This is a genomic window from Bdellovibrionota bacterium, assembly GCA_040386775.1.
Lineage (GTDB): Bacteria > Bdellovibrionota > Bdellovibrionia > Bdellovibrionales > JAEYZS01 > JAEYZS01.
On sequence record JAZKEU010000003.1, the window covers coordinates 64308 to 121978 of the forward strand.

The 57671-nt window shown below is 38.8% G+C and carries 57 protein-coding genes (1 of these 57 only partly in view); 30 read left to right on the top strand and 27 right to left on the bottom strand.

Annotated features, from left to right (window positions below):
• A partial coding sequence (locus V4596_01265) for an exopolysaccharide biosynthesis polyprenyl glycosylphosphotransferase (protein ID MES2767747.1) occupies positions 1–866 on the top strand: 866 nt, incomplete at its 5' end.
• On the opposite strand, the gene V4596_01270 is transcribed toward V4596_01265, so the two are convergent.
• The 3 genes from V4596_01270 to V4596_01280 all read right to left on the bottom strand — a co-directional run bounded on the left by V4596_01270 (position 863) and on the right by V4596_01280 (position 4164).
• The gene (locus V4596_01270; protein ID MES2767748.1) at positions 863–2107 is read right to left on the bottom strand and encodes an O-antigen ligase family protein; all 1245 of its coding nucleotides are present in this window, start codon (positions 2105–2107) and stop codon (positions 863–865) included. The two genes, V4596_01265 and V4596_01270, sit on opposite strands and share 4 nt — an antisense overlap.
• Before the next feature lie 59 nt (positions 2108–2166).
• Positions 2167–3174, bottom strand: coding sequence for a dTDP-glucose 4,6-dehydratase (gene rfbB, locus V4596_01275; GenBank protein ID MES2767749.1), 1008 nt, complete (start codon positions 3172–3174; stop codon positions 2167–2169).
• 144 nt (positions 3175–3318) lie between these two features.
• On the bottom strand, positions 3319–4164 hold the full coding sequence (locus V4596_01280) for a hypothetical protein (protein ID MES2767750.1): 846 nt from the start codon (positions 4162–4164) through the stop codon (positions 3319–3321).
• A gap of 260 nt (positions 4165–4424) precedes the next feature.
• Between V4596_01280 and V4596_01285 the strand changes: the two genes are divergently transcribed.
• Genes V4596_01285 through ddlA form a run of 3 tightly spaced genes read left to right on the top strand, consistent with a single transcriptional unit; the run spans position 4425 to position 6970 of the window.
• Positions 4425–4649, top strand: coding sequence for a type II toxin-antitoxin system Y4mF family antitoxin (locus V4596_01285; GenBank protein MES2767751.1), 225 nt, complete (start codon positions 4425–4427; stop codon positions 4647–4649).
• Positions 4646–5842 (top strand): HipA domain-containing protein, encoded by a 1197-nt coding sequence (locus tag V4596_01290; protein MES2767752.1) that lies wholly within the window; start codon positions 4646–4648, stop codon positions 5840–5842. Before V4596_01285 ends, V4596_01290 begins: the two co-directional genes overlap by 4 nt.
• 33 nt (positions 5843–5875) lie before the next feature.
• A complete protein-coding gene (gene ddlA / locus V4596_01295) occupies positions 5876–6970 on the top strand; it encodes a D-alanine--D-alanine ligase (GenBank protein MES2767753.1) in 1095 nt (364 codons plus the stop codon).
• A 54-nt stretch (positions 6971–7024) separates the two neighbouring features.
• Here the strand turns inward: ddlA and V4596_01300 are convergent, their stop codons facing one another.
• The 4 genes from V4596_01300 to V4596_01315 form a co-directional block, all read right to left on the bottom strand.
• The gene (locus V4596_01300; GenBank protein MES2767754.1) at positions 7025–9709 is read right to left on the bottom strand and encodes a valine--tRNA ligase; all 2685 of its coding nucleotides are present in this window, start codon (positions 9707–9709) and stop codon (positions 7025–7027) included.
• A gap of 97 nt (positions 9710–9806) precedes the next feature.
• Positions 9807–10043, bottom strand: a complete 237-nt coding sequence (locus tag V4596_01305; protein MES2767755.1) for a hypothetical protein — start codon at positions 10041–10043, stop codon at positions 9807–9809.
• A gap of 160 nt (positions 10044–10203) precedes the next feature.
• Positions 10204–11535, bottom strand: coding sequence for an alpha/beta fold hydrolase (locus tag V4596_01310; protein ID MES2767756.1), 1332 nt, complete (start codon positions 11533–11535; stop codon positions 10204–10206).
• 155 nt (positions 11536–11690) lie between these two features.
• Positions 11691–12305, bottom strand: a complete 615-nt coding sequence (locus tag V4596_01315; protein ID MES2767757.1) for a HAMP domain-containing sensor histidine kinase — start codon at positions 12303–12305, stop codon at positions 11691–11693.
• Between the two features lie 148 nt (positions 12306–12453).
• On the opposite strand from V4596_01315, the gene V4596_01320 reads away from it, so the two are divergent.
• On the top strand, positions 12454–13260 hold the full coding sequence (locus V4596_01320) for a TIGR02147 family protein (GenBank protein MES2767758.1): 807 nt from the start codon (positions 12454–12456) through the stop codon (positions 13258–13260).
• A 13-nt stretch (positions 13261–13273) separates the two neighbouring features.
• Here V4596_01320 and V4596_01325 read toward each other — a convergent pair whose 3' ends face one another.
• Together V4596_01325 and V4596_01330 are read right to left on the bottom strand one after the other, a co-directional pair.
• Positions 13274–14440, bottom strand: coding sequence for an acyl-CoA dehydrogenase family protein (locus V4596_01325; protein MES2767759.1), 1167 nt, complete (start codon positions 14438–14440; stop codon positions 13274–13276).
• Positions 14441–14574: 134 nt separating this feature from the next.
• The gene (locus V4596_01330) at positions 14575–15753 is read right to left on the bottom strand and encodes an acetyl-CoA C-acetyltransferase (protein MES2767760.1); all 1179 of its coding nucleotides are present in this window, start codon (positions 15751–15753) and stop codon (positions 14575–14577) included.
• A gap of 100 nt (positions 15754–15853) precedes the next feature.
• Between V4596_01330 and purD the strand changes: the two genes are divergently transcribed.
• Positions 15854–17125 carry a phosphoribosylamine--glycine ligase gene (gene purD, locus V4596_01335; GenBank protein ID MES2767761.1) on the top strand — a complete coding sequence of 424 codons (1272 nt, stop codon included), beginning with the start codon at positions 15854–15856 and terminating at the stop codon, positions 17123–17125.
• Between the two features lie 71 nt (positions 17126–17196).
• Here the strand turns inward: purD and V4596_01340 are convergent, their stop codons facing one another.
• From V4596_01340 to V4596_01355, 4 genes are all read right to left on the bottom strand, one after another.
• Positions 17197–17760, bottom strand: coding sequence for a hypothetical protein (locus tag V4596_01340; protein MES2767762.1), 564 nt, complete (start codon positions 17758–17760; stop codon positions 17197–17199).
• A 231-nt stretch (positions 17761–17991) separates the two neighbouring features.
• The gene (locus V4596_01345; protein ID MES2767763.1) at positions 17992–19401 is read right to left on the bottom strand and encodes a sigma-54 dependent transcriptional regulator; all 1410 of its coding nucleotides are present in this window, start codon (positions 19399–19401) and stop codon (positions 17992–17994) included.
• 184 nt (positions 19402–19585) lie between these two features.
• On the bottom strand, positions 19586–21466 hold the full coding sequence (locus V4596_01350; protein ID MES2767764.1) for a HAMP domain-containing sensor histidine kinase: 1881 nt from the start codon (positions 21464–21466) through the stop codon (positions 19586–19588).
• Positions 21467–22147: a DUF2817 domain-containing protein gene (locus V4596_01355; protein MES2767765.1), complete on the bottom strand. Its 681-nt coding sequence runs from the start codon at positions 22145–22147 to the stop codon at positions 21467–21469. It lies immediately after the preceding gene.
• 82 nt (positions 22148–22229) lie between these two features.
• Between V4596_01355 and glmU the strand changes: the two genes are divergently transcribed.
• From glmU to V4596_01375, 4 genes are all read left to right on the top strand, one after another.
• Positions 22230–23603, top strand: coding sequence for a bifunctional UDP-N-acetylglucosamine diphosphorylase/glucosamine-1-phosphate N-acetyltransferase GlmU (gene glmU / locus V4596_01360; protein MES2767766.1), 1374 nt, complete (start codon positions 22230–22232; stop codon positions 23601–23603).
• A 23-nt stretch (positions 23604–23626) separates the two neighbouring features.
• Positions 23627–25471: a glutamine--fructose-6-phosphate transaminase (isomerizing) gene (glmS, locus tag V4596_01365; GenBank protein ID MES2767767.1), complete on the top strand. Its 1845-nt coding sequence runs from the start codon at positions 23627–23629 to the stop codon at positions 25469–25471.
• Positions 25472–25511: 40 nt separating this feature from the next.
• Complete coding sequence (locus V4596_01370) at positions 25512–25940, top strand: ferritin-like domain-containing protein (protein ID MES2767768.1); 429 nt, start codon at positions 25512–25514, stop codon at positions 25938–25940.
• A gap of 167 nt (positions 25941–26107) precedes the next feature.
• A complete protein-coding gene (locus V4596_01375; GenBank protein MES2767769.1) occupies positions 26108–27913 on the top strand; it encodes a hypothetical protein in 1806 nt (601 codons plus the stop codon).
• A gap of 70 nt (positions 27914–27983) precedes the next feature.
• On the opposite strand, the gene V4596_01380 is transcribed toward V4596_01375, so the two are convergent.
• The gene (locus V4596_01380) at positions 27984–28328 is read right to left on the bottom strand and encodes a hypothetical protein (protein MES2767770.1); all 345 of its coding nucleotides are present in this window, start codon (positions 28326–28328) and stop codon (positions 27984–27986) included.
• A 122-nt stretch (positions 28329–28450) separates the two neighbouring features.
• Complete coding sequence (gene trmFO / locus V4596_01385) at positions 28451–29800, bottom strand: methylenetetrahydrofolate--tRNA-(uracil(54)-C(5))-methyltransferase (FADH(2)-oxidizing) TrmFO (GenBank protein MES2767771.1); 1350 nt, start codon at positions 29798–29800, stop codon at positions 28451–28453.
• Positions 29801–29815: 15 nt separating this feature from the next.
• Here trmFO and V4596_01390 point away from each other — a divergent pair, with 15 nt between their 5' ends.
• Positions 29816–30241: a DUF721 domain-containing protein gene (locus V4596_01390; protein MES2767772.1), complete on the top strand. Its 426-nt coding sequence runs from the start codon at positions 29816–29818 to the stop codon at positions 30239–30241.
• A gap of 177 nt (positions 30242–30418) precedes the next feature.
• Positions 30419–31498 carry a hypothetical protein gene (locus V4596_01395; protein ID MES2767773.1) on the top strand — a complete coding sequence of 360 codons (1080 nt, stop codon included), beginning with the start codon at positions 30419–30421 and terminating at the stop codon, positions 31496–31498.
• 17 nt (positions 31499–31515) lie between these two features.
• On the opposite strand, the gene V4596_01400 is transcribed toward V4596_01395, so the two are convergent.
• From V4596_01400 to V4596_01420, 5 genes are all read right to left on the bottom strand, one after another.
• The gene (locus V4596_01400; GenBank protein MES2767774.1) at positions 31516–32295 is read right to left on the bottom strand and encodes a M23 family metallopeptidase; all 780 of its coding nucleotides are present in this window, start codon (positions 32293–32295) and stop codon (positions 31516–31518) included.
• Between the two features lie 86 nt (positions 32296–32381).
• Complete coding sequence (locus V4596_01405; protein ID MES2767775.1) at positions 32382–33209, bottom strand: MlaD family protein; 828 nt, start codon at positions 33207–33209, stop codon at positions 32382–32384.
• Positions 33206–33949, bottom strand: a complete 744-nt coding sequence (locus tag V4596_01410; GenBank protein ID MES2767776.1) for an ATP-binding cassette domain-containing protein — start codon at positions 33947–33949, stop codon at positions 33206–33208. Before V4596_01410 ends, V4596_01405 begins: the two co-directional genes overlap by 4 nt.
• A gap of 10 nt (positions 33950–33959) precedes the next feature.
• Positions 33960–34748, bottom strand: a complete 789-nt coding sequence (locus tag V4596_01415; protein MES2767777.1) for an ABC transporter permease — start codon at positions 34746–34748, stop codon at positions 33960–33962.
• The gene (locus tag V4596_01420) at positions 34745–35197 is read right to left on the bottom strand and encodes a hypothetical protein (GenBank protein ID MES2767778.1); all 453 of its coding nucleotides are present in this window, start codon (positions 35195–35197) and stop codon (positions 34745–34747) included. Before V4596_01420 ends, V4596_01415 begins: the two co-directional genes overlap by 4 nt.
• Positions 35198–35602: 405 nt before the next feature.
• Here V4596_01420 and V4596_01425 point away from each other — a divergent pair, with 405 nt between their 5' ends.
• The 17 genes from V4596_01425 to V4596_01505 all read left to right on the top strand — a co-directional run bounded on the left by V4596_01425 (position 35603) and on the right by V4596_01505 (position 52873).
• A complete protein-coding gene (locus V4596_01425) occupies positions 35603–38425 on the top strand; it encodes a tetratricopeptide repeat protein (protein ID MES2767779.1) in 2823 nt (940 codons plus the stop codon).
• Positions 38422–39378: a sigma-54 dependent transcriptional regulator gene (locus V4596_01430; GenBank protein MES2767780.1), complete on the top strand. Its 957-nt coding sequence runs from the start codon at positions 38422–38424 to the stop codon at positions 39376–39378. Before V4596_01425 ends, V4596_01430 begins: the two co-directional genes overlap by 4 nt.
• Entirely contained in the window at positions 39362–39775 is a 414-nt protein-coding gene (flgB, locus tag V4596_01435) for a flagellar basal body rod protein FlgB (protein MES2767781.1), read from the top strand. Before V4596_01430 ends, flgB begins: the two co-directional genes overlap by 17 nt.
• On the top strand, positions 39775–40212 hold the full coding sequence (gene flgC / locus V4596_01440) for a flagellar basal body rod protein FlgC (GenBank protein ID MES2767782.1): 438 nt from the start codon (positions 39775–39777) through the stop codon (positions 40210–40212). Before flgB ends, flgC begins: the two co-directional genes overlap by 1 nt.
• Positions 40213–40249: 37 nt before the next feature.
• A complete protein-coding gene (gene fliE, locus V4596_01445; GenBank protein MES2767783.1) occupies positions 40250–40633 on the top strand; it encodes a flagellar hook-basal body complex protein FliE in 384 nt (127 codons plus the stop codon).
• A 4-nt stretch (positions 40634–40637) separates the two neighbouring features.
• On the top strand, positions 40638–42290 hold the full coding sequence (fliF, locus tag V4596_01450) for a flagellar basal-body MS-ring/collar protein FliF (GenBank protein ID MES2767784.1): 1653 nt from the start codon (positions 40638–40640) through the stop codon (positions 42288–42290).
• On the top strand, positions 42287–43321 hold the full coding sequence (gene fliG, locus V4596_01455; protein MES2767785.1) for a flagellar motor switch protein FliG: 1035 nt from the start codon (positions 42287–42289) through the stop codon (positions 43319–43321). Before fliF ends, fliG begins: the two co-directional genes overlap by 4 nt.
• The gene (locus tag V4596_01460) at positions 43314–44099 is read left to right on the top strand and encodes a FliH/SctL family protein (protein ID MES2767786.1); all 786 of its coding nucleotides are present in this window, start codon (positions 43314–43316) and stop codon (positions 44097–44099) included. The genes fliG and V4596_01460 overlap by 8 nt, the downstream gene beginning before the upstream one ends.
• Before the next feature lie 21 nt (positions 44100–44120).
• The gene (locus V4596_01465) at positions 44121–45443 is read left to right on the top strand and encodes a FliI/YscN family ATPase (GenBank protein ID MES2767787.1); all 1323 of its coding nucleotides are present in this window, start codon (positions 44121–44123) and stop codon (positions 45441–45443) included.
• A gap of 71 nt (positions 45444–45514) precedes the next feature.
• Positions 45515–45958, top strand: a complete 444-nt coding sequence (fliJ, locus tag V4596_01470) for a flagellar export protein FliJ (protein MES2767788.1) — start codon at positions 45515–45517, stop codon at positions 45956–45958.
• Positions 45959–45960: 2 nt separating this feature from the next.
• Positions 45961–46743: a hypothetical protein gene (locus V4596_01475; GenBank protein MES2767789.1), complete on the top strand. Its 783-nt coding sequence runs from the start codon at positions 45961–45963 to the stop codon at positions 46741–46743.
• Between the two features lie 45 nt (positions 46744–46788).
• Positions 46789–48573 (top strand): flagellar hook-length control protein FliK, encoded by a 1785-nt coding sequence (locus tag V4596_01480; GenBank protein MES2767790.1) that lies wholly within the window; start codon positions 46789–46791, stop codon positions 48571–48573.
• A gap of 13 nt (positions 48574–48586) precedes the next feature.
• Positions 48587–49639, top strand: a complete 1053-nt coding sequence (locus V4596_01485) for a flagellar hook assembly protein FlgD (protein MES2767791.1) — start codon at positions 48587–48589, stop codon at positions 49637–49639.
• Between the two features lie 50 nt (positions 49640–49689).
• A complete protein-coding gene (locus tag V4596_01490) occupies positions 49690–50121 on the top strand; it encodes a TIGR02530 family flagellar biosynthesis protein (protein ID MES2767792.1) in 432 nt (143 codons plus the stop codon).
• Positions 50122–50284: 163 nt separating this feature from the next.
• Complete coding sequence (locus V4596_01495) at positions 50285–51571, top strand: flagellar hook protein FlgE (protein MES2767793.1); 1287 nt, start codon at positions 50285–50287, stop codon at positions 51569–51571.
• 104 nt (positions 51572–51675) lie between these two features.
• On the top strand, positions 51676–52146 hold the full coding sequence (locus V4596_01500) for an ankyrin repeat domain-containing protein (GenBank protein MES2767794.1): 471 nt from the start codon (positions 51676–51678) through the stop codon (positions 52144–52146).
• Positions 52147–52153: 7 nt separating this feature from the next.
• A complete protein-coding gene (locus tag V4596_01505; GenBank protein MES2767795.1) occupies positions 52154–52873 on the top strand; it encodes an ankyrin repeat domain-containing protein in 720 nt (239 codons plus the stop codon).
• Positions 52874–52894: 21 nt separating this feature from the next.
• Here V4596_01505 and V4596_01510 read toward each other — a convergent pair whose 3' ends face one another.
• From V4596_01510 to V4596_01530, 5 genes are all read right to left on the bottom strand, one after another.
• Positions 52895–53830, bottom strand: a complete 936-nt coding sequence (locus V4596_01510) for a trypsin-like serine protease (GenBank protein MES2767796.1) — start codon at positions 53828–53830, stop codon at positions 52895–52897.
• A 167-nt stretch (positions 53831–53997) separates the two neighbouring features.
• Positions 53998–54978, bottom strand: a complete 981-nt coding sequence (pfkA, locus tag V4596_01515) for a 6-phosphofructokinase (GenBank protein MES2767797.1) — start codon at positions 54976–54978, stop codon at positions 53998–54000.
• 25 nt (positions 54979–55003) lie between these two features.
• Positions 55004–55276: an HU family DNA-binding protein gene (locus V4596_01520; GenBank protein MES2767798.1), complete on the bottom strand. Its 273-nt coding sequence runs from the start codon at positions 55274–55276 to the stop codon at positions 55004–55006.
• 241 nt (positions 55277–55517) lie between these two features.
• Complete coding sequence (locus tag V4596_01525; GenBank protein MES2767799.1) at positions 55518–55715, bottom strand: DNA gyrase inhibitor YacG; 198 nt, start codon at positions 55713–55715, stop codon at positions 55518–55520.
• A gap of 40 nt (positions 55716–55755) precedes the next feature.
• A complete protein-coding gene (locus V4596_01530; protein MES2767800.1) occupies positions 55756–56361 on the bottom strand; it encodes a hypothetical protein in 606 nt (201 codons plus the stop codon).
• A gap of 248 nt (positions 56362–56609) precedes the next feature.
• Between V4596_01530 and V4596_01535 the strand changes: the two genes are divergently transcribed.
• On the top strand, positions 56610–56732 hold the full coding sequence (locus V4596_01535) for a hypothetical protein (GenBank protein MES2767801.1): 123 nt from the start codon (positions 56610–56612) through the stop codon (positions 56730–56732).
• A 133-nt stretch (positions 56733–56865) separates the two neighbouring features.
• On the opposite strand, the gene lgt (V4596_01540) is transcribed toward V4596_01535, so the two are convergent.
• Positions 56866–57618 (bottom strand): prolipoprotein diacylglyceryl transferase, encoded by a 753-nt coding sequence (gene lgt, locus V4596_01540; GenBank protein MES2767802.1) that lies wholly within the window; start codon positions 57616–57618, stop codon positions 56866–56868.
• A gap of 1 nt (position 57619) precedes the next feature.
• Positions 57620–57671: the 3' portion of a prolipoprotein diacylglyceryl transferase gene (gene lgt, locus V4596_01545; protein MES2767803.1), read on the bottom strand. Its footprint extends 848 nt past the window's final position; the window shows 52 of its 900 coding nt (coding positions 849–900); its start codon lies off the right edge, out of view; the stop codon is at positions 57620–57622.

The following is a 57671-nucleotide window of genomic DNA, read 5'->3' on the forward strand; positions in this document are numbered from 1 at the left end:
TGGGATGGATTGACTCAGATGGAGCTGCACAAAAGTATAATATTCCAGAACTCACAGGCAACATTATGAATCTTAGAAGCAAAATCACCATTGATTTTGTTGTTGTTAGTTACAGTAATCAGGATGCTAATAAAATTGGTCCTTTTTTAAAAGAAAACTTTAATGATGTTGTTCCATTTGTGGTTCTTCCTGACCTTACCTATTCATATCTGGGATACAGTGTTACTCATATGGCGGGAATGCCTGCGCTTTCTGTGAATCAGCCAGATTTTTCAACAATTGATATTATTACGAAGAGAATATTTGATTTTCTAGCAACAGGTCTTGGTTTATTAATCATTTCACCGATTCTTTTGATTGTAGCTATTTTAATTAAATTAGAATCTAAAGGCCCTATATTTTACGGACAAGAAAGAGTTGGCTTAGACGGAGAAAAATTCAAAATGTGGAAATTTCGCTCTATGAGAATAGGTGCTGAATTTGAAAATGGAGATGCTCCTGGGTGGACGGTTAAGGGGGACGCGAGAATTACAAAGATTGGAAAGTTTATCCGATCTACTTCCATTGATGAATTGCCACAGCTTTGGAATGTTTTTGTTGGAGACATGAGTCTTGTTGGTCCAAGACCAGAGAGAGATTTCTTTGTTCAGAAGTTCAGAAATGAAATTCCTGCGTACATGTTAAGACACAAAATGAAAGCAGGCATCACAGGTTGGGCACAAATTAACGGATGGAGAGGTGATACTTCAATTCAAAAAAGAGTCGAATGCGATCTTTATTACATCAACAACTGGTCAATTTGGCTTGATATCAAAATTATATTTATGACTTTCGCCAAAGGCTTTATTAATAAGAATGCATATTAATTAGCTTTTTGATCCTTAGAAAAATACTGATGATGAACTCCTACGAGTATTGCCCAAGTAAATATAAGAATATGATTCACTTCGTTGTCAGAGAAATTACACTGAGTAAGTCCGCCTACATAAAAATAAATCTGAGCTCCAAGTGCGCCTAAGGTCAAAACCTGAAGTTTGCAAAGCTTTGATTGTCTAAATAACTTATAAGATAAAATCACAAAATAGATACAGAACCATAAAAAGGCAATTGTCCCGGGTACTCCAACACCACTCATGATGTTTAAAAGGTCATTATGAGCATGACCATCAAATCCATCGTTAATATTTAACTTTTGGTAATATTCGCCAAGTCTTGTTCTTCCTCTTTCGAGTCCAACACCAAGAATTGGATTGTCTTTAAACATTTCGAAATTTGATTTCCAAAGATTGATTCTTTCGGTATTGCTAGCCTGAGTTTTCATATCGAAAATACTCATGGCTCTTTTTTGAATGGTTGGTTCAAACATCATAGGTCCTGCAACCAAGAGAGAGAATATAAAAACGAGCCCTGCTTTCTTTCTATCCAATATAAAAGTAATAATCATTGTTGCTACAAAGAAAGCGATCCATGCACCTCTGGTGCTACTTGCGATGATGGCCCCGATTGTTGCTACAGTGGCGAAAATAGGTAAAAGGTAGTTTTTTTTCTCTTTCACTTGTAAGAGTAGGGCCGCAAAAGCATAAATCCCCACCATACCTATGCAGTATGCGTAGGTGAGCGGAACAGAATAAAAACCAGTTGCTCTATAGAAGTCTCCAATCGCACTCAGATGCGAGTTGCTTGGGCGGATGATATCAATACGAGTAAACATTTGAATCATGCCGTAAATTCCAACCAGGATTGTAGCGATCATCATAGTTTTAAAATGTTTTTCTATATTGAGGGTAAAATATTTTTTTAACAAATATGAAAATGCGTACAACAAGAAAATCCAACGAACATTTCCAAGAGTATCATGAACTTGCGACCAACTTTGGAAAATAATATATGTAGCGACAAGAGACCATAAACCAAAAAATAAAATAGGAATATCTGGACCAATCTTCAGATCTTTGAAAGCATTTTTAAATCCGATTTTCTTAACATCAAAAAGAAAGTTAAAGAAAAACAAAAGCCAAATTGCATAGCCAAAAATTTCTTCACCTGCAGTGCTAGCTACAAAGCTCACTAAATAGAATGGAATTAACCAATAGAAAATCTTAGCCAAATAAATTACCCCAGGGATTTATGATAAAGAAAATCGAGAGGTTAGGCTATAATTTATTTTTAACTTCTAGAATACCACTTTTGATAAAAGTCCTTGTAGCATCCCGAAGTTACAGATGTGAGCCATTCCTTGTTAGATAGATACCAATCAATTGTGGACTTCAGGCCTGTGTCGAATCCAATTTCAGGTTTCCAACCCAGCTCCTTGTGAGCTTTGCTCGAATCAATAGCATATCTCTTGTCGTGGCCAGGACGATCTTTAACATATTCAATTAAAGACTCTGGTTTTCCGAGTAATTGCAAAAGCTCTTTTACGATTTTGATATTTTCCCACTCGTTGTCGGATCCGAAGTTATAAACTTCGCCTGAGATCCCTTTTGTCGCGGCCATCCAAATGCCTTTAGAATGATCGAGCACATGGATCCAGTCTCTGACATTCTTACCATCTCCATAGACAGGAAGCTTCTGGTTGTTGCTAGCTCTGTGGATCATTAGTGGAATTAATTTCTCAGGAAACTGATAAGCCCCATAGTTATTCGAACAACGAGTTGTAATCGTATCAAAGCCAAATGTGTGTTGATAAGAACGCACTAAAAGATCTGAGGAAGCTTTTGAAGATGAGTAAGGGCTATTTGGTGCTAGCGGAGTTTCTTCAGTGAATTTTCCCGTTGAACCTAGCGAGCCATAAACCTCATCCGTTGAAACTTGAACGAATCTGATTTTAGGAGAAGTTTTTCTAACTGATTCTAAAAGATTAAAAGTACCGAAAATATTTGTCTGGATAAACTCTTTTGGCCCTGTAATAGATCTATCGACGTGACTTTCCGCTGCGAAGTTAATCACCATGTCAGTTTTAGCAATCAAATCATCAGTAATGCTAGAGTCGCAAATATCACCTTTTACGAAAGTATGGCGATCTGAATTCAGAAGATCTTTGATATTTTCTAAGTTTCCAGAATATGTGAGAGCATCTAGATTTGTGATGTGAATGTTTTTATCAAACTTATGAAGCCATTTTACAAAGTTGGACCCAATAAATCCTGCTCCACCAGTTACTAGTAGTTTCATAGATACTCCTATCAATTCTATATATTTGATCAGCATAGACCTTCTATTTCATAGAACTAGATCCCTCAAGAAATAGCTTTAAGGCGCGCCGCAATAAGTAATAATATAAAATACGAAGCATTTCCTAGGGGAAATGAAGAATTCTTAAGGATTAGATTTTAATTTATTTATAATCTTAAAGATTTTTCGTGGCGGATTCATCGCAAAATATCTTAAAGAGAACAATAATCTTTGAGCAGAGCTTGTGTTTTTTGAAGAAGCGGGATGCCCTTTTCCATTGATAGCACGACCTCGTCTCCCATACTGGGGAAGTTGATAATATTCCTCAGGAGATTTTTTCCATTTCTCAAATTTACTGGCAAATTTATCTTTTACAAAAAATAAATTGTCCCCACCATTAGTGCAATGAATGAGTGAATAACCAAACTGTTCACACAGTTTGTTGAAAGATGCAAAAGAAGCGCCAAAGTAGTCGTCACCACTCCAAACAAATGAAGGATCATAATTAATTTTAAACTCAGTATTTGGTCCATAACTGCTATTGAATTCCACACAGATAATTTGAGGTATATAGTTTTCCAGAATTTTTTCTAGAACATAATAATCATTTCCATCTATATCAACGCATAAAAATCCTAAATTTTTAGGAACATTCCCATTTTTAAAAAGATCAAGTATGTTTTCTTGAGTTATAAAAGAATTTTTTGTGATTATACTTTCACTATCTTTATATTTTTCTAAAAGCTTAGGGGCAAGAGAGGATGAGGCCTCAATTAGAAAAGCTTTCCAATCGTGATTTTCAATTAAATTTCTAGTGAAAGAATGGTTAGAGCCATCACCAGCTCCAAACTCAACGCAAAATTTAATAAGATCTGATTGGCCTATTTTAGTAATGATATATGCTATTAAACCTTCTTCCACAATTCCATTCACAGGAGACAGTTTTTTTTCATATTTACTTAACGGTAATGTTTTATGAAAAAATAGCACTATTGAATACCCCTCCAGATAAAATGGTAAATATCAGAATATCTCCAGTACAACAACGTTTTAGTTGAAGAGCAAGTTAAGGTCGAAAATGAATATCGAAAAGCTTCTCTTCCGGGCGAAGTGAGCATAGGAAGTTTTCGTGCATCAGCGTTAATCCTATTTAAAAGTCTTAGTTTTTCATATGATCATATGAATTTTATTGAAAAATAGTGTAAAAAATGAGATTTTATATAAAATTTCACTTGATTGTAGGAAGCGCTATGAATGCTAAAACTGTTAAACTTGGCAAATTTATCCGTGAGCAACGAGAGTCCAGGGGAATCTCTCAAACTGATCTGGCCCATCTTTCTGGGACTAGCTTGAATTTTATTAGCCAATTGGAAAATGGGAAGGAAAGCGTTCGAATCTCCAAAGTGTTAGATATTTTGAGTTCTCTGGGGATAAAAATAAAGCTTTCTCTTGGGAAAAATGAAATTGAATTATGAGTAGTAAAAACATCAATGAAATTGTGATTCAAAAGAACAATATCAGGGCCGGTGTCTTGCGTAGAACCAAAGATGGCGCAGAGTTTGTTTACGATCAAGAATATTTTTCTTCCAAAGATTCTGAGGCGGTTTCATTTGGTTTACCTAAATCCCAATTTGTCCACGCAGTTCAAGGAGAAAACCTTCATCCTTATTTTGCGGGACTGTTGCCAGAAGGTTTAAGGCTTAAGGCTATTACCGAGAAACTTAAAACCTCTCCCAGTGATTACTTTTCTATCTTTGCTGAAGTCGGTTTTGATTGCATTGGAGATGTCACGGTTCAAAAAGACACTCCTAAATTAGAATTTATACGCAAATGGGCTGATGTGGATTTTTATGAATATTTTTTTGAGACTCTAAAGAGCGATTACTTAGAAAATACAGCATTTGCCGGCGTTCAAGAAAAAATTTCTGCATCAATGATCAGTCTACCAATAAAAGGTTCTTCTAGAAATAAATCTTATATTTTAAAATTAAATTCTAAAGATAAACCCAGATTGATCTATAACGAATATTATTGCTTAGAACTGGCAAAAAAATGTGGTTTGAAAGTGAACAAGACAAGGCTCATACCAGACAAAAATAAAAATCATGGATTATTGGTCGAAAGATTTGATCGTTTGTATAATATAGATCAGAAAAAATTAACTAAAATTCATCAAGAAGATGCTTGTCAGTTTTTAAATCAATATCCCGCAAACAAATACAGGTTGTCTTTCCGCGAGATACTGGAGCAGATGAATATCTTGTGCACCTCTCCAAAAATTGAAATACTCAAGGCCATTGAGCAATATATTTTTTCATATTTGATTTGTAACGGAGATATGCACGCAAAAAATATCAGTATCATGGTTGATCCGAAAGATAAAACCATAGTGTTGACTCCGGCCTATGATCTCATCTCCACTCTGGTTTATGGTGACGAAAATATGGCTTTAAAAATAGATGGAAAAGATAAAAAGCTAAATCGTAAAATTTTTGTTAGTTTTGCTGAGGCATTTGACATTCCGAGTATAGCTATAGAATCAAAGATTGAGGCTCTCCTAAAAAATGTTTCTAAAAATAAAGGTATTTTGAAAAAAATTGGCTTTGAAGAAAAAAAAGAAATTTATCTGTTTAAAAATATCAATGAAAGATTGAAATCCTTAAGTTAAAGAATAAGATATACAAGAGAGTAGGGAGCATTTATGAAAAAAAGAGTGGCAGTTATTTTTGGTGGAAAATCAGCGGAACACGAGATCTCTCTGATGTCGGCAAAAAATGTGGTGAATGCGCTTGATCCAAAAAAATACGAAGCGATTCTTATCGGTATTAGTCCTGAGGGTCATTGGAAATATCTCAAAGAAGCTCAAACTCTTCTGAACTCTGGCAAATTGACAAAATTTTTAGACACGCAAAAAAACACGAAAGAAGTTTCCGTAGTTCCTGGTCAAGAGAGTGGGTCTTTGACAACGGTAGATGAAACATTCAAGATCGATGTGGTTTTTCCAGTTCTTCATGGTCCTTTTGGTGAAGATGGAACAGTTCAAGGGATGTTGAAGCTTTTAAACATTCCCTACGTCGGCCCCGATGTTTTAGCGTCGAGTGTTTCTATGGATAAAGACGTAATGAAAAAACTTTTGCGAGATTCAAAAATTCCTGTGGCTCGCTGGGCCTGCTTCAGAAGGCACGAAGCTAAAGATTTTCCTTACTCAAAAATTTCACAAGAACTTGGGACGACGGTATTCTTAAAACCGGCGAATATGGGTTCATCGATCGGCGTTCACAAAGTGACAAGCGAAGCGGAATACAAAGTTGCAATCGACGATGCCTTCCAATACGACAATAAAGTTTTAGTCGAAGAACAAATCAAAGGCCGTGAAATCGAATGTTCGGTTCTTGGAAATGAATATCCAAAAGCTTCACTTCCGGGTGAAGTGATCGTGACATCAAAAGACGGTTGGTATTCTTATGACGCAAAATATGTGGACGAGAAGGGTGCTGATACGAAAATCCCTGCGGATCTGCCACAACACATGATTGAAAAAATTCAAAAGACAGCCGTGGAAACTTTCAAAGCCTTGGGGTGCGAAGGCATGTCTCGCGTGGATATGTTTGTTTGTCCAGATGAAAAAATCTACATCAACGAAATCAACACCATCCCCGGATTTACCAACATCAGTATGTACCCAAAGATGTGGGAAGCCACAGGTCTAAAATATTCTGATCTCATCGACACTTTGATTGACCTTGCCATTCAAAGATTCCAAAGAGACCAAAAATTAAAAATCCTTAAGGATTAGCAGTTCTGCCAAGAATCATAACGCGTATGCGACACATAAAGGTGCAGGGCACCTTTATTGTAGGCGTTTAATCTGAGCCGACAGGGTTGAAATTTGGGATTTTAGTTCTTCGATTCGGGCTTTGTCTTTTTCGATGACTTCTGGGGGTGCGTTTTTAACGAATTTATCGTTTCTGAGTCTGCCTTCAGTTGATCCTAATTCTTTTGATGATTTTTCAATTAACTTTTCAATTCTTGAAATCTCAGCTGCGAAATCGATCAAGCCTTCAAGTGGAATGACCACTTCAACCTTATGATCTTGTTTCTGGCCTGATGTTTTTTGAACCAAAGACACCGCGCACTTCGCAAAGTCTTTTACAAGTGCGATATCGCATTGATCAAGACCTGCTAAGCGAATGACCGCGGATTTATTTTCTTCTAGAATTTTTTGTACTTTTTCATCGCCTGGAGAAAGTTTTACGTTCATCTTTACACCTGGCTTGATCAAGTTTTCGCCGCGGATGTTTCTGATCGCTGTGATGACATCTTTTAAAAGTTCAAATTCAAAGTGAGCATCCTTATTTCCAATCGATAACCATTCTTCGTCGTTGTGCTTTGTTGGATAAGCGTCAACAGTCACGGAGGCTGATTTGATTGGTAGTTTTTGGAAAATTTCTTCTGTAATAAACGGAACGAACGGATGAAGTAATCTCATAATTCTATTGAGAGTTACTGCAAGAACCATTTGGGTGCCTTTTTTATCTTGAGAATCATTTCCATAAAGAATTGGTTTTGTGTACTCCACATACCAGTCACAAAAATCATTCCAAACGAATTGGTAAAGCGCTGTCGTTGCATCCGAGAATCTGTAATTCTCTAGTGCATCTTGAACTTCAGCTTCCACTTCGCCTAGACGGAAAGTCAGCCACTTGTCTGCAAGATTGAGAGCTGATTTCTCAGGGACGATCTGTTTTGTTTCTTTAAAGTCAGAAAGATTTGAAAGCGAAAATCTCGTCGCGTTCCAAATTTTATTCATAAAGTTTCTGTAACCTTCTAAGCGTTGTTCGGAGAATTTAATATCTTTTCCAGATGAGATCAGAGACAGCAGCGTGTATCTCAAAGAATCGGCACCATGCTTTTCGATGATATCGAGAGGATCCACTGTGTTGCCTACAGACTTGGACATTTTTTTGCCGTTGGCATCTCTTACGATACCATTAATATAAACCTTTCTGAAAGGTACATCGCCCACAAAATAAAGTCCCATCATTACCATTCTCGCAACCCAGAAGAAAATAATATCATGACCAGTCACAAGAACTGTTGTTGGGTAAAAAGTTTTTAAGCTTTCAGTCTCTTTTGGCCAACCCAATGTTGAAAACGGCCAAAGTGCGGATGAGAACCAAGTGTCTAACACGTCAGTGTCTTGATGAATTTTTTTAGATTTGCAGTGAGAGCACTCTGTTGGATCTTTGAGTTCCACGGTGATCTTTTGGCAATTGTCACAGTGCCAAGCTGGAATTCTGTGTCCCCACCAAAGCTGTCTTGAAATACACCAGTCTTCAATATTCTCCATCCAGTGAAGATAGGTCTTGGACCAGCTTTCCGGTTCAAAAGTGATTGCGCCACTCTTGACGACATTCTTTGCAGGCTCTGCTAATTTTTTAATGGCTACGTACCATTGATTGGAAAGATAAGGCTCAATGATAACACCTGATCTTGAGCAGATGGGTACTGTCAATTTGTGTGGTTGTTCTTTGGCGATAAGTTCTTGAGCTGCTAAATCCTCTAAGATTTTCTTTCTCGCGTTTTGAACTTTCAATCCTTTGTATGGACCCGCGTTTTCATTTAGAGTTCCATCGGGATTTAAGATATTGATGAATTGTAAGTTGTGTCTCTTTCCAATCTCATAATCATTGAAATCATGAGCAGGAGTTATCTTCACAACTCCGGATCCAAAATCTTGATCTACGTAATCGTCAGAAATGATTTTAATTTTTCTTCCCAATAATGGCAGAACTACATTCTTTCCAATATATTTTTTGTATCTTTCGTCGTCAGGATGAACGCAAACTGCGGTATCTCCAAGAAGTGTCTCGGGTCTTGTTGTTGCAATCACTAAGAACTCATTCGTGCCTTCGATCTGATATTTCAAATGCCAAAGAGTTCCGTTTCTTTCTTCGTTTTCAACTTCGAGATCAGAAACTGCCGTTTCCAGGTGAGTATCCCAGTTCACAAGGCGTTGGCCGCGATAGATCAATCCGTCTTTGTGTAACTTCACAAAAACTTCTCTTACCGCTTGAGACAAACCTTCGTCCAACGTAAATCGTGTTCTATCCCAGTCCACTGAATCGCCCATGTACTTCATTTGCCCTAAAATTCTTGAGCCGTACTTGTCTTTCCAATCCCAAACTTTTTCTAAGAATTGTTCGCGAGTAAGATCTTTTCTTTTTACATCTTGTTTGAGAAGTTCTTTTTCAACTACCATTTGCGTAGCTATACCTGCGTGATCAGTTCCTGGTAACCAAAGGGCATTGAAACCGCTCATTCTCTTCCAGCGAGTAAGAACATCTTGAATTGTATGATTGAGGGCATGTCCGATGTGCAATGTGCCTGTCACATTGGGCGGGGGAATGACGATGGAGTAAGGTGGTTTAGTCGAAACGTCGGCGGCTTTAAAGTAATTATTTTTTAGCCAAAACTCGTAGTTTTTAGATTCAACTTCTTTATGATTATAACGATCTGATAATGTTTCTGACATATGCATTCCCTGGGGTAACTTTTTTAACTGTGATGCTCTAACTATTTTTAGTCAGTAAAAGTTATACCAAGACAGGGAATAAGACAAGAATTCGGGTTTATTTCTTATTTTTCGGTGGATTTACGATCTCGATGCGTTCGCCCACGGATGTCAGATTGAGGGCGTGCATTTCGTTATTGTTGATCATTTCTGCTTCCTCGATGTGTTCTATGCCCGTAAACAAGTTGGTGGGTAGCTTTGATTGTTCTTTATTGGCCAAAGCAGTTATGGAAACAAAAAGCACTCCTAGAATGCCTACAGAGAACAGACGGAAAAAACCTTCATTTGACAACATACGTACCTCTTGGGATCAATGCCCTCTAAATTATCTAAATGGTTTCTATTGCAAGGAGAAGGCCAAGTTATCTGCTTGAATACAATGGGTTTTAAGGGTCTGAAAGATGCCCTTTTTGGGTTAACTGTTAAGTAAAAATTTCTAAAATGAATCGGCGGTATCAATTTTTGATTAAATTACTGATAACTAAGTCTTCGGTGTAATAGCCTTCGTGACCCGAGCTTTCAAATATATGAAAAGAATTTTCTATGTTCAGCTTTGCGGCAGTCCACTCAAGTAAATGGACAGGTAAGAATGTGTCGTATCGACCCGCGTAATAGTGAATCGGAATTTTATATTCAGATATGTTCTCTTTAACTCTCTCTAAATCAATAGGATTTGGTTGAAATGTTGGACGATTTTCGAGCGGCATTATAAAAAGCCTTCCAAATCGGCATTCAGAAAATATTATATTCTCCGATACCTTTGTGCAGCCATCATAAAAAAATCGGCCAGGAATGAGTTCGTTATATGTTATCAAATTCAAGGCGGCCATTTGGTTTTTTTTATTGAATCTTAAAACGTAGGTGTGCGCAAAATTTTTAAAAAAAGCATCTAATTCTTTAAAATTTTTTGCTTCAATGAATTCGGATATTTTAAATAGCTTCTCATGTATTATGGGCCACATATTATGAAAACCTATCATCAAGAATAAACCATCAAAAATATTCTGTCCGCAGAGTTTATTTTTTAAAACTCCTTCGATTTCAATGCATAAGTTTTTATAGAAAATTCGTCCCTCTTCGTTTCCGGAATGAACGATGGTATCTATGATCTCCCCAATGGTTTTTGAGGAAACTTTAGGGTTGTGGTAGCTTAAGAGATCATTGGTTAATTCTTTGAGACGGGTTTCTCTAGCATCGAGAAAATCCTCTGTTTTTTCTGAGAAACCAAAACCATGAATATGAGCCGAATCGATAGAGTTTGGAAACATCTCAAGATATCTAAAAGAGGTTAGGCCCCCAAAGCTCTGGCCATAGACTTTCCACTTTTTTCTTCCAAATAATTTTTTTCGAATAGCCTCGGCATCTCTAACGATAGACTCTGAACCATATTTCTTAAAAATTTCTATATTTTCATCTGTGGGCTCTAAAAATGGTGTAGAGCAACCCGTTCCTCTCTGATCCATAAGAATTAAATTTTCATTATCCAGCTTTTTAATTTTACTGAATATGGGTATGCCAGCAACGCTCGATATTGTTGGTCCACCATTTATAAATACAATTGGTATTTTACCTTGAACTAGAACTTGATCTTTAAAGTAGTAATAAACCTCAATTTTTTCTGATGTCTCTGGATGTTCCCAATCGAATGGGACCTGTATTTTGTCATATTTCCAATTGCTGTCGAGATTTTGAATTCTTTGTTTACATTCTTCGGTGGAAGCGGCGAAAGAGAATACCTTATACAAAAAAACAGTTACGAGTAAAAAAATAAATAATATTTTTCCCACAAACCCTCTCTGTATGCCTAGTATGGCCTTTACGGCAAGATTGTCGAGAGAGGTTAATTTGTCAAATACTTAAACATATATTATTTATATATGATCATGATGTATGTAATAATTATGAAATAGTATTTGTTTTTAAGATCATAAGTCTTGTTTGGCTAAAGTGAAATGCAAACTTCGGTTCCTTGATATGGTAAAGAGTTAACGTCAATTTTTCCGCCGATGGATTCGATGTATTTCTTTGCGTGAGAAAGGCCTAAGCCCGATCCGCCAATCTTAAAGGACCTCCAATAAATTTGGGACATTAAAGATAATGGAATTCCTTTGCCATTATCCTTAACCGTGATTTTGGTAACTCCGCGGGCATTTACGAGAGAAACTTTGATTTTCCCTGTTTTACCCTCATAAGCTTCGACGGAATTATTGATGAGATTAGAAATGATTCTTTTCATTTCTATAGGATTAAGTAGGCTCGTTACATCTGAGTTTGTGCTGTTCTCAAATTTAAATTCGAATCTTGGAAATGTAGCTTTTTTTTCATTTAGGATTTCTTGAATTGCGGAAGCGATGTGGACTTCTTTTGCTTGACGGTTTTCTTGCAAAATTCCGTCTGCGATATCTTGTAATCTTTGAGCCACTGACATTATAAGTTTTCTTTTTTTGTCGTCGAATTCGCCGGAGGATTCTAAAACAGCCATTAGGGCAAATACTGGAGAGCGGATGTCGTGAGCGATTTGTACTACATTATCTAATAAGCGTCTTTCACGTAACATAACTGTCTCCTTTGTGTTTTGCCGTAAGGCTTAACTCCAGTCCGCTGCTGGGATGTTTTGAATATAAATCCGATACCCGGACTTTCGATAGGTTTAGTAATTTAATTATTAATATAAAAGTTAGCAAATATGCTAATATATGGGTTCTATGAAGATATATGAGTTCTCAGACTATAAAGCCTACGTAAATCAGCGCGTGGAGAACATGCCGAACAAAGGGCGTGGCCAATTTCGGAAGTTCGCAGAACTCCTTTCGGTGAACTCTGTGGTGGTCAGCCAAATTTTTAAAGGCGCCCGGGAACTGAGTTTAGAGCAAGCCAATATTCTTTCTAATTATTTTGGTATGGGGGAGCTGGAGAAAGAATATTTTTTCCTGCTCGTTCAAAAAGGCAGAACTTCTAATCATGAACTCACTAAGTATTACGATCAGAAATTAAAAAAGATCGCAATTGAAATGCAAGACGTAAAAAATATCGTAACGAACGAAAGGCTTTCAGAAGAAACACAATCCTTGTTCTATTCGAATTGGTACTACAGCGCGATTAGGCTTTCTACTTTAATTCCTGGAAATGAAAATGCAGATAAGATCGCGGCCCATCTCAGTCTTCCGATTCATGTCGTACAGAAAGTGATGACGTTTCTTTTGAATCACAAACTTGCTGTGGAAGAAAAAGGTAAAATTAAAATTGGTCCTCAAAGAACTCATATCGAAGCTTCATCGCCTTTTGTGAATCGTCATCATATCAACTGGAGATTAAAAGGCATTGAGCACATGGATAATCTTCACCCAGATGAACTTTTTTATACAAGCCCGATGACGTTATCGGCAAAGTCGATGAATGAAATTAAAAAGATGCTGCTTAAGCTAGTGGTGGATATGTCAGAAGAAGTAAAGCTCGCAAAAGACGAGAAGATCGCTTGTCTCAACATCGACTTCTTCGAGCTCGATAAATAATTTACAAATAAATTTAGCTATATGCCGGAATTCCCGTGATATGTTCGCCTAAAATAAGTCGATGAATGTCTTCGGTTCCTTCGTAGGTGTTTACGCTTTCTAAATTTGCCATGTGACGGCCGCATTGGTACTCATCGGTGATGCCTGCCGCGCCTAAAATATCGCGTGTGGTTCTTGCGATATCGAGGGCAAGTCTTACGTTATTCATTTTGGCCATGGAGATTTGTTGGGGGATTGCCGTCCCTTGATCCATTAATTTTCCAAGTTGGTAACATAATAATTGTGCCTTAGTGATTTCTGTAAACATGTAAACAAGTTTGGCTTGAACCAGTTGAAAGCTTGCGATGGGCTTATCAAATTGAATTCTGGTTTTTGCGTAATTGAGCGCTTCATTGTAACAAGCCATCGCCGAACCAATGGCTCCCCAAGAAATTCCGTAACGTGCTTGATTCAAACAACTCAAAGGACCTTTTAATCCCACCACATTCAGTGCTTGAGATTTAGAAATTTTTACGTCTTCAAAAATTAATTCTGAAGTGACAGATGCTCTTAATGAGAACTTATTAATGATATCTTTGGTTTTGAAACCTGGAGAATCTTTATCCACAATCAGACCGATAACTTTTCCGTCATCGTTTTTTGCCCACACGATGGCAAGATCAGCAATACTACCGTTAGTGATCCACATCTTCGTTCCACTCAATATGTAGTGGTCGCCTTTATCTTTTGCTCTCGTAATCATGCCTGATGGATTTGATCCGAAGTCAGGTTCTGTTAAACCAAAACAACCAATCATTTCTCCCTTGGCCATTTTCGGTAAGTACTTGTTTTTTTGTTCATCGGTTCCGAATTTATAAATTGGATACATGCAAAGTCCGCCTTGCACCGATACAAAAGATCTCAAGCCAGAATCGCCACGCTCTATTTCTTGCATGATCAATCCATAGCTCGTGTAGTTGAGTCCAGCACAACCGTAGCCTTCGATGGTTGGACCAAAAACTCCTAAGTTCGCGAAACCAGGTATAAGTTGTTTTGGAAAAGTTCCTTCGCGATGATTTTTTTCTATGATCGGCATAACTTCTTTTGTGACAAAACTTCTAACCGAATCTCTAACCATCTTCTCATCCAAACTGAGCAGGGGATCAATCTGGTAAAAATCTGGCGCTGCGAAATTTTTCATAAAACCTTTTCCTTTTTAAAAAAACCTGTGTCACTCTTATAGAGGTGCATGGATGCTTCCTTAGGGGATGGGGCGATTAAAGAGGGGGGAGACACGGACGTCTTTCCTGCCTATTTCCTACCTACTAAAAATCCCTATAATCTTTCGATCACAATCGCAATACCTTGACCGCCACCAATACAAGCGCTACCAACTCCGAATTTTTTATTTCTTCTCTCTAACTCATACATCAAATGATTCATGATTCTAGTTCCGCTCGCTCCGAGTGGATGTCCTACAGCGATGGCTCCGCCGTTTACGTTTGTGATTTCAGGATTGAATTTCAATTCTTTTTGTACGGATAAGAATTGTGCTCCGAAGGCTTCGTTCACTTCTATGAGATCCATTTGCTCTAATTTCATGTTTGCTTTTTTAAGCGCATTTTGAATTGCGTAGACTGGTCCGATTCCCATGATTTTTGGATCGCAGCCCACTGATGCGTAAGAAACAATCCTAGCCATAGGCTTTAGATTTCTTCTTTTTGCTTCGTCTTCAGACATTAGAATACTTGCACAGGCTCCGTCCACGATTCCCGAAGCCGTTCCTGCGGTGACCGTTCCTTCTTTTTTGAAGAGAGGTTTAAGTTTTTGTAAGCCTTCGATTGTTGTTTCGGGTCTTGGGTGTTCATCTTTAGTGACAACAACGTTTCCTTTAGGGTTTACGATTGTCACGGGAGAAATTTCTGCATCGAAATATTTTTTATCAAACGCTGCTTTATATTTTTTCTGAGAAGAGAGTGCGAATTGGTCAACATCATCTCTTGAGATTTTATATTGTTCAGCTAAATTTTCCGCAGTGATCGCCATTGGAGTTCCGGTGTAAGAATCAGTTAAGGCAGCAGTTAGATAATCTTCCACCTCGCCTTGACCCATTCTGTAGCCCCATCTAGCTCCGCGAAGGATGTAGGGAATTTGGGACATCTGTTCTACTCCGCCCGCGAGGACAACTTCAGATTCTCCTGTTTGAATCATCTGCACAGCATTTATCCACGATTGAAATCCGCTACCACATAAGCGGTTAACGCCAAGGGCTCCGCGATTCATTGGGATTCCAGCTTTGAGTCCAATGTGTCTTGGAAGATAGATGGCATCTTTTGCAGCTTGTACTACTGTGCCCATTACAATGTGATCAATTTCATCTGGGGATATTTTGGCTTGCTCCATTGCTGCTTTTGATGCAGCAACTCCTAGATCTGTAGCTGATACGTCTTTTAAAGATCCACCAAATGCACCAAACGGTGTGCGTTTCCCTGATACTACAACTATCGATTTCATAAAATTCTCCTGTATTTATAAAGTTACTGCGGTACAATTGTAAATGCAAATGCTAAGAGCAAAGGTTAAGAGCAACAACAGAAACATCCGGCGGTGAAGCATGAACATTTTGATTATTGGAAATGGTGGACGCGAAGCTGCAATTGCAAAAGAGCTCACGCACTCTAAGAAAGTGAAAGACCTGCACATGTTGCCGGTGAATCAAGCTTTCAGCTCTAAAATTAAAACTCATGATATTTCGCCTGACGATCACGATAAAATTTTAAAATTTGTAAAAGACAACAAGATTGATCTTGTTGTGATTGGACCTGAAAAACCTTTGGTGGATGGGCTCTCCGATTTTCTTCGCTCAAATGAAGTAAATGTTTTTGGACCTTCACAAAAAGGCGCCATGCTAGAAGGATCAAAAATATTCTGCAAAGAATTTTTAGACTCTGCGGGAGTTCCCACAGCAAAGAGCATTCAGGTTTTTTCTGATGATGATATTTTAGAGAAATCTAAAACATTCTCTGCTCCTTGGGTGGTGAAGGCCGACGGTTTGGCTGGGGGAAAAGGCGTTTATATTTGCGAGAATGAAGAAGAATTAAAACTTTCAGGGAAAGATTTATTCGTAGATAAAAAATTAGGAGAGACGAGAGTTTTCTTAGAAGAATATATTTCTGGAAAAGAATTAAGTTATTTGATCGTAACCAACGGAAGAATATCTGAGCCTTTACCACTTGCTCAGGATCACAAAAGAATTTTTGATCAAGATCAAGGCCCCAACACAGGCGGAATGGGCGCGGTGGCTCCTTTAAAAATTCCTGATGATCTTTCAAAAAAAATCCAAGTGGAAATTGTTGATAGAACATTAAAGCAGCTTCAAAAAGACAATATCGATTATCGCGGAGTGATTTATTTCGGAGTGATGGTAAAAGACAATCAACCTTACGTTCTAGAAATCAACGCAAGATTTGGTGACCCTGAAACGCAAGTGACCATGCCTTTACTTGATGGTGACTGGGCTGATGTATTCTGGAGCATCTCTCAAGGTACCGTAAATAAATTAAAATGGAAAAAATTGTACGCTACGGCAATTGTCATGGCAGCTCCAGGCTATCCTGAAGATCCAGAGAAAAACGTTTTCATTAACGGTAATATCTTCGACGAAAAAATAGGTGCCTACTACATTTGCGCCGGCGTAAAACAAAACCCGCATGCGCAATGGGTAACCAACGGCGGCAGAGTATTGAACGCCGTAGGAATTGCCGAGACTGCAAAAAAATCCATCGAAGTAGCTTATGGCTATGCCGAAAAAATAAATTGGCGAGGAATTTTAAAAAGATCCGACATTGGTCAAAAAGTCTTAAAGAAAAACGATTTCATCTTCTAAAGGTGAGCCGCACCTTTTCCACAGATCTGTGTCAATTGACGCAAATGTTTGGAAAAGGTGCGGCTCACCTTTTACCATGCCCATTGGACTTGGACGAGGCTGAGGTCTTCGGTTTCGTTTGTGGTATGGACGAGGTTTAATTTGTAAGCTTCAAAATCTTCTGTGATTTCGAATTGCGCGTCTCCGCTGTCGTATGTCGCTGATGCATTTACAAATCCTGTGTACTGAAGTTTTGCTTTTGTTTGAATTGGATCTACTTTTACTTTGAATTTATGTTTTACAGATGTTGGGTCTGTAGGATCGCCGCCGATTGCCATTTCTGTATTGAGGCCGTCTTTAAGGCTATCTGCTGTTTGACCTAGAGATGAGCTCTTTACTGCGTCACTCTTTAAAGCTGATTTTAGAGCTTTATCGAAGACCATTTTTCCTACTGTACTATTCGATGCCCCAACAGGAATATCTGTCGGAATAACAGCAGCTACGGATTCTTGAGTGATCGTAGGTTCTGGCGCTACGGGCATCACTTGATAGATATCCAACATCTTTTGCTCTGAAGGAATTGCGGCAAAACTATTGATCGAAAATAGGATCAATAGGACTAAGATAATAAAGATGGCTTTTAAATCTGCTCTCATGCAGGTATATAAAGCAACCGCCGTACCAGGCTTATGTCCTGCAGGCTTCCATGTTGATTTTTAGATCAAAAATAAACCAGAAATGTCTATGGAGTTTGCGAGTGACATAGCTGTAATGCCAATTTTTGCTCAAAACAAAAAACGTCTCATTGTGAGACGTTTTAAATCATCCTATTCGATTATAATTCTCAGCCGTATGACGCAGATCTGTGGAAAAGGTGCGGCTCACCTTTAGGCTTCTGGGGCTAGGCCTTTCTTTTTGATTTTTTCTACTAGGGTTGTGCGGTTTAGTTTTAAGAGTTGAGCCGCTTGGTTTCTGTTCCAGTTTGTTCTTTCTAAGGCTCTGATGATCAATGCGTTTTCGTAAGCATCAACGGCAGAGTTGAAATCGATTCCACTGTCTGGAATTTCGAGATCTTGGGAGTTCTGAACGTACTTTCTTTGTTGGTATTTTTCTGGAAGGTCAAAGGGTTGGACGATACCTTGTCCTTTGAGAATCGCAATTCTTTCTACTAAGTTTTCTAACTCTCTGACGTTACCTGGCCAGTTGTAGCTATATAGCATCTCCATGGCTTCAGGAGAAATACCCGTGATATTTTTGCCTTTTGAAGCATTAAAGTGCGAAATGAAGTGGTGGAGAAGGAGGGCGATATCGCTATGTCTTTCTCTTAAAGGCGGAATCTGGATCGGAATCACATTCAATCTGTAGAATAAATCTTCTCTGAATCTTCCGTCTTCTACTGCTTTTTCTAAATCAATGTTTGTAGCTGCAATAATTCTTACGTCCACTTCCATAGTTTTGGTTGAACCCACAGGTTCGAATTGTCTTTCTTGAATCACTCTTAAGAGTTTCACTTGCAAAGTTGGGCTCATTTCGCCAATTTCATCGAGGAAGATCGTTCCCTCATGCGCCAATTCAAATCGCCCCACGCGATTTGCAATGGCTCCCGTGAACGCCCCCTTCATATGACCAAATAATTCACTCTCTAATAAATCTCCTGGAATTGCACCGCAGTTCACAGGAATCAATCTTTTGTTAGCACGATGAGAATTATAGTGTACAGCTTTTGCGACAAGTTCTTTTCCAGTTCCGCTTTCTCCTTTGACGAGGACCGTGGAATCTGAAGTTGAAACTTTCTCGATCATCTCCATCACTCTTGTGATGCCGTCCGATGATCCTACTATATTATCAAATTTATATTTTTGTTTTAATTGGCTTTTAAGAATCTTGTTCTCTTGCTCCAATTGGTGATGCTCGAAAGCTTTATCCACTAAACCTATAAGCTCTTCGATGTTGAAGGGCTTAGTCAGGAAGTGGAATGCGCCTTGTTTGGTCGCCTCGATTGCTGACTCGATAGTTGCAAATCCTGTCAGGACAATAAATTGACAGTTTGGATTTGTTTTTTTGATGTGTGCTAGTAACTCTAAGCCATTGCCATCTGGAAGTTGTAAATCAACCAGCGCCAAATCAAAATTCTGATTGCTACTAGCAAACTGAATCGCCTCGGCTTTTGTCTGTGCGGTGATGACTTGGTAGTTTTTTCTTGTGAGTAATCTGAAAAGTGCAGTTCTTAAACTTGAATCATCGTCGATGACTAGAATCTTTCTGTTACCACGATTTTCCTCATTGCGTTCTTGCATTGAGTTTTCCCCTTCCAATAGGTTTCTACGCACTCCATCTTGGAGTCGTTAGACATTAAACTTTCACTTCAACTTATTCCTGGATGTACCCACAACTGATGTCTACTATTAGGATAAGTAAAACGTTTGGCGCTGTCAATTTTTGACGTCAAATTTTTGTTATAGAAGTTTAAAACTGGACGGTTTAGTTTTTAGGAAAAGTGATTCTTGCGCGTGTCTTTTTTTCAAAAACTTGAGTGAGTTCAATATCTCCCGCGTGTTCTTGCAAAATTTGATACGAAGTTGTGAGACCTAGTCCTCGGTGCTGCTCAGGATTTTTTGTTGTAAAAAATGGAGTGAAGACTTTGAGTTGCTCATTTTTTCCTAGACCAATTCCGTTATCTAATATGTCTAAGAAGAAAGAGCTTGAATCATTCGACAACTCGACCTCAATCAAGGGGTTAAAAGTTTTTTCAATTTTTTGTCTCTCAGATATTGAGTCTAAAGAGTTTTGCATAATGTTCACCAGACTCTGCGTGAGTGGGTTTTCGTGTCCTTCTATAATATCTGTTTTTACCTTAGAAGAGAATTTGATTTCAATACCGAGAGGCTTTGTTTTGATCTGAATAATTCGAATGGCCTTGTTGATAAGATCTTGTAGGTGAAGAGATTCTTTTTTTGTATTTGATTTTCTAGAGAAGCTCAATAAATTCTGGATGATTTCTTTGCATCTCAAGGCACTCTTTTCCATTTCTTCTAAATCATCGAAAAGAGGTTTATTGTTGTCGGTAACAACATCTTGTTTGAGCATTTGAATAAAGGTAATGAGTCCAGCCAAGGGATTGTTTAATTCGTGAGCAATGCTGCCGCCGATCAGTCCTAGTTCTGCGATCTTTGACGACTCAAGAATTTGTCGCTCTGTCTTTTTCTGTTTGGTGAGGTCTCTATATATATTGATATAAATATTTTCACCTAAATCTGATTTCATTTTTTGACTGTCAACCTCAAATAATTTTTCTTGGTTGTTTGCGGGATTCACTCTATCAGTACTTGTGCGAAGAGAAAATTTTTCGCCCAACTCATGTTGATGTTCAGCTTTATGAAGCTCGGTAGGGAATTGTTTTTTATAGGCAGCATTGTGTTGAACAATTTCAAAATTAGAGCGAATAAGGGCCACGGGTTCGGTGATTGCATCAAAAGTGGATTGCCATTGTTTTCTCAAGAAATCAGATTGCTCTCTCTGAATTAATCTATCCATCGCAAGTGAAATGGCGTCAGACATCTGTCGTAAGAATTGAATTTCTTCTTTATTAAATTTCGCCGAAGATTTGGAATCGCTTTCTCGAGCAAAAATTATTTTTCCCAGGTTTCTTTTTTCTAAAACAAGATCATGCTCAAAAACGGCGTAGTTCTTGAGTGTTTTCTTTGCATCATTAGTAACGCTAGTTTGAGATTGAAAAAGAATTCTGACCCAAGAGATATTTAATGGCTCATTCAGGGATTTTAAAAGGGTTCGTTCCATTTCAGAAATGGACTCAGATTTCTGAATAGCGACGAGTGCCACAAGAATGGATCCGTAGTACTTGCTCGTCTGTAAGAGTTTTTCTTTGGACTCGAGCAGTCCTTGTTGTCTGATCACAATGCGATCTTCAAGATCTTTTTTTATGACCTGAAGCTTTTCGTTCTGTTCAGTTAGAATTTTTAAAAGCTCATTGTTCTGGGCTTTAAGATTGTATTCTTCTAAAGATTCTTGAATTGTTCTGAATAAGAATTTTTCGTCAAAGCTGGAAATGATTTTAAATACAGAAAACTTATTGCTGATCTGCTGTACACCTTGTGCCTGATTGAATCCTTGATTTTCATCAGAAATGAAAATGATTTGTGTATCTGTATTTTTATTTTTTATAACCTGAACTATTTCAAGCGCTTGGTTTGAAGATAGAGCACTTTGGCTGAGCGTGATGGATTGATAATTATGATTCTGGATTGCGTGCTTTACATCTTCAAAGCTATACGCGGTATCCGCACCGAGAGTGTTCTCGCGTGAAATTCTTTTATCAAAAATAAGAACACTCGATTTGAACATTTAAGACTTTTTATCCAAGATCATTTCGAAAGCTTTACCGAAGCGATTCCAGGTTTCTTCTTTACTCGCACCTTCACGTTCTTCTGTGCAAACAACACCGAGTTGATGTTCGAGAAGTCCATACTGACCCAGGCTTCCCGGAGTCGGGTAGCCAATGTCTGCTTCCAAAGGATATCCTGAAACTTCTGCAAAGGCTTCGGCAACTGTTTTTGCCTGATCACCGGTATAAACAACCAGCGGCTTCCAGGAGTGGCAGTGAATGATCATATGAGGCTTGTATTTTTCTATAAGCTCAATCACGCATTGGGTTTCGATTTCACTCGCGGGACTTTCGCCAGGATAGTAGCGCGGTTGCTTGTGTTCTGTAGACCAATCTTTTGAGGGAAAGTTGCGATTTAGATCCACTCCGTTGCCATTCACTCGTTCATTTTTTGATAAACCGTCGGGATTTAAACACGGAATCGCGATCCAAGGTTTGAGATTGTGTCCTTTAAGCGACACTGCTTCTTTGGCCCACTTTATGAATGATTCGACGAGATAAACACCTTCAGGCTCATCTCCGTGGACTCCACCAATAATCAAGAATGGTTTTTCATTCTCAAAATTTAAATTTTGAGAGGAGGAATAAAGCTGAATATGTCTATCGTGCGCTGTTTTTTTCCATTTCAAATTTTCATACATAGAGGTATAGTATGCTTTGTTTTACTAAACTTGATAAATGATTTTATTATGATTTCATTAAAAACCCAGCATGGAAAAAATTATGGCCGACAAAACTAAGCTTAGCGTTATTATTTTAGCAGCCGGACAGGGGACTCGAATGAAGTCGCCACTTCCAAAGGTGCTGCATCCAATTGCAGGCACGCCAATGATTGCGCGAGTCATCAATGCGGCTAAGTCTTTTAAACCCGCGGAAATTCGAGTGGTTGTTGGACATGGGAAGACTCTAGTTGAGCAAGTGATCATTCCGATGGGTGTATCGACTCACGAGCAAAAAGAAAGAAAGGGAACGGCGCACGCGGTTATGGCTGCCGATTGTGAAACTCTTTCTGGTAGCGTGTTGATCCTCAATGGAGACCATCCGTTGATTCGATCAGAAGATATTAATAAAGCATTAACGGAATTCAACGATTTGAAGGCCGATGTTGCGGTTTTGACGTGCGTACTTAAAAAACCAAAAGAATTTGGTAGGGTCATCAGACAAGGCGGAAATGTTCAGGCTATCGTAGAGGTCAAAGATGCTTCTAACGATACATTGAAAATCAATGAAATCAATACAGGTGCTTACATTGTCAGAGCAGAAATCTTGAAAGAATTTCTTCCGCAAATTAAACCCAACAATAAACAAAATGAATTCTATCTCACAGATTTAGTAGCTCTTTGTGTTGAGAACCGGAAAAAAGTTTTAGGCGTCCAGGTGAGCCAAAGATTTGCCTTTGGTATCAATGATCAAGTGCAACTCGCTAAAGCTACAAGCATCGTGAATAGCGATAAGATCAAAGATCTTATGGTGAATGGTGTGATCTTTATAAAACCTGAAACCTGCTATGTAGAAGACGAGGTGAGAGTTGGTACGGGCGTAGTAATTTATCCAAATGCCTTTATCAAAGGATTCACAGACATCGGTGACTTCACGGTGATTGAACCGAACTGTTTTATTCTGAGTTCAAAAATTGGAAGTGGCGTACAAATCAAAATGGGATCTCATCTTGAAAAGGTAGTGATCCATGACAAATCAGAAATCGGTCCCTACGCAAGACTTCGTCCTGAGACAGAAATTGGTGCGGGCGCTAAAGTTGGAAATTTTGTTGAAATGAAAAAAGTAAAATTTGGCGAAGGATCTAAGGCGAGTCACTTGGCTTACCTAGGCGATGCAAAGATTGGTAAGGACGTAAATATCGGTTGCGGAACAATCACATGTAACTATGCTGTCGATAAAAAGAAATATGAAACAATCATAGGCGATGGAGTTTTTGTGGGAAGTGATTCTCAGTTTGTGGCGCCAGTCACAATAGGTGCGGGTGCCATTATAGGATCTGGCTCTACAATCACAAAAGATGTTCCTGCGGATGCACTTGGGGTTGCGAGAGCAAAACAAGCCAACGTTGAGAACTACGCTAAAAGACTAAAAAAATAATTTAGGCGAAAAAGGAAAGTAATATGTGCGGTATCGTTGGTTATTACGGAGAGAAAAATCCTAAAGACGTTATCATGGATGGACTCAAAGCCCTGGAATATCGCGGATACGACAGTGCGGGTGTTGCGATCTTTGATCACGGCCAAGTGAAAAGAGTAAGAGCTGAAGGAAAATTGGTGAATCTAGAGGTCCTTCTGAAAAATACTTCTTTTGATGGTCATACCGGAATTGGTCACACAAGATGGGCCACTCACGGAGTTCCTTCGGAAAGAAACGCGCATCCTCACACGGTGGATGGCGTAAGTATTGTTCATAATGGAATCATCGAAAACTATATCGACATCAAAGAAAAATTAGCCAAAGACGGTGTGAAATTCACTTCTGACACAGACTCTGAACTTGTGGCGCATTTGATTTCTAGAGAAATTAAGAATACAAAAAATTTATTAAAAGCTGTCTTTAATGTTTTACCAAAACTTCATGGCGCATTTTCTATTGTGACGTTATGGCAGGAAACTCCAAATGAGATTGTAGCATTTAAAAATGGTCCACCGCTTCTACTGGGCGCGGGAGATGGAGAAAATATCATTGCAAGTGATCTTCAGGCCATTGTGAAACACACAAAAAACATTGTCTATGTAGAAGACAACGAAGTGATCCATGTGGATGGTGTTAAGTATGCACTGTATACGGGAGACGGAAAGAAAATCAGTAGAGCTCCAGAAAAAATTGAATGGACTCAGGAAGCCGCGGAAAAAAAAGGTTATCCCCATTTTATGCTTAAGGAAATTTTTGAGCAGCCAAGAACTGTAGCAAGTGCAATTCAGCCCTATATCGATTTAGAAACAATGTCTTTAAATATGGGACAACTTGCAAATACAACGGACGAGATGCTTTCAAAGCAACTTTCTAAGTTTGAAAGAATGATCATAGTGGCTTGCGGAACAAGTTACTACGCAGGAATGGTAGCTGAATATTATTTAGAGAAAATAGCAAAGATTCCAGTAGAAATCGAGTTTGCTTCAGAATTTAGATACAGAGAACCTATCGTGGATAAAAACACATTGGTTTTATTTATTTCTCAAAGTGGTGAGACGGCAGATACTATTGCAGCGATGAAGCTTGTGAAAGAGCAAGGCGTTTCGACGATGAGCCTTTGCAATGTAAAGCTTTCGACTCTTGATCGTGCTACGCAATTTAAAATGTACATGAACTGTGAATCTGAAATCGGTGTGGCAAGTACAAAAGCCTTTACAAGCAGTTTGATTCTATTGAATCTTTTCTCTTTATATCTTGGAAAAATTCGTGGTCATGTGAATGCTGATGAAGAGAAGAAACACATTCGTGCGCTTTTGGATTTCCCAAGTCTTATGGAAAAAGTTTTAGCCTACGATTCTTTCTTTAAAGAAACGGCGGAAGATTTAAAAAAGTTCAGAGGCTTTTTATATATAGGACGCGGTGTAAATTACCCGATAGCAATGGAAGGTGCTTTGAAATTAAAAGAGTTGGCTTATATGCATGCAGAAGGTTATGCCGCAGGCGAAATGAAGCACGGACCGATTGCCTTGATTGATGAGAAGATGGCTATTGTTGCGGTTGCACCTTACGATGACGTTTTTGAAAAAACGATGAGCAATGTAGAAGAAGTTGCGGCTCGTGGAGGAAAAGTGATTGGCATTGGCTCTGATCAAAACGAAAGTATGAAAAGAGTTTCACAACACTATTTAACTCTTCCACAGGCGCATTGGAGTTTGAATCCAATTTTAGCAGTTGTCCCATTACAACTTATGGCATATCACGTATCCGATTCCCTAGGCTACGACGTCGACCAGCCTAGAAATCTTGCCAAGTCCGTAACAGTCGAGTAACCTAGTGCCCTGCACTTTTTGAGTAGACGAGGAGATCATTATGAAGAATGCAAAAGTTATTGAAAGTTTAAATCATATTTTAGAATTAGAAGTTTCTGGAGTAGTTAGATATTTGCATTATGCTCTGATGATCACGGGGCCAAATAGAATTCCAATCGTGAAATGGTTCCATGAACAAGCCAACGAAGGCTATGCTCACGCCTCTATTATTGGTGAGAAGATAACAGCTTTGGGTGGTCATCCTTCATTAAAAGTGAGCCCCGTGCCGGAAACGAAGACTCATAAAGTACTCGATATCCTAAAAGAAAGCCTACAATTCGAAGAAAAAGCAGTAGAAAAATACAAAGAATTACTAAGATCTATTGATCCAGAGGATATCGCTCTCGAAGAACTCATTCGTGGAATGATTAAAATTGAAACTGAGCATATCGAAGAAGTTCATAAGATGCTTGCCGTCGAGAAAAATTAAACCAGAGAAAAATTAATCCGTTTCATTCTGAGACGTAAAATCAAAAACAAAATGTCAAACTGACAGACACCTGTTGTTTGTATATGCGTTTGTACATTTCATTAGCCTCCCAATTGTTTTAGGCCGGTATGACCTTTGCTTTATTAGTAAGTGTCCGGGGGGATACAATGTCTACAGCTTCATCTAAAAAAGTTATACCTATGTTACTTGCAACTGCGCTGGGCTCAACGCTTGTGACGTATCAAAACTGCGCACAAATGAAATTCAGTCCATCCGAACAAAAGGTAATTAATGAAAATCCATTTAGCTTTAACCCTAATGACTTTGTCGCTGGTGTTGATGCTATCGACGGAACTGTGCCAACGGAAAATCTAAGAGTGAACAGCGTACAAGAGGCGGCGCAAAGCTTTGTGAAAGACTGTTCACTTCAAGAAACATATGAAATAGAAAAAGAACAAGTACTCGAAGAAGTAAAAGCCGATCCTACAGGCAAAACACTTCCCATCGCTTATGCTGTATCTTATGGACATAAAGAAGATGTGCTTGCTCAGTTCGCGCATAAAAGAGCAATTCTAAGTAAAGACAATGCTGGGGTATCTTATATTCCCGTGGGTCCTAAAAAATCTTCTACGATGGAAGGTGGGCATCTCTATTATTCAGTAAATCATGACAAAGCTAAGGAAGATTATATTAAGGGCAATAGATGTTTCTTCAACACTGTGACAATCCTTGGTGAAAAGAAACAACCTTCTAATGAAAGATATGATTTCATCGGTAACATTGGTGACAATCACAACGTTCACTACATGTATTATGGATGGTGTGATGCCGGTGCAGGTGGTTCATGCGCGGCGGATGGCAACTACGGTAAAGACAAATTTGCCAATAGACTTTTCCAAAGAGTGGATCCAAATGCTGAGCCGCAAATCGTAAAACTTTATGTGGCAGACATTAGAGAAAAACATTTGGCTTTGGGAAGTGGCGGTAATCCTGTCATCAACGTGAATGAAGGCGCGGCGAGAGGTGCGGAAAACACTGTAGACCTAAAAGAGTTGGTAGATCTAGATGTGATTTTCCAAAATCTAGGTCAAGCGATCAGAAACTTAAGCTCGGATCGCTCAGGTGATGGCGGTAGAGTTTTTACCGAGATGGTTGGTGTACCACAATTGTTACATAACTTATTATTGGCTGGTGAATCAGGAACCGTAATTTCAAGTCAATATACGCCAATCGCGTTGGATCTTGGAGAGAAGAAAGTTGTTACTTCAAGTGTAAATTGGGGTTCATTCTTCAATATGGCAGCCCTTGAGAATTTAGATCCACTAATTAGAAAAGAAGCTCTTAATGTTCCACATAAAACAGCATGGTTGGGTGGTGGCCTCGTGGACAAAAAATCATCTGTATTGGACGGAAGAGCATTCAAAATAGATGTGAGAAGAGAAGTAACGGATGGATTCTTAGTGATGCCAGACGCTGATGGAAAAGTAAGAAGCTCAAGAAATATGTTTGGTGATCATACCATCGTCGATGGAAAAACTTATGAAAATGGATTCTTGGCTCTACAAGCTCTGGCTAAAAAAGATTGTGATAGCGAAGATGTAAAAGATCGCTACTTTGGCCCGTGGGATGGCGACTTGTATAAAGACAAAGTGAAAGTATGGACGGACGCAAATAAAAACGGTGTGGTGAACGACGGAGAAATCAAATCCTTAGCCGATGCAGGTGTAGTGGCGGTGAGTTCATGCAACATCGTACACAATGAAACAGAAGATTCTTTTGGTAACGGTACACATTTAAGATCGGCATTCTTATTCGATACAAAAAAGGATATCGATGAATTGGAAATCATTAACAGAATCATCACCGGTGAAACTTCGGATGGTTTAGAAGCGGAATTCCGACTTGCAATCGACTTGATCTTTAAGACCAAGCCGGGAGTTCTCTTAAAGAATTACCCTGCAGGGTTGAAATAGTCTCGAGAATTTATTTTACCTAGGCAACTAATAAAAGCAGATTGAGCCTCCTCAATCTGCTTTTTTATTTTTAGTTCTGTGTACAGTTGAAAGTCTCAGGAGAGCTACCATCTGTCTCTATGAATGAAAGAGCCACAGGAACATATTTTCCATTAACATGATCGAACTCTAAAGCAGCGTCTGACTTGATGCCATTTAAAAAGCCTACACAGTCTTGATACGAACAAATAAAGTCAGCTACGCGAAAAGTTCCTTCGACTTTTACTTTGTAAAGAGCTTGTGCTCCATCTTTTAACAAAGAAACAGATGCTGATGTCCAAGGTGATTTTTCACTAGGAGTACATTCTGCGCTATTGGCATATGATATGCTTGAATAAGAAATTAATAATGACATTATAAGAGTGTTGATTTTCATAGATCCCCCGTTGGTTTAAAAAATTACTTACTTCTCAAGGTAAGATATTCGAATTCTTTAGAATGTATATCACTTTTTTATATATATCTATTATAGGTAAAAAATTATGATAGTACTTTTAGCTATAAGTGAGTGGGTAGAGATTTATTTAGCCATGCGTTAAAAGCTACTTGAGCATTCTCAATCTGTTTTTTCTTTTTTATGTCCTTGGGAATTTTTCTACCTTTGGGTACAGGAAGCGCAGGCAATAATCCAAAATTGATGTTTGTGGGTTGGAAATTTTCTTTTTTTTCTAGAGTGATCGCGTGTAGCAGTGCGCCCATGGCACTTTCTCGAGGTGGGGGATTGAAGGGTTTGTCTGAGTATTTTTGTTCTATAAAGTTTGCGACCAACATCCCGATGCAAGTAGATTCAAAGTATCCTTCAACTCCGGTGATTTGACCTGCAAGGTAAAGATCTGGATCTTTTTTACTAGAGAGATCCTGGTTTAAAACCTCTGGAGAATTGACGTACATGTTTCGGTGAATGCTACCAAGCTTTAAAAATTCTGCATTTTGTAATCCTGGAATCATTTTAAAAATTCTTTGCTGTTCACCGTAAGCGAGTTTGGTTTGAAAGCCCACCATATTGAAGGCGGTTCCTTCAAGATTATCCTGTCTCAATTGCACAACGGCATAAGGATATCTTCCAGTTCTTGGATCGTCGAGACCAACAGGTTTCAGTGGACCAAACCTTAGAGTTTCATCCCCGCGCCTGATCATTTCTTCGATAGGCATACAGCCATCAAAGTAAGGCGTGTCTTTCTCAAATTCTTTAGGTTCAATTTTTTTAGCGAGTTTTATTTCGTTGATGAAGGCGTAGTATTCTTCTTTGTTCATTGGGCAATTGTAGTAATCATTATTGCCTTTACCATAGCGGTCAGCTTTCCATGCAAAAGTTGTATCAATAGTGTCGGCATCCACAATGGGTGCAATGGCATCAAAGAAATATAAAAATTTTTGTCCAAGATGTTCTAAAAGATCTCGGGCTAAATTTTCATTCGTTAGGGGACCCGTTGCAATGACGGCCGGACGTGGAATGTCTGAAAGTTTTTCGACAACTTCTTTTCTCACTTCGATATTGGGATGATTTTCAATCTGCTTTGAAATTTCTTGAGCAAAAACAGCTCGATCAACTCCGAGAGCCTGGCCTGCGGGCACTGCCGCAAGTTTTGCCGCTTTTAAAATGTAAGAACCAAGGAGTTCCGCTTCGGCCTTCAATTCCCCAGGACATGAAACCGGATTGAGCGTGCCAAAAGAATTTGAGCAGACCAGCTCGGCAAAATCCTTTGTTTTGTGAGCTGGCGTCATGATGTTGCCTTGGCGCATTTCAAATAAAACAACTTTAAAGCCAAAATTGGCGAGTTGTAGTGCGCACTCGCTACCAGCTAGACCACCGCCCACGATATGAATTGTCTGATTTGCCTTTTTCATATAAAAATAAATCCTATGTCTGAGAACAAATACTCTTCAAAAAATTCAAGTCCCAGAGCTCTAAAAACTCCGGCCCGCAAAGCTGATCTCAGCAATGCTACCGATGTTCTGGAGAGCGTGCTTCTTAATAACAAATCTCCTCTCTCGGATCAATTTATGCGTTGGAAATTGTGGAGAAAATGGCCGGAAGTTGTAGGACCTACAATCTCTGCTCAGAGCATGCCGGTAGGATTTGTTCAAGGGACGCTCTATGTGTGGGTCAAAAACGCCGTTTGGATGCATGAAATGCTCTTTTTGGCGGGCCCCATCAGAGAGAAGGTAAATACTTTCATGGAGAAGGGTTGGGTGCAGCAAGTGCGCTTCACTCTCAATCAGCACGAAGTCCCAAAGATGGATGAAGACAGCGCCATGAAAGATTCTGAAATTATCAATAAGAAATAAACTCTACTCGGGGCAGTTTTTTTTCTTATTTTGCAATTGTTGTTAAAAAGTTGCTCCAATTTTGAAATGTCATTAATGAGCCTAGTTTTAATCTCTAAACAGATTCTTATTTCCATTTGTAATATTGAACTTTTAGGCTGGCATACAGGATGCATCTAAAGTTGGTTGAGGTGTTCCTTGGCGATTGGTTATAAAATCATTCCATTTTTTCTAGCTATTTTGCTGCCTTTGTTTGCTCAAGGGAGTAATCAATGCCTTCATCTATTTGAAAATTTTAACTCACCTCAAATTCTTAAAATAGTTGACCCTCAAGCGAGTAAATCCTTTATCTATGATTCGCAGTGGTTGATTCACAAACTCTTCAATGAAGGGTGGCAAAAACGCCTACAAAATGCCGATCCTGGACGAGATCATTTATCGCTCTTGCAAGATATTTTGTTGGAGACGCAAAAAGAGTTAAAGGACAGCATACAAAGAGAATATCTAGAACCTCCTGCGGAAGTTTTGGAAATTTACGTGCATTTGTCGAACTCTCTTGCTCAAGGCATTCGGGAAAGAAGAATCACTTTGGATTTCTATACGGCTTATCTCAAGGTCGTTTCTTATATTTTTTTTGATAGTCAGACTGTTCTTTTTCCTAATCGATATAAAGTTGATCCCGGCGCCGTCAGAGATGATCTTCTTCGTCCGTCTAAATCTTCTTTAGGAGAAATATTTCATTTACTGACGCTAGCACACCTTGATTTTTATGATTTCATTTATCTATGGCCCGATGTTCATCCGGAAGGTATTGTGATGCAAAGAGAAATCAAATTCGAAGGCAAAAGTAATGGGGATACCATTCGCTTTCGCGCCCATGACCACTTCCACTCCAAAGGCTTTATGTCTGCGTATAAGAGGCTCTCTGCTCTAGATAGATTAGAATTTAGGGAAATTTTAAAATTTGTTAGAAGCTATAAAAATCAATTGAACGAGCAAGAGCAAGTGATTTTCAGTTCAGTCTTTTTTGAGTTTATGCACGAAGTTCACGATTTAAATTATATTGTCCAAACTTTTAATGATCAGTCGCAACTAGGAAGTAGTACCCGTAAAATTATGGCTAAAAAATTAAAGGAAAAAGCACAAACAACTTATGATCGATTTCAAAATCCAAATGATTACGGAGTGGCTTACGCTTTAAAGAGTATGGATAAGAATTACTTTGTTAATCAAACCGAGAGAATTTTCAAAAGAGTGACCATAAATTATCAAAAATAAAAATATATCAAGAGACCTTAAAAGCAAGCCATCTTTACCGTTTCCATAAATACCAATGGATCTGTGACTATGCCTTTCCAGGCCACTTCCCAGTGCAAGTGAGGGGCTTCGACCCTTCCTGTATTTCCAGATTTGGCGATGAGCTCGCCTTTTTTAATATTCTGACCAGGTTTCACGAGTAGTTCGCTCAAATGATAATATTTAGAAAAAATAGCATTACCATGATCGATGATCACAGCATTTCCAGGAATAACAAATTTATTTGCTATTGAAACTTTGCCGTCAGCCATGGCGTAAACTTTAGTCCCAATCATGGCTCTTAAATCGAGGCCCGTGTGGAAGTACTGCATGCCCGTTGGGAGTCTTCGATAAGAACCAAATTGTGAAACTTGTTTTGATTTAATTGGAAGTTGGGTTTCTAAACAAAAAGATCCTGGGCTTTCTTTTAAAAGCGAAGATTTAATGGTGGATTTTTCTTGATCAATTTGAGTGGCTTCGATTTTTTGAAGTTCATTAAAAAAGTTTGCGGGAATACGAATGGACGAAGGATTATCCAATTTCCTCACCTGTAGGCTCGTGATCGTCCCCGCAATGTCTTGAGTGGGGTGAGAAAATAATCCTCTTGATATATTTGAAAGAGACATAATGACGGCCTGATCATTTTTATAAAGTGGAATAACGCCAAAGAATTTGGTTGGGCTAATTCGGGAGAGTTTTGTGTTGTCGAAATAAAAATCAGAATTTTTTTGATCAATCGATTCCAGCCAAAATGACTCTCCCGCCTTAGGAGAGCTCATTTTGAAAGCAAGTTCCGATACGATATTTGTTTTTAAAATATTACTTGAAGGAAAGATCCAAAGCGTAAAGAGGCAAAGGCAAAATATTATTCTTTTCCTTCCTTGATCTTTTTTTGATCGGTAATCGTCTTTTGAATGATGGACTTCATGTAATCGTTCCGTTTCCCACCCCCGAGAACACCTTTAATTTTTTCATGAATGGTTGGGTCATTAATTAGCGCACCCAAGCTTCCACTTCCATTATCGATTTTTTCGAGGATACTTGCTAGATCTTTTGAAATTCTCTTCAGATTTTTCTGATCTTCCCCACGTAAGTCCGAGACAGCCAAATTGAATTTTTGCATTGCCTGATCCATATGGGAGCTTGCACTCAAAAGATTTGTCATCATCTTGTCGCTTCTGCCGTCTTTATTTAGAGTTTTCGCAAATTTATCAAGTTCTCCTACGATATCAAAAACCTTAGACAGTTCCTCGCCCCTTTGTGTGAGTGTAGTAATTAGGTCTGTAGAAGTTTCTACGTGCAAAACGTCTCCGTCTTTTAGTGGAGTTCCGCCTTGTAGCCCTGGAGAAATATAGACGTATTTATCTCCCAGAGCTCCTTGGGTTCTTAGTCCAGCTACAGATTTGTCAGTGATTCTTGATTGGTGTTCTTTAAATAGTTTTACGTAAACCACAATTTTAGATTCTTCTTCTGAGAACTTAATATCAGAAATATTTCCTACTTCAAAACCACTCAATCGAACAACGCTTCCGGGGGCCAAGCCATCAATTTTGTCGAATGGGACTTTGAGAGTATACGTGCTTGATAGAAAAGATTTTTCTCCACCCAGCAAAAATATCGTTATGACTAAGAGTAACAATCCCAGTCCAACGCCAATACCAACTTTTAATTCTGTAGCGCCACGTTCTGTCATTTTGCAACCTCTTTACCATGAACAAATTGAAATACAGGATCATTCGTATCCTGACTAATATCCGTGAGTTTACCTTCGTATGTAATAAAACCTTTAACTAATAGTGCAATGCGATCGCAAACAGCAGCAGCAGTTGGCATATCATGTGTCACGAGAATTGATGTCACGCCTTTTTTCTTAAGCTCTAGGATCATTTCTTGAATACGAATCGTATTGTAAGGATCTAATCCTGCGGTGGGTTCGTCATATAGAACTATATCCGGATTCATAATGATTGCGCGAGCCAGACCCACTCTCTTTTGCATACCGCCGGAGAGTTCAGCAGGGTAAATCTTGTCGTTACCTTGTAGTCCAAATTCTTCTAGAAGACCTAAAACTTTCTTGGAAATTTCTTCTTCGCTAAACTTTGTGTGTTCTCTAAGTGGATAAGCTAGGTTTTCGAAAACTGTGAGAGAGTCAAAGAGCGCTCCACCTTGGAACACATAAGCAACTTTTTTTCTAACAGGTAATAGTTCTTTTTCGTTCATTTTAGCAATATCTTCGCCATCAATAATTATTTGTCCACTATTTGGTTTCTCAAGACCAATCAAGGATCTCAAGATTACGCTTTTTCCTGAGCCCGAACCACCAATTAAACCCAGACATTCGCCCTTCATAAGATTGAAGGAAACATCTCTGTGAACTTCTTTAGTTCCGAAAGATTTTTTATAATGTTTTACTTCAATCGCTTTCTTACTCACTTTAGAATCCTTATAGGGTCTCAATAATCCAAAATAGTTTAGTTAATATAAAGTCACTTATAACAATCAAAATAGAGGAGGCCACCACAGACTTTGTCGTAGCAATACCCACTCCTCTTGTGCCTTCCGAAACTCTCATTCCGTAATGACAACCAGTCAGTCCCACAAACAATGCAAAGAAGAATGTTTTGGCAACGCCCACCATATAGTCATGGATCTTAATTGTTTGAGTTACTTTTTGTATAAAGAAAGATTGATCTAATCCAAGCTCAGTTGAGCCGATTACCGATGCTCCATATATTCCAAGGGAGTTAGCAAATACTGTGAGAAGTGGCAACGAGATCACAAGAGCTAAAATTCTTGGGATGATGATCTTCTTAAGTGGCGAAGTACCCAGGGCCCTCATGGCATCGATCTGCTGAGTCACTTTCATGGATCCAATTTCTGATGCGATACCAGCGCCTACGCGACCAGCAATCATAAGACTTGTGAATACTGGACCTAATTCTCTCACTATGGATAGAGAAACAATTTTAGGAACATACAATTTTCCACCGAATTTTTCTAGACCCAATCCGAATTGTAAAGTGATAACCATTCCGGTGCTCAATGCACAAACGGCAACTAGCGGTGCGGATTTAATTCCAAGGCTATAAATTTGGTCAATGATAAGTCGGGGATAAAATGGTTTTCTAAAAGCTTCACGAAAAGCATTGTAACAAAGTTCAGAGAGGCTACCTATGAAGTAGCACAATTCAAACATCATGTTCCCAAGTGTATGAGCAAATGAATGTATCATGGCACCCTGAAGTTTTTTATGAAGTTTGTAAATTGATCTAACTCTTTTTCAAAATTTTCTTTTAAAGCCACGTATGACAAGTGATAAGAACAAGAATTTTTCTTGAACACAATAAATTGTACTTTTACAGGTACACCTTCTAATTTTCCTTCGATATTGGATTTTAATCCTTCACGCTCATTGATGTTAATATTTTCTTCTTTTGAAACATCCACGCCTTCAAGGCTTGCAAAAGCTGTTGAGCGAATTGTTTTGAGCGCAGGTTCTGAAGAACTACAGCTTGTGAAGTAGGTGATTGTACTAGCAGTTTTGCTGCTGACCCACATTCCATCAGAACTTGCGGAGTTTGAAGATTTGAATGGAGCGGGCGGAGCTTTTACGTTGAGATTTGTAGCTTTTTCTGGCGCCGCAGACATCGGTATCTTTACAGATACGCATGATGTTGCCATGGCTAATATCATTAAAGTGGTAAAAATTTTTTTTTCTATCGTCATGTTGTAATCTCGCTGTGCTAAATTTCTTGCATAATTTTTTATGCATTTGAAATCACTGATGTCTTCACTCTTTATTTCGGGATCTTTCTGAATGAAATTAAGCCCTGCAAGCAGAACAAGACTAGACCATCCACCGAGACAAAAGCCCTGTCACAATCTAGACGTCAGCTTTAGGCAAAAAGTGACATAGAAAGTGACGTGAAAAGGTGTCAGAAAGTTGTCGCTATGACAAGAATTATTGGTCGAGATATTTGTTTAAAGTGCACATATGTGAATAGAATCTCACAAATTCTTACTTTGATAGTCTCGTAGCCTTGGCACCTGCTGTGCATTGTTATTATTCGAGTGAAGGAGTCATTCGTGTTCATCAAAACTTTAGTATTGCTTATTTTATGTGCGACGAGCTTTGAGGTTACGGCCCAAGGTACAGGTACTGCAGTTGCTCCAGTTGCCAACAGCGGCAGCATTTCTGTGGGAATCGAAGACATGAACGACGTTGCTCATTTCGAATTCAACGGCAGAGAAATCTGGGATTATAAGCTCACGAGAGAGGCTGACGGCATTGTTTCGGTGGAAGTGGATCAACTAGATGATAAATCTGTTATCCAGCTCAAAACAATCAAAAGCAAGCACATTGAAAAAATCGAAATTCTTCCAGGGGTAAATTTAAAAAATAAAATCGTTTTTTATCTAAAAGACAAATCGACTCAAAGTTTTGATTATATCACTGATCAACCTTCAAGATTGGTTGTGGATTTCTTTAAAGATGCTCCGCAAAAACCAGCGGCTGTAGTCCAAGTAAAAAAAGTTCCAGCTAAAATTGCAAAACTACCTGTCAAAAAAGGTAGAGCTCCTGCCGGGACTGATTTTTTAATCAGTGATACAAAAAAAGAAATTACTAGAGTAGCTCCAAGCGTGTTGGATGGAGCAGATCCCAATTATACACGTTTTAAAATTGAAGATTATGAAATAAAAGAATCTGCAATCATTGCGTCTAAATTAAATTTATACATTACTTATCCGATGCTTTTAGTTGAAATGCATGACCTTCAGGATATTTTGGCTACACCCAATATTTATAATTTCGAAAAGAGCGAAACAGATGAAGGAAAAAAGGCACAATTGCTTTTAACTTTATTCAAAAAAGGAAAAACTGATCCTGAAACTCAAGAAAAAAATCCACTTGAAAAACCTAGGAATGCAGTTTTTTTAAAGACTCTAGATTTATTTAAAAAAGAATATCCAGATTCAAAATACAAAGAGACTCTAGATTTCATGGAAGCCGACACATATTATAATTTGTGGGTCCAAGACAAAAAAATTTCGGATTTCGATACAGCAATCAATTTATACACAAAAATTTTATTATCAGTAAAAGCCTCTAAGTATCATGATAGAATTGAAAGACTCATGGGCTATTCTCATATGGATAGAGCAGATTACTTAACGGCCTTCACCGTATTCCAAAAATACATCAATAGGAATCCAGATTCAGAACACAAATATAGAATCAAGACTGCAATGGCAGAGTGTTTGGCCAAATTGAATAACACATCTGATGCTCTAAAAATTTATGAAGAAATTGAATCAGATCCAAAAGCGGGCATCAATGCTGCAGAAGCGGCCTTTAGAAAAGGCGATATATATGCCATCACAAAGCAATATGATAAAGCGATCGCTGAATATGAGAGAGCTCTTAAGAAATATTCTAAAGAGCAAGATCAGTATCCAAATGCATTCTATAACATTGCAGAAAGCAAATTTTGGCTCAATAGAAATAGAGAAAACTTAAAGCAAAGTTTGAATGCCTACATCGAGTTCTTAAAAAAATATCCAAAGAGCGAGCATGCAAGCTATGCGATGGAAAGAATCGGCGAAACTCTAGAAATCTTAGGAGCTCCTCAAAAAAGATATAACGGAGCCTTTGTAGAAACTATTTATAGATATGGAAACTCTCAGGCAGCAGGAATTGCGAAGATTCGCTTGTTGAGAGCACAGATTCCTTCAATGAAAGATAAGCAAGTCGTTGAAGAAGTTGCTAAAGTGAATGAGTTCATTAAAACCTCGAGCTTAGAAAAATTAACAGAATTCAAAACAATCATGATTTCTGATGGCTACTACGCAGATAAAAACTATGATGAAGCCTTAAAAAATCTAATTGCTTTCTATCAAGAGCATCCGCTTTCAGACTATCTTGATGTCTTTAAGAAAAGAATCGTACAAACGATCAAAGATCAAATTGGATTCTCAATTGCGAAAGGCGATTACTTAAAAGCTTTCCAAATTTATGGTCAGAATGCGGGAAGTTGGTTAAAGGGTGCAGATCGAATAGACACAAGCTATCTTTTAGGAGTGGCGTTCGAAAAATCAGGCGTTCCTGATGAAGCGCAAAAGAAATATCAATCCGTATTGAATAAGCTTTATGCTATTCGTGGAACTATTGAAGAAAAAGAAAGAGGCGTTTTTGAGGAGCTACCGAGTATCGATGAAGTCAATCTAAGGCTGGCAGCAGTTTTTGTTGCTAAGAATGAATATGGAAAAGCTCAAGATCACCTCAAAGAAATATCCGGAAAAGATGCTACAGATGATGAAAAAGTAGAAAAAGTTTATTTGTCTTCTATCGTTTATGAAAAATTAAATAATCCAGAATTCGCAATCAGAAATTTAAAAGAATTGACGGAAACTTGGAGAGGAAATCCCGAAAAGCTTTCGTCCGTATATCTGAGGTTGGCAAAGCTTCAGTCGGAAAGTAATCAAAATGCAGATGCGATCGGAACACTGGATCGTCTTCTCAACATGTCTACAGATTCTTCGGTTGTAACGGATGAAGACCAGATGTTGGCTTTAAGATTAAAAGCTGAATATGCCGTGGCAATAAAAAAAGACAAAACTGCGATCGAAGCTTATAGATCACTGCTTGATCTTTTCGAAGACAAGTATCCACTTTACTCTGCCAGATACCAACTGGGGAAAATTCATTACGACACCGGCGATGTCAAAGAAGCAGAAAAAGTATGGAGCCCACTTAAAGACAAATCTGATGCGCAATTGTGGGACAAATTGGCACAAGAAAATTTAAAAAGTTCTAACTGGAACAGCGAATACAAAAAGTACACAAATAGAATTCCAGCTATGGTGAACGATAAAGCTGGCTCATCTCCTAAAGAAGGAAACAAAAAATGATTCAACAAAATCATGCTATCTTAACTCTAGATCCAAATATGAGAAAAGTTCTTAAAGTAGCTGAGAACATTGCTCACAGTAAAGCTTCTGTGCTTGTGACTGGTGAAAGTGGAACAGGTAAGGAATTGTTAGCAAGATACATTCACTCTAAGAGTCCAAGAGTTCTTAAGAGAATGGTTGCCATCAATTGCGCAGCTGTTCCAGAAGGATTATTAGAGAGCGAGTTGTTCGGCCATGAAAAGGGATCCTTCACGGGAGCACATCAAGCAAAACCTGGGAAATTTGAATTGGCTCACCAAAGTACATTGTTATTAGATGAAATGGGAGAGCTTCCACTTCTTTTACAATCTAAGCTTTTAAGAGCGCTTCAGGAAGGTGAGATCGAAAGAGTTGGCGGCAGAGAGCCAATCAAAGTGGATGTGAGAATTATCGCGACGACAAATAAAGATCTAAAGAAATTAGTTCAAGAGGGACTATTTAGGGAAGACCTTTACTACAGATTGAATGTGATCCCTGTTCATATTCCGCCACTTAGGGCTCGACCAAAAGATTTAATTCTTTTGGCAAAACACTTTGTGGAGGTGGCATGCATCAATAATGGAATCCAAGCCAAGGATCTCTCGCAAGATGCCATCAACAGTCTTCAGATTTCTCAATGGCCAGGAAATATCAGAGAATTACAAAACGTCATCGAGAGAACAGTGCTCTTAAGTCAGAATCAAATCATCACGGAAGAAGATTTAAATCTACAAATTGAAAATAATGTAGGAGACGTGCCATTCACTCCAGGAATGACATTAGGAGATGCCGAAAAGTTTTTGATTTTAAAAACTCTAGAGTTTACAAGCCAAAACAGAACTCAGGCTGCAAAAATTTTAGGAATTAGCATTAGAACTTTAAGAAACAAACTGAGCGAATATCGAAAGGACGGTGAGCATGAGCAAACTGTTTGATAGAACTGCAGAAGGTCTCGCAAAGTCTTTAGATATGAGGCTACTGAGACACAATATCACTTCAGCCAACATCGCCAATGCTGAGACGCCGGGCTATACTGCAAAGAAAATTGATTTCGAAGCAGAATTATCTCGCGCTCTACAAATGGAAGGAATTCCCGGCGTAGAGAGTTCAAGCCCTGAACACTTTCCAACGGTGGAAGGTGCTGTGAACAAAGTCCAAGCTGATGTTTACGACAATCCAGATATCAATGTAGCAAACGATAAGAACACGGTGGATTTAGAGAAAGAAATGGCAACTCTTACGGAAAACTCAATCATTTACAAAGCCGCCATCGAATTGATGAGAAAAAAGATGGCTGCAATGAAGTATGCAGTGAGCGAGGGTGGTAGATAATGGATTTCATGACGGCAATGCGAGTTTCAAGTAGTGGGATGACGGCGCAAAGAACGCGCATGAATACGATTTCTTCGAACATCGCAAACGTGAATACAACAAGAACTCCTGAAGGTGGACCGTACCGAAGAAAGGATGCAATCTTTGAGGCGATCCCAGAGCAAAAAACTTTCGGAGAAATTTTGATTGATAAGGGCGATAGAAATCTGCACAGGGTCCAGGTTTCTGATATTGATGTCGATACGAAGGCACCTCTACTAAAGTATGAACCCGATCACCCAGATGCAAATGAAGACGGTTACGTTGCTTATCCGAACATCAATTTGATGGAAGAGATGGCCAACATGATCCAAGCAACACGTTCTTATGAAGCGAATATTTCAGCTTTTAACTCTTCTAAGAACATGGCGCTGGACGCGATTGAATTAGGACGATAAAATATAACTAAGAGTCAAAGACTCTTGGGGTAACTAGTTGTCGCCAGAAGGCGACACTGAGGCAGGAACCATGGATGGTTTAAGATTTAATACGGGGACAACAAACGTTACAGATAATGTGAACGAGCTCAGAAAGAGTATAACTTCTGAAGCGAAAGCACCATCTGGATCAAATTCTCCCGGAATAGGTTCCAGCTCTGGGGAATCATTTGCCGATTCACTCAAGAAAGCTGTCAACACTGTGGATAGCTTGCAAAAAGACGCCGACGTCAAAATGCAAGAGTTAGCTACAGGCAAAAGCCAAAACATCCATGAAACAATGATCGCTGCAGAAAAAGCAGATATCGCTTTAAAGTTAATGGTTCAAGTTAGAAATAAAATTATAGATGCGTACCAAGAAATTATGAGAATGCAGGTGTGATGATATGACAAAATTATGGTCGAGCTTAATTGTTCAATTTAAAAATTTTTACAAGAATCTAACGCCGACAAAGCGAATGTCGATGATTGCATCTCTCGGGATCGTGTTGGCAGCAATCACGATTGTATCGGTGATGATGTCGAGCACTAGTTTTGTACCGATGATGAAGGATGTTTCTTCAGAAAGTTTACCTCTCGTCATTGAAAAATTAAAATCTAAGAATATCCCCTTCAAAGTCGAAGAAGGCGGAAAAACAATTTCCGTGCCACCGGAGCATGTTTACACAACTCAAATGGCATTGATGACAGAGCTTGGAACAAGTCATGTTGGCAATATTGGTTTAGAATTATTTGATAAGCAAGATCTAGGCGCTACAAGTTACGTTCAAAGAATCAATTACCAACGAGCACTCCAAGGTGAATTGATGAGAGCTATCAATAGTCTGGATGCAGTTAAAAAATCAAAAGTTCTTTTAGCTCTTCCTCCAAAGAAAACTTTTCTAGAGGAAGCAGGAAAAACAACAGCTTCTGTAACAGTGGATCTGCACCCTGGAAAAACTCTCTCTGAAGATCAAGTTCGAGGCATCACAAACTTGGTGGCATCGTCTGTTGAGAATCTAATTCCAGAAAATGTAACGGTTGTAGATTCAAGAGGAAAGGTACTTTCTAAAAACAATGGTGATTCAGTTTCTGCAATGTCTCTAGAGATGATGGAGCTGAAAGAAAAAACCGAAAGACAATTAGAGAGTCGAATCGAAGGAATTTTAACTCGTGTCGTGGGCCAAGGAAAAGTGATCGCAAAAGTAAATGCGGATATCAATAGCCGTGATGTAGTATCGGTAGAAGAAATCATTGACCCCGATAAGACAGCAGTAAAATCTACAATTACCGAAGATGAAAAATTAAATGGCAACAGGAGAAATCCAACGGGTGTGCCAGGAGCCAGAGCCAATCTTCCTGGAGCGGAAGAAGGTCAGCAAGTGGCCTTCAACCAAGATGTTTCTAAAGAATATAAAACAATCAATTACGATGTACCAAAAACGGTTAGAAATATAAAAGAAGCCCCGGGAGCTATCGAGAGAATCAGTATCTCTGTTGTTGTTGATGGCGTAATGGAAAATATTAAAAAAGAAGATGGCACTTTCGAAAAGCAATATAAACAAAGATCGCCAGAAGAGCTTCAGAAATATGCTTCCTTAGTTCGTGGAGCAATCGGCTTTAGCGAAAAGCGCGGCGATACATTCACGATCGAGAACATGCCATTTGAGCAAGAAAATTTTGAAGAGGCAGAGCAAATTCTCAACTCACTTGAGAGAAGAAAGTTATTCTCTTACATGTTAAAATGGGGAATCATAGGTTTAGCCTTCCTATTGTTCTTCTTTGTTGTGGTGCGACCATTCATGAGATGGATTACGGATAATTTCCAAGAATCTGTGGAAGAATTGTTACCGAAGACAATTGAAGAGTTAGAAGAATTGCAATCTGTCGATAATACTTTGCCAGGCATGTCTGCAGCGCTCCCTACGCTTGAGGAATCTATTGATCCTGATAAAGCTGAAAGTGAATTATTGAAAGATAGAATTCTTGGATTGGTTGGAAGCAATAACAAGAAAGCAGCTGATGCTCTTGGTCTGTGGCTTGTAAGGAGAGATTCGTGAGCAGTCTTAAAAAACTAGAAAATATGAAGTTTGAAGAACTCAAAGGATTTGAGAAGGCCGCAATCCTTCTGAACTACTTGGGTAAAGATGCTACCACACAAATGCTTCAATTCTTAGATGATGCTGACATCAGAAAACTTCTTGGAATCATGAATAGATTGAGAGTGGTTCCGGTAGATATCACCAAAAAAGTATTAGAAGAATTCTATGAAATGATCAGTGAAAGTAATGAGTATATTTTCTCTGCGGACTTAACAAATAAAGACAATATTGTAAATGCAGTCGGTGAAGAACGCGCACGCGGAATCTTGGGTCACTTAAATACAAAGGGTACATCAAGAAGCTTAGAAAGCTTAGAGACTGTAGATGCAAAATCCTTGTCAAACTTCTTGATCAATGAACATCCACAAACAATCGCGGTGGTATTGGCCCATTTGGAGCCAGAGAAAAAAGCGGAAGTGATCAAGCGTTTACCAGAGAATATCCAAACGGAAGTGGTATTGAGACTTTCTAACTTGGATTATATTTCTCCGGCATTGATTGCAGAATTGGATCAAGTATTGAAGGAAGAACTTTCAACTGTGGGTACTGTGGATCAGGCATCTTTGGGTGGGGTACAGCCAGTGGCCGAGATGATGAATATCATGGACAAAAATACAGAATCGCAAATTATGGGTCGATTGGAAGAAAAAGATCCTATCTTGGCGGAAGAAATCAGAAAACTGATGTTTGTATTCGAAGACATTACAAAAATCGACGACAAGGGTATTCAGACTCTTCTCAAAGAAGTTCCAAACGACAAACTTCTGCTTTCTCTCAAAACTGCAAACGAAGATATTCGCGGAAAAATCTTCAAGAATATCTCTGCTCGTGCGGCTCAATTATTGAGAGAAGATTTAGAGGCTATGGGCCCTGCAAGATTGTCAGATGTTGAATCGGCACAACAGGAAATTGTGAATGTAGCAAGAAAGCTAGAGCAAGAAGGAAAGATCTTAATCGCAAGAGGCGGTTCGGAGGATGCGCTTGTCTAATTTTACTAGGTCAAACTTTGTACGCACAAGTATTGTTATTCGTCACGATGACGAAGACAAAAAAGGTGTTCTCAACTATGAGGCAAAGAAGATCGATATGGAAATGCCTCGCTCTGCTAGACAATTTGTGACCGAGCAGCCTTTGGAGCTAGGGCCTCAATTCGTTATTGATGAATTGATTTCTAAACAGACGGGTATTTTTGAAAAAGAAAAAATGAAAGTCGAACAAGCAATCGATGATAAGGTTATCGAAAAGCTTAAAGATATTCAAGAAAAGGCCTATAAAGAAGCTTATGAATTGGGATTGGAAGAAGGTAAAAAACTTGCCTATGACAATAACCAGGAAGCGATCAAGTTTCATCTTTCCGAAATGATCACATTATTTGAAAATTTAAAAACCATGAAAAAAGACATCTTAAATAAAAACGAAAGTGTCTTTGTAGATTTAATCTATCACATCGCTGAAAAGGTTGTCATGGAACATGTTCAAAAGAGCGAGACAACAACCGTAGAGGTGATCAAGCAGGTTGTCGATTCTCTCGATGTAAAAGAAGATATCTCGGTAAGGTTGAATCAAGAAGATTTTGCAATCATGCAAAAGCTTATGGGTGAGAATAGTCAAGAAGCGGAGATTTTTAAAAAATTAAAATTCTACGCGGATCCAGAGATACAAAAGGGCGGATGTATGTTCGAGACCAATCACGGATTGGTGGATGCAACTCTGGAAGAGAGAATTGCAAAGCTTTGGACGCTTTTAAATCAAACTAAACCAGTGTAAATAAAAACAGGCGGAGATTTTTTGGATACGGTTTTAAAACTTGATAAGTACAAAAAAATTCTCGATCAAAATTCTCTTTCGAAAGACGTAGGGAAGATCACCCGCGTTGTGGGAAGCTTGCTTGAAGGCTACCTTCCGGGTGCCTCGGTGGGTAGTCAATGTTATGTGCAAGCTGCAAATAAAAAACAAGTTTTAGCAGAAGTTGTGGGATTCAAAGATCAAAAAGCACTCATGATGCCATTCTACGACATTCAAGGAATTGGCTTAGGATCAAAAATTGTCTTAGACAAACAAGTTTCTACAATCAAAGTCGGTAAAAATATTCTTGGAAGAATTCTTAATGGATTAGGACAAGAGATTGATGGACACGGACCTGTAGAAACTCATGATGAAATTGATATCTATAGAAAGTCAGTAAACCCATTGCAAAGAAGACCCATCGAAGAGCCTTTGGATCTCGGTGTAAGGGCAATCAATAGTCTTATTACTGTTGGAAAAGGTCAGCGTATTGGTATTATGGCGGGCTCGGGCGTGGGGAAGTCCGTGTTGCTGGGGCAAATGGCAAAGAACACTCAAGCAGATGTGAATGTGATTGCATTGATAGGTGAGAGGGGCCGTGAGGTTCGTGAGTTTATCGAGAGCGATTTGGGGCCTGAAGGTTTAGCAAGATCAGTGATCATCTGTGCTACGTCAGATGAAAGCCCGCTCATGAGAATGAGAGGAGCCTTTGTTGCGACAGCCATTGCCGAATATTTTTCTGATATGGGGCTCAATGTTTTATTTATGATGGACTCGGTGACTCGTTTTGCAATGGCGCAAAGAGAAATTGGACTCAACATTGGCGAGCCGGCAACAACAAAAGGTTACACGCCAAGTGTATTTGCATTGTTGCCAAAATTATTAGAAAGAATGGGTTCATTTGAATCAGGAAGCTCAATCACGGGTCTCTATACTGTTTTAGTAGAGGGCGATGATATGGACGATCCAATTGCCGATTCAGTAAGATCAATTGTTGATGGTCACATTGTTTTAACTAGAAAATTAGCTCACAAGGGTCATTTCCCTGCTATCGATGTGCTTCAAAGTTCAAGTCGTGTGATGAGAAAAGTCATCGCACCCGAACACATGAACTTTGCCCATCAATTCAAAGAGCTTTTAGCAACTTATGCGGACGCGGAAGATCTAATTAATATTGGAGCTTATAAAGCCGGAGCTAGTCCAAAGATTGATAGAGCTGTAAGACTTCACGATAAGATGGATCAATTTTTAAAACAAAATATAGACGAGAAAGCCAGTTTTAATGATTCGCTTTATGGAATGGTAGATATCTTAAGCGGTGGATGATAGAATTATTATAAGTGGACATGAAGTCCGCTTCGCACTGAATAGTGCAATCAGACAGGAAGTTTAAGCCAATGAAGTTTAAGTTCGCACTTGAAAAAGTACTTAAGCATAAAAAAATTCTGGAAGACCAGGCCAAGAAAGACTTTGGCGAAATTTCTAAAAGGCTTAGAGATCAAGAGCAATTCCTGACAAATTTAGAAGCGGATCTCAAAACGGCATTCGAAAATAAACATCAAATTCAAATCATGGGTGGAAACATAGGTGCATACCTAGAATTTTTCCATAACTATTACAATGCTCAAAAGAAATTGATCGAAAATCAAAAGAAAATCATCTCAGGGTTAGAGCGTATTCTCGAGGAAAAAAGACAATTTCTCGTACAGGCAGCTAGAGATCACAAGACCTTCACAATGTTAAAAGAAAAGAAAAAATTAGAATTTAAAAAAGAATTAAATAAACGCGAACAGAAACGTCTCGATGATATGAACATCATGAGACATGATAAGGCAGTGTAATAATGAAAACAGGGTACGACACACACTTTAAAAAAATTCAAAAGAACTCACGCTTTCAAGTGAAGCCGAATAGCTCTCCTGCGGCCAATCGCCCAGAGGGAATGAAAATTCAAAAGAAAAAGAAGAAGCAAGGTTTTCCTCTTGTTTCAGTTCTTTCTACTTTGTGCATTTTGGGAGGAGCTACCTACGGATATATCAATCCTGATCAAGTTGATCAGTACTTAAGTAAAATTGAAATTGGATTTTTAGGTCAATCGTTTGCAGAAAGTGCACCAGCACCAAATGCATCTAAAGGGCAAAAAGCTCCTGCTGAATCCGGAAAAGTGGAAAAATCTGCCGACGGCAAAAGTCTTGAGACAAAAACAAAAACAACGACAGCTACAGGTCTCACTTCCGAAGAAATCGCTCTTTTCAATAGTTTAGATGAAAGAAAAAAACAACTAGACGTGAAAGAGGCGGAACTCAAAAAGTTGGAAGAAGAATTGCATAATCAAAAGGTAGAGCTCGAAAAGCGTTTAGCAAGTTTGGAGCAACTGAGAACACAAATTGGAAATCAGTTGCAAGAAAGAGTGAACACAGATGCCGAGCAAGTAGATAAGTTAGTGGCTTTCTACTCTTCGATGAAACCGCAAACGGCGGCCAAGGTCATCGAAAAATTAAATGAGGACTTGGCAGTTGAAGTTCTCAAGAAGATGAAAAAGAAAGAAGCTGCTGAGATCATGAATATGATCGAACCAGATAAGGCTCAGAGATTGAGCGAGAAGTTTGCAGGCTATAAGAAATAGTTAGGATAAAAATAGTTAATAGACGGGATTGGGGAACGAACTAAGATGGTATCAGGAATTGGGTTAGGAAAATTTAATCCGCTCGATATGAAAGAGACTGCAAAGTCTTCCAAGCCTTCTTCTTTTGATTCTTCATCATCTCAAGAGGTTACACCTCGCTCAAACAACTCTTCGGCGTCACAAAATAAATCTTTAGAGAAATCCAGAGAAAAATCTGACAAAAAAGATTTCAATAGTAAAGTAGAAAGTTATTCAAAAGAGCCGCAGAATTCTTCAAAAGTAGACAAGTCTGGTAAGTTCACTGATAAAAAAATCAAAGAAGCTCAATCCGAAATACAACAGAGTTCAGAGAAAAATTCACAGGAAAATTTACAGAATGGTTCTGAAATCCCGCAGATGGCAATGCTCCAAGGTGTTCAACCATTATTTATAAATCAACAAGCTACAGCAGAAGTGAAGTCTTCGGACTCAGTTGGATTGAACTTAGAGAATGTGTCTGGCAAAGTATCAGAGCAGACACAGCCGGTTCTTCAATTCTTAAAAGCAATGCAAGAGAACTTTGGAATTAGCCCTCATCAAGTGATGAAGGCTTTGGGTGAAATGCCAACAGAAACAATGTTGCAATCACCGCAAGCGGCAATGACTCCACTTTTTGAAAAATTAGGAATTCAACCAAAGCAATTCACTAAGGCTCAAATCTTGTACACAGAGATGTTAACGGCAATGGAAAAAAATCCGCCAGAAGCATTTAGTGGTAAACTTGCAGTTGGAGCTGGTACTGCTGGCGTAGGTGCAGCTGCTGCTATGAAGTCCTCTGAGCTTCCAGTTCAGATGATGGACAAGCCCGTCGCAGGTCCAAAATCAACATTGGATCAGTTGATTGAACAAAAAATTTCAAGACGTGCTCTAGAGCCCTCAAATATGAAAGGTGCTCTTCCACAAGTTCAGCAGCCGCAAGTCAACATGGCTCAAGTATTTAAGATGGACCCAAGCCAAATAAATCCCTTGGCTACGCCAGTAGATATGGATTCGGTGGCACTTAACAAATTACAAGAACTAGATCCAAACTTAAGAATCGAAGACATCAAAATCAATCCCAACAGAGTGACTGAACAATTCTCATCAAGTGCCCCAATCTTAGGTGCAGGCGCAGCGGTTACGGCTTTAGCGGCAGCGACTAAAGATCAACAAAAAGATATGTCTGAAGAACAAATGAAAGATCAATTTGCGGAGCAGATTGGTCAAATGCCAACAGACAAAAAATTAGATGGTCAATTTGCCATGGACAAACTTGGAGCTCCAGTAGCGGCCGGGACATTGGCAGGCCAACCGAATCAACTTTCAAATGAAAACGTAGAAAAATTAATTTCCGGATCGCAAACTCTAATTAAAAAGGGTGGCGGAGAAATGAAAATTCAACTCAATCCAGAGGGATTGGGTACAATCCACGTGAACATTCAAGTGAAAGACGGCCAAGTGGGTGTGCAGATGATGGCTGATAATCATGAAGCGAAAAAACTTCTTGAGACAAGCATGAGTGATTTAAAAGTAGGATTAGCAGATCACAAATTAAACTTGAACCAAATGAAAGTGGATGTCTCTGAACAGGCTTCTCAAAATATGAATCAAAATCATGATTTTAAGAGAGAAGAAGCGAGAGATTTCTTAGGACAATTTAGACAGTTCAATGAAGGATTTAGACAAGGTGCAAGTGATACATCGGGAGCGAGAGCTTATAAAAAAGCAGCACAACCAACTCCAGATATTAACCCGGTGGAATCAAGAAGATCAGAATCAAACAAGTCTGGTGGATTGTACTTAGTAGCGTAAAAGGAAATAGCGAATGAACGTAAAGTTGAATACAAAATTAATTAACGATAAGCCCAACGAAAAGCTTGAAGGCACTTACAACAAGGCTTCAAATCTGGATGCAAAAAAATCAGAAGAGTTTTTCCAAGGTAAGGACATGGGTCAGGTTCTCAATGAGATCTCTGATCCAAACTGGGTTGATCCAAAGAAAATGAGAAGAGCTGAAAGCAAGATGGATAAAGATGCTTTCATGAAATTGATGCTCACTCAGCTGAAGTATCAAGATCCAATGAACCCTCTCGAGTCACATGAGATGGCTGCTCAGTTGGCTCAGTTCTCGCAACTAGAACAATTATCAAATATTGATGAAAGCGTTAAGAGTTTAAAAACTGCCCAAGACCCAATGGCCAACTATCAAGCATTGAATTTCATTGGCAAGTCTGTGACTACGAATACTGAAAAAATCATTCGTAACAAAGGCGACAGTGCACATGACTTAAGATTCTCTCTTCCACAAGGTGCTCGTGAAGTGAATGTAAAGATCATGGATGAGGTGGGAGAAGTTGTAAAAACAGTTAAAGCTACAAATTTAAAACCAGGTGAAAACACACTCACTTGGAATGGAACTAAGAATGATGGTTACCCAGCATTCTCTGGAAATTACACCATCGCGGTAGAAGGAGTCTCTGAACAAGGCGCTAAGATCGTTGGCAGAACAACTGCCTCTGGTGTTGTGACAGGATTGAATTATTCTCCTGAAGGACCAATCTTAATGATCGGTGATCAAAAAGTAAGATTGAGTGACGTAAAAAATATTGAAGACTTAAATGAAAAGATGGCTCAACAAATTAGAGAGCAAGGACAACAGGCTCCGCAAGTTCCAGGACAAGCGGTAGCACCGGTTCCAGCCCAGGGGCAGAATGGGGCAAATGCTTCCCCAAAACAAAGTCCAACTAATGTCTCTAAAGGTGCAAAGAAAGAAGAAGTTGCTGGAGCTCCTGATCGTCCCGCTGGTAATATAAATAAAGTACCAATGAGCGGCGAGCTTCAACAAATGTTAGCAAAAGAAGCGAGCTTAAAAAGTTAGAATATAGAGGAATAGTTGTCGCTCGATAGAGCGACGCTGAGGCAAGTGGAATGTTAAAAAATATGGGATCGATACAACCTAATTCTCAAGTGACTCCGTCGACTGGTGGAATCAACAAGGGAATCTCGTCTAAAGATGGCGAGTTATTTAAAGGGTTATTAGAGAAAGAAGTCTCTAAAGACCTAAAGGATTTAGGCCAAACGAAACCAGCATTAGCACAAACGGAAGGTTTAAAATTTTCTACGCATGCGATCGAGCGAATCCAGTCACGTGGAATCAAGCTCACACCGGATGATATGAAGAAGTTAAACGATGCAGTTGATAAAGCCATTCAAAAAGGCTCTAAAGACACGCTTGTGTTAATGGGTGAAAATGCTTTTGTTGTAAGTGCAAAAAATAAAACTGTAATTACAGCAATGGACAAAAACCAAATGAAAGAAAACGTGTTTACGAATATCGATAGCACAGTTTTCATGGGTTAAGAAAAACTTAGTTGTCGCTAGGGAGCGACACTGAGACTAGTTAAAAGGGGTATTAAGGGTTTTAGGTTACGGATTATAAATTAGGGGCTGGACCCGCAAGGGGGGCCCTCCAAATCTCGAATAGAATGTTCGAGATACAATGTCTTTAATGACAGGAGGTCATATGAGTGTTCTTTCATCAATGCTGACAGGTGTGTCAGGTTTAACAGCGCAAGGTGAGGCGTTAGGTGTTATCGGAGATAACATTGCCAACTCACAAACAACAGGTTTCAAATATTCAAGAGCTGAGTTCCAAGACATCGTGTCGAAGAACTTAAAAGGTATTCTTGGTGGTAACCAAATCGGTCGAGGTGTGAAGATCGGTGCCGTGAATCCAATCATGATTCAAGGTAATATTGATCAAACAGAAAAGGCTACGGATTTAGCAATTTCTGGAGACGGTTACTTTACTCTTAGAGGTGGCGACGGGGAAACATTCACTAGAGATGGTTCTTTCCACTTCGACAAAGATGGTTTCTTGGTAACAAATGACGATAGAAAAGTGCAGGGTTATCAAACCGATGCAAAAGGAAAATTGATCAATCAAATTGGTGATATCAGATTCCCGAAAGCTCTTGTTCCAGCAAAGCCAACAAAAGAATTAATGGTTCACTTGAACTTAGATTCTAGAGAAGTAGCCGGTAAAACATTCGATATCAAAGATCCACACGCAACTTCAAACTATTCAACTGGTGTAGAAGTTTATGATTCTCAAGGAACTAAGCACTTAGTAACAGTTTTCTTCAACAAAACTGCTGATAGAAATTGGGAATATCGTGGTTTAGTGGATGGTAAAGAAGTAACCGGTGGTAAAGAAGGCGAAATGTCAGAAGTTATCAAAGGCAAAATCTCGTTCAACGTGGACGGTATCTTGGATACAGAAGAAACATCTTCTCAAGGATTCAACTTCACAGGTGGAGCATTACAAGGCCAACAAATCAAATTGGATTTTGGCGATTCATTAACAACAGACAAAGGCAAAGGATTAATCGGTTCTAAGCAATACGGTAAAGAATCAGATTTAATCACTTGGAAACAAGATGGAGCCGCAGCAGGAACAATCAATAACCTATCATTCAATGATGATGGTGTTTTAACGGCTCTATACAGTAACGGGCAAGCAGAAGATTTAGCACAAGTTGTGATTTCAAGATTTGAAAATTCCGAAGGTTTGTACAAACTTGGTAACAACAGATTTAAGCAATCCAGAAACTCTGGGGAAGCTTCAATCGGTAAGCCAGGTTCGAACGGTAGAGGAACTTTACAGGCGAAATCTCTCGAGAAATCAACTGTGGATTTGGCTCTTGAATTCGTAAAACTAATTCAAAACCAAAGAGCGTTCCAGGCCAACGCAAAGACGATTACAACAACTGACGAATTGTTAGCAGAAGTAATCAACTTAAAGAGATAATTGAATTTTTAATCATCACTCATGACCTTGCTCAGAGGTAAAGCCGACACAACTTTATCTCTGGCATTTTCGTGTATCTGTTTGGCCAGCGGGCGGAGCGTTGAATGAAAGCTTTAGTATTTTTATTAGCATTATTATTTTTATCACCTTCGATTTTAGCGGAGACATCTAAACCGGAATTGAGTTTAGATAAAGTCGTATCTGAAATGAACAAAGAAAAAGAAAACAAAGTAAAATATTTTGTGTCAGTGGCAGAAGCAAAAAAAGATGTCGATGTCGTAAAGGCATTAAAGGCCGACAAGAATTATACTTTTATAAATACAATAATTCACGGTGAGCATATCCTCACTTACTGCATCAAAAACAAGATGTGGAAGTCTGCAGAAGAGCTGATAAAAGGTGGAAGTAACCTTAATCACAAAGATAGCGATGGAAAAGTAGCGCTTATGTATGCAGCGGAAGGAAAGAACAAATATTTAGCCACGATGATAATTGCTTCCAAGGCAGACAAAAAAATCAAAGACAATGCTGGAGTCACAGCCGAAGAATATCTTAAAAGAAATGGTTTGAATTAGAGGGTTTATGAAAATCGGTTTAATAGCACTGATCTTGTTACTATTAAATTCAGCTTTTGCCGGCAGTTGTGAAAGTGCAGGGATTTCCTACGGAAAAGATCCCGAATGGGCATTTACCCATGCTTCTCACGCCAATTTACGAAAGTTATCGGACGCTCAAAAAGGTGGGTGTAATTTCAATGCAAAAGCAAAATGCTTGAATATGAAAACTCGAGTTTCCGCTTTGAGCTGTGCGATCATCATACTTGATGGTGAATACGAAACAGATGTTGTAAAAAAATTCATCGAATTCCAGGTCGATGTAAATTCTAAAGATGCAGACGGAGAAACTCCACTTTCCTATGCCATCAGAAATAGCAGTGTACAAACAATAAAACTTTTGATGGATGCAAATGCTGAATACGACAAATTACTTGCAGACAAATTAAAATTAAAAATTGCTGACGATGTTTCGCTCTATGCACTCACTGCGCTTTTAATAAAAAATAAGGTGAACAGTGAAGAACTGAATCTATGTCAGTACAAACATAAAGTAGTAGAAGGAATGTTCTTCGCCACTAGAGCGATGAGTGATAGTGATTCTAAAGATAAAAATCTCAAACAACTATCAGATAAACTGTATTTACTAAGTTCTGAGACAGGCTATAATGAAAGATGTCTTTATGCTTCAAAGGATTCTGAAAACCCCGGATCGCAAGGATCACTAGGGGTAGAAGCTAATAAATAAAAATCATCATATTTTAAAGATTTAATTTTTAAGACAATCAGTTTTTCGGCACTTCATTTTTTCTAGATCAAAAGATTTAACATACGCCTTGTTGCCTTTTAATAGTTGGGTAACAGGAACTATAAAATTTTTCGTGTGAACTGCGGTGTTGGCATATCTGTGGCTGAATTCGGCGACTGGTGTGTCTGGATAAAACTCACCAGAGAGAATGCCAACTATTTTACATTTCGCCCCGTCACAAGAGAGCAAAGGGGAGCCAGAGCTTCCGCTTATAACATCGCAATCAAATTCAAAGACGTTAGGTCTAAACATTAACCAGTAACTGTCTTTTGCCATTCTTTCTTGGTATCTACATTGCTCACGGTACAAACTATTGTAAGCGTCATCATGGTGACCAGCAAAAGTAATCCAAGGGTTGTCCTTCAGTGATTCCGTGGAGCTAATGGGTAAGGTGCCCATAATGGATCCATCCTCATAACGATGAAGATTCTTTACCATTTTTTTTGTTGCAGGATTGTATACATATTCTGGTTCTGCACCAATTTCTTCTTCTTCAACTTCAATGACGGCCCAGTCGTTTGAATTGGGTTGCCATTTGGAATTATTATTTTCTTCCCAGTCAGATTGATTATTGGAAGAATTAATATCTACGTAGATTTTTTTACCTGTAGCTTTACTGGTGGTTAGAAGTTTATCGTACTGATTGTAAATAAGAATTTTTTTTGAATTGGCCACGCAGTGAGCCGCAGTTAAAATATGAATTTTAGAAATCCAAACACCATTACAAGGATAGTTACTTTTATGCACTTTCTCTACAAGAATAGCGACAATTGGTTTCAACCCCATTTTTTCTGCAAGTTCTTTGGATATCGGTTTACGATTGTCTTCACCATAAATTACAGCATTAGATATCGTTGGTTTTAAAAAAATAAAACAGCTTATTGCTAGGCCTATCATTAGGCTTATTGTTGAAAGCAGAAAATATTTTAGATACCCCAAGTTTTCCCCTGATCAGCGAGACTTCAAATGACGGCCCCACGCTGTCATTTGAAGGGATGATGCCTATACTGATTGAGGTTTTCAAACTAAAATAATTTATCCTAGGTATAAATTTTGATGAGACTTTAGATCGAAAGGATTTGAGTTAGCTGCATTAGCTCGAGTCTTATAGATTTTTGCTTTGTAATTACTTCAGCGAGTGGCAACGTAACGATTTGATCATTCTGTATGCCAATCATAACGTCAGTATGACCGTGCAGCAGTCCATCCACGGCGGAGGCCCCAAGGCGACTTGCCAAAATTCTATCTTGAGCGGTGGGACTTCCACCTCTTTGCAAATGCCCGAGGATACAAACCTTAGATTCATAACCAGATTTTTTTCTGATGGCCTCTGCAAGATCATAGGCTCGACCGGGTTTTTGTCCTTCGGCGGTCACAAGAATACTGCTCAGTTTTCCTCTTTGAACGGATTTATTGATATGATCAATAACATTGTCGATATTGAGTGGGCTCTCAGGAATAAATATTTCCTCTGCGCCTCCTGCTAGGCCCACGTTGAGTGCAATAGATCCAGAGTCTCTGCCCATCACCTCGACAACAAAAAGTCTATCATGGCTAAATGCGGTGTCTCTGATCTTATCTATGGCATCGAGAGCCGTGTTGAGTGCGGTATCAAACCCAATGGAGTAATCTGTTCCGTAAATATCATTATCAATTGTGCCAGGAACACCTACGATAGGAAATTGAAACTCTTCTGCTAGGGCATGGGCACCCTTGAAGGTCCCATCTCCTCCGATACAAACTAAGGCATCGATTCCTTGGTTCTTTAAATTTTCATGAGCTTTTTTTCTGAATTCAGGTTTTAGAAATTCTTTGGATCTTCCTGTTTTTAAAATAGTTCCACCGCGCTGAAGAATATTTCCCACAGATTTTGCGGTCATCACTTCAAAGTTGCCATTGATAAGGCCGTTATAACCTTGAATAATCCCTGTCACTTGAAGATTTCTATATAAACCAGTTCGAACAACTGCACGAATAGCGGCATTCATTCCAGGAGCATCTCCTCCGGAAGTTAAAACGCCAATATGTTTGATATCTTTAGACATGCAATCAGCTTATGCCTAAGGAAGACTACTTAACAAGACTTTTGAAGTCTGAACCTGGCTTAAATTTAGGAGTCCAAGTCGCAGGAATTTGGATTTCTTTTCCTGTGTTTGGATTGCGGCCAGTGCGGGCTTTTCTTTTTGCTTTGGAGAATGTACCAAAACCAACGAGTTTTACTTCTTCACCTTTTTTAACGGATTTCGTGATGGTATCAACAACAGAATCAAGCACCGACTCAATATGTGCTTTGGTCATAGAAGTTTGTTTTGCAACCTTTTCTACTAGTTCTGCTTTATTCATTGATTTTCCCCCTTGAAAATTATGTCAAAAAATTACGCTGTCGAAGTGATGATTGTATCTCTCGAAGTGTTGGCCATTGAAATCCATGCTGTAAAAATCGTCAATGACTAAATTTAGAATTTTATAAAAAGCGCGTTAAGATGTTTTAATGAGGAATCTACGGATTGATACCACAAATAAAATGAGTGGCATTTTGGGTAATTATTTTTTTTGCTCTTGACAGTATATTTTTGGTGACAGGTTATTCTTGATCTTCTTCGGAGTTTTTTTCTTCGCGATCTTCGATATCGTCGTTCTCAGTTTTATATAAGGGAATTGCATATTTTCCGTCGGCCCAATCGCCCAGATCAATTACTCTACATCTTTCAGAGCAAAACGGACGAAACTCGTTGCCATGATATTCAACGAGTTTTCTACATTTAGGACATGGTACTTGCATAAGGAATATTTAGATCGACTTCAAGGAAATGTCTACTTTTTTAGTAGTCATATCCTTTGTCCATAGTTCCGTTGGCAATTGTTTTCCAAGATGAATTGTCTTTGAAGTTCAAAGTGTAATACGTTGAATTTCCACTTAAACCTTGGTGTAAAACTAATTCTGCGATGATGTATCTAGTCGGATTGTTATAGTACACTTCAAAAATCACTTGGTTACTGCCATCATAAGTAAACTTGGTTCCATTCAATCTTACGGTTTGCGCGACTTGTCCGATGGTTTGTCTATACCCTAAGCTAGTTGAAGTTAAGTAAACATAATACTCAGTATCGTTGATTTTTTGAACTTTAGCCTGGATATCACGGCAACCGTATGGATAGCTCCATACACATAAAGAGTAGCTGTCCTGAACAAATATTCTAAGGTTAAAATCTCTAAATTTACTTTCGTCAGTGATGTTTCCGTTTGGATTATAAACGCCTCCACCGCTACCTGGATTCGAAGGATCCCAAGTACAAATACCGTTTACAACTTGGCCTTGGCAGGCTGCAGGAGCACCGTTCTTTTCTTTGTCAGAGCAGGCCACTAAAGTTAGTCCTACTGTAACCCAGACTAAAGCCATACTGAAATATACTCTTAGCGCTTTCATAGCGTTTTCTCCTTATACACATCCTATTGTATTACAGGATCCGTGCCAGACGAGGATCGGTTATATTGCAGCTAATAACCATTTTTAGCCGACTGCCAAAAAACGTCCACCACCTGTACAGAAAGGCGCCAGCTATAAAGCTTTAAACCTATAATGTTTAGAAATCTTAATACTCTCTCAAAACTCTTGAGAGAGTGGGTTTTCCGAGGGAAAATGACTGTAGGGAAATCCAGAAGGGTAACTAAAATATGAAAAAAATCTTAATGAAGAATAAGACCACGAGAGAATTAAGGCGTGAGACTCGTAAAGTGATCGGCCTGACATCTATTCTGCTATTGATCGTTATTTTTGGAATGACGGCACTCGGTTAAGCGGATTAGTAAGAAATCACGGCATTTAGAATAAAAATCAAAAACATCATCAGTGAAACATATCTGTAAAGCATAACTGCAAACTCCTACCTATGAATACCCATCGGTAGTTTGCATAGAGGCTTTAGGCTTTTTATGCTTTCTTACGCAAAAACCAAAACATACTAAAAATTATAAAAAGAACGCTGATCAAAGATGAGACAGAAAGTCCCAGCACTTGATCGCCACGGAAATCCCCTCGGAACTGTTCAACGACAAGTCTTCCAAAAGCATGAAGAAGGAGCCAAATAAAGAACAGGGATCCACTTTTAAGTTTTTTCCTTTTCTCCGTTAGGACTAGGAGTATCCAAATGATCGCCTCAATCAAAATCGAATAAACTTGCGTGGGATGGAGAAGGATATTGGTAGGAGCCTCCACACCTTCAGGGAATCGAATGGCCCAAGGAAGGTCACACTCTTTCCCAAAGCAGCATCCGGCAAAGATACAGCCAATTCTTCCAATGATGTACCCTAGTGGAAGAACAAGCGCTGAGCAGTCTAGCCAGTTAAAATAATTTTGCTTAATTTTTTTGACGAAAAGATAGGAAGCTAAAATTCCACCGACTAATCCTCCGTAAAAAACAAATCCACCTTTATAAATTTTAAAAACCTCTACAGGGTCACTGAGGTAATATTGAGGATACTCAAAAAGAATATGAAACACTCTTGCGCCCAAGAAAGCACCGAGCATTACCATGATAGATATTTCTGTAGAAATTTTAGGAGGAAGGTTAAGTTTAATGGCTCTTTTATAAAAATAAACAATAGAAATGGAGAAGGCCAGACTCATCACCACAAGATAAATTGGAATATTAATATGTGGTGATGGATGAAAGATGGGAAACATATTATTCTAGATCGTAGGTGTAAGATTGGTATCTCACGCTCTTGGTGACGCTT

Excerpts from the sequence above, each read along its gene's own strand:
- rfbB (MES2767749.1), bottom strand. The coding sequence starts at position 3,174 with ATGAAACTACTAGTAACTGGTGGAGCAGGATTTATTGGGTCCAACTTT.
- V4596_01285 (MES2767751.1), top strand. The coding sequence starts at position 4,425 with ATGAATGCTAAAACTGTTAAACTTGGCAAATTTATCCGTGAGCAACGA.
- V4596_01290 (MES2767752.1), top strand. The coding sequence starts at position 4,646 with ATGAGTAGTAAAAACATCAATGAAATTGTGATTCAAAAGAACAATATC.
- ddlA (MES2767753.1), top strand. The coding sequence starts at position 5,876 with ATGAAAAAAAGAGTGGCAGTTATTTTTGGTGGAAAATCAGCGGAACAC.
- V4596_01300 (MES2767754.1), bottom strand. The coding sequence starts at position 9,709 with ATGTCAGAAACATTATCAGATCGTTATAATCATAAAGAAGTTGAATCT.
- V4596_01305 (MES2767755.1), bottom strand. The coding sequence starts at position 10,043 with ATGTTGTCAAATGAAGGTTTTTTCCGTCTGTTCTCTGTAGGCATTCTA.
- V4596_01315 (MES2767757.1), bottom strand. The coding sequence starts at position 12,305 with ATGTTACGTGAAAGACGCTTATTAGATAATGTAGTACAAATCGCTCAC.
- V4596_01320 (MES2767758.1), top strand. The coding sequence starts at position 12,454 with ATGAAGATATATGAGTTCTCAGACTATAAAGCCTACGTAAATCAGCGC.
- V4596_01325 (MES2767759.1), bottom strand. The coding sequence starts at position 14,440 with ATGAAAAATTTCGCAGCGCCAGATTTTTACCAGATTGATCCCCTGCTC.
- V4596_01330 (MES2767760.1), bottom strand. The coding sequence starts at position 15,753 with ATGAAATCGATAGTTGTAGTATCAGGGAAACGCACACCGTTTGGTGCA.
- purD (MES2767761.1), top strand. The coding sequence starts at position 15,854 with ATGAACATTTTGATTATTGGAAATGGTGGACGCGAAGCTGCAATTGCA.
- V4596_01340 (MES2767762.1), bottom strand. The coding sequence starts at position 17,760 with ATGAGAGCAGATTTAAAAGCCATCTTTATTATCTTAGTCCTATTGATC.
- V4596_01345 (MES2767763.1), bottom strand. The coding sequence starts at position 19,401 with ATGCAAGAACGCAATGAGGAAAATCGTGGTAACAGAAAGATTCTAGTC.
- V4596_01350 (MES2767764.1), bottom strand. The coding sequence starts at position 21,466 with ATGTTCAAATCGAGTGTTCTTATTTTTGATAAAAGAATTTCACGCGAG.
- V4596_01355 (MES2767765.1), bottom strand. The coding sequence starts at position 22,147 with ATGTATGAAAATTTGAAATGGAAAAAAACAGCGCACGATAGACATATT.
- glmU (MES2767766.1), top strand. The coding sequence starts at position 22,230 with ATGGCCGACAAAACTAAGCTTAGCGTTATTATTTTAGCAGCCGGACAG.
- glmS (MES2767767.1), top strand. The coding sequence starts at position 23,627 with ATGTGCGGTATCGTTGGTTATTACGGAGAGAAAAATCCTAAAGACGTT.
- V4596_01370 (MES2767768.1), top strand. The coding sequence starts at position 25,512 with ATGAAGAATGCAAAAGTTATTGAAAGTTTAAATCATATTTTAGAATTA.
- V4596_01375 (MES2767769.1), top strand. The coding sequence starts at position 26,108 with ATGTCTACAGCTTCATCTAAAAAAGTTATACCTATGTTACTTGCAACT.
- V4596_01380 (MES2767770.1), bottom strand. The coding sequence starts at position 28,328 with ATGAAAATCAACACTCTTATAATGTCATTATTAATTTCTTATTCAAGC.
- trmFO (MES2767771.1), bottom strand. The coding sequence starts at position 29,800 with ATGAAAAAGGCAAATCAGACAATTCATATCGTGGGCGGTGGTCTAGCT.
- V4596_01390 (MES2767772.1), top strand. The coding sequence starts at position 29,816 with ATGTCTGAGAACAAATACTCTTCAAAAAATTCAAGTCCCAGAGCTCTA.
- V4596_01400 (MES2767774.1), bottom strand. The coding sequence starts at position 32,295 with ATGAGCTCTCCTAAGGCGGGAGAGTCATTTTGGCTGGAATCGATTGAT.
- V4596_01405 (MES2767775.1), bottom strand. The coding sequence starts at position 33,209 with ATGACAGAACGTGGCGCTACAGAATTAAAAGTTGGTATTGGCGTTGGA.
- V4596_01415 (MES2767777.1), bottom strand. The coding sequence starts at position 34,748 with ATGATACATTCATTTGCTCATACACTTGGGAACATGATGTTTGAATTG.
- V4596_01420 (MES2767778.1), bottom strand. The coding sequence starts at position 35,197 with ATGGCAACATCATGCGTATCTGTAAAGATACCGATGTCTGCGGCGCCA.
- V4596_01430 (MES2767780.1), top strand. The coding sequence starts at position 38,422 with ATGATTCAACAAAATCATGCTATCTTAACTCTAGATCCAAATATGAGA.
- flgB (MES2767781.1), top strand. The coding sequence starts at position 39,362 with ATGAGCAAACTGTTTGATAGAACTGCAGAAGGTCTCGCAAAGTCTTTA.
- flgC (MES2767782.1), top strand. The coding sequence starts at position 39,775 with ATGGATTTCATGACGGCAATGCGAGTTTCAAGTAGTGGGATGACGGCG.
- fliF (MES2767784.1), top strand. The coding sequence starts at position 40,638 with ATGACAAAATTATGGTCGAGCTTAATTGTTCAATTTAAAAATTTTTAC.
- fliJ (MES2767788.1), top strand. The coding sequence starts at position 45,515 with ATGAAGTTTAAGTTCGCACTTGAAAAAGTACTTAAGCATAAAAAAATT.
- V4596_01475 (MES2767789.1), top strand. The coding sequence starts at position 45,961 with ATGAAAACAGGGTACGACACACACTTTAAAAAAATTCAAAAGAACTCA.
- V4596_01480 (MES2767790.1), top strand. The coding sequence starts at position 46,789 with ATGGTATCAGGAATTGGGTTAGGAAAATTTAATCCGCTCGATATGAAA.
- V4596_01485 (MES2767791.1), top strand. The coding sequence starts at position 48,587 with ATGAACGTAAAGTTGAATACAAAATTAATTAACGATAAGCCCAACGAA.
- V4596_01490 (MES2767792.1), top strand. The coding sequence starts at position 49,690 with ATGTTAAAAAATATGGGATCGATACAACCTAATTCTCAAGTGACTCCG.
- V4596_01495 (MES2767793.1), top strand. The coding sequence starts at position 50,285 with ATGAGTGTTCTTTCATCAATGCTGACAGGTGTGTCAGGTTTAACAGCG.
- V4596_01500 (MES2767794.1), top strand. The coding sequence starts at position 51,676 with ATGAAAGCTTTAGTATTTTTATTAGCATTATTATTTTTATCACCTTCG.
- V4596_01505 (MES2767795.1), top strand. The coding sequence starts at position 52,154 with ATGAAAATCGGTTTAATAGCACTGATCTTGTTACTATTAAATTCAGCT.
- V4596_01510 (MES2767796.1), bottom strand. The coding sequence starts at position 53,830 with ATGATAGGCCTAGCAATAAGCTGTTTTATTTTTTTAAAACCAACGATA.
- pfkA (MES2767797.1), bottom strand. The coding sequence starts at position 54,978 with ATGTCTAAAGATATCAAACATATTGGCGTTTTAACTTCCGGAGGAGAT.
- V4596_01520 (MES2767798.1), bottom strand. The coding sequence starts at position 55,276 with ATGAATAAAGCAGAACTAGTAGAAAAGGTTGCAAAACAAACTTCTATG.
- V4596_01525 (MES2767799.1), bottom strand. The coding sequence starts at position 55,715 with ATGCAAGTACCATGTCCTAAATGTAGAAAACTCGTTGAATATCATGGC.
- V4596_01530 (MES2767800.1), bottom strand. The coding sequence starts at position 56,361 with ATGAAAGCGCTAAGAGTATATTTCAGTATGGCTTTAGTCTGGGTTACA.
- V4596_01535 (MES2767801.1), top strand. The coding sequence starts at position 56,610 with ATGAAAAAAATCTTAATGAAGAATAAGACCACGAGAGAATTAAGGCGT.
- lgt (MES2767802.1), bottom strand. The coding sequence starts at position 57,618 with ATGTTTCCCATCTTTCATCCATCACCACATATTAATATTCCAATTTAT.